This is a genomic window from Edwardsiella hoshinae NBRC 105699 = ATCC 33379, assembly GCF_000474215.1.
GTDB lineage: Bacteria > Pseudomonadota > Gammaproteobacteria > Enterobacterales > Enterobacteriaceae > Edwardsiella > Edwardsiella hoshinae.
Genome location: NZ_BAUC01000035.1, coordinates 1 through 57,413 on the forward strand (window position 1 = coordinate 1; position 57,413 = coordinate 57,413).

Sequence of the window (57,413 nt, forward strand, 5' to 3'; positions counted from 1 at the left end):
TACGGGAGCCCGTTTTTATGGCGCAATTATCACTCCAAATCTTGCAGGATCGCCAACGCGTCCGCCAGCTTCTTCACCCCGTACACGGTCATATTAGGAATGGCCTTTTTCGGCATATTGGCGTGGGGCACCATCGCCCGACGGAAACCATGTTTCGCCGCCTCAATGATGCGTTCCTGACCGCTCGCCACCGGGCGCACCTCACCGGCCAGCCCTACCTCGCCGAAGATCACCAGATCCTGTGGTAACGGCCGATCACGCAGGCTGGAAACCAGTGACATCAACAACGCCAAATCGGCACTGGTTTCCGCTACTTTCACCCCGCCGACCACATTGACGAACACATCTTGATCGGCCATCTGCAACCCACCGTGACGGTGCAGCACCGCCAACAGGATCGCCAGACGGTTCTGCTCCAACCCCACCGCCACCCGACGCGGGTTAGACATCATCGAGGTATCCACTAACGCCTGGATCTCCACCAGCAAGGGGCGAGTCCCCTCCCAAACCACCATCACCGAGCTACCGGCGGTGATCTCCTCGCCGCGGCTAAGGAAAATGGCCGAGGGGTTGCTGACTTCACGCAGCCCCTGCTCAGTCATGGCGAACACCCCCAACTCATTGACCGCACCGAAGCGGTTCTTATGGCTGCGTAGAGTACGAAAGCGCGAGTCGGCGTCACCATCGAGCAGCACCGAACAATCGATGCAATGCTCCAATACCTTGGGGCCTGCCAGCGAGCCATCCTTGGTCACATGGCCCACCATAATGATCGCCACCCCGCGAGTCTTAGCGAAACGCGTCAGATAAGCCGCCGTTTCACGCACTTGTGCCACGCTACCGGGAGACGACTGAATATCGGCCATATGCATCACCTGGATCGAATCGATCACCATCAGCTTCGGTTGCTCCTGTTCGGCAATCAGGCAGATCTGCTCGATACTGGTCTCCGACAGCATGTTCAACCCCTCGGTCGGTAAACCGAGGCGATGGGCACGCATCGCCACCTGTTGCAGCGACTCCTCACCGGTGACATACAAGGTCTTCATCTGCTGTGCTAGACGGCACAGGGTCTGCAACAGTAGAGTGCTCTTGCCGGCACCGGGGTTACCACCGATCAGAATGGCGCTGCCGGGTACGACCCCACCGCCCAAAACTCGGTCGAACTCGGCGAAGCCGGTGGAAAAACGCGGCAACGCCTCCAGACTGATCTCGGCGAGCTTTTGTACTTTGCTCAGGCCACCAGCATCACCGGCATAACCGGACAGGCGGGCGCCACGCGCCGCCGTCGGTGCCGCCGCTAGCCGTACCTCGCTGATACTGTTCCAGGCTTGACAGGCTGAGCACTGCCCCTGCCAACGCGGGTAGTCCGCCCCACATTCGTTACAAACAAACGCCCGTTTTACCGCCTTCGCCACCACCGTTCTCCTTCTTGATGTTCACACGGCCACGCCCAGTCCCCCTGCTCTCTTCCCGGACAAACTACGCCAACGCCGGCGCTCAGTATAACAGGAAACGAGCGATAACACTGTGAATGCGTACAGCGGTTAACGCTCTTCATGTTTCAGCGTGGCGCTCAACACGCACAACACCCCGATCAGATCGGCATGGCGAATGGCCATCGGTGCGCGCTCATACACACAGGGTTTGGCGTGATAGGCAATGCCCAATCCCGCACGTTGGATCATTTTCAGATCGTTAGCACCATCACCAATGGCGACCGTCTGCGCCAGCGGAATGCCGAGTTGTTGCGCCAGATCGCATAGAGTATCCTCCTTACATTGAGCATCCACGATGCGGCCCTCTAGCCGCCCCGTCAGGCGTCCATTCCGTACCTCTAACCCATTCGCCACCGCCGCATACAGATTCAACCGCTCGCGCAGGTGACTGGCGAAGTAGGTAAAACCACCGGAAGCGATCGCCACATGCCAGTCGAAAGCTTGCAGCTTACGCACTAAGCTGGTCAGCCCCGGCATCAGTGGCAGGCTCTCTCGCACCTGTTGCAGGAGTGTGGCATCCGCCCCCTCTAGCGCCGCGACGCGCTGTCGCAGACTGGCAGCAAAATCCAACTCGCCGCGCATCGCGCGTTCTGTCACCGCAGCGACCTCCCCCCCAACCCCAGCTAGACGCGCGATCTCATCGATACACTCGATGGTGATGGCGGTAGAGTCCATATCCATCACTAACAGTCCGGGGGAGCGCAGATGTGGCAGACGCCCCAGCACCGCCACATCGAAGCCTTGCTCATTGGCGATAAGCGCCGCACGCGGCGGCATATTGCCGGCCAGGCGTACCACTTGATAATCCTCGATGCACCATGCCGCCACCACCACCAACGGCGCGACCAGACGACGTTGAAAGGCATGCAGCGCCGCCTTATCTAAATGACGCCCGTACAACAACCAACCGGTATGCCCGGCACGATAGTCTAACGGCATCACTTCATCGCCACTCAGCGACAGCGGTAAGCCGGGCCAGCGGTAGATCTCCGCCGGTAGATCGCAAAAGGTAAGACAATTGGGCATAACCACTCCTCTCAAACACCATCCATGCGTCAAAACCGAGCCTCACGCTATCCTATCGTTAAGGCTTCTGGCAACATAAAGTCATTACCGCTGTATAGGATCTCTTCATGGTTAAGGCCACACTTCGCTTCCGCCTACACAGAACCGCTATCGTTCTGATATGCTTAGCTTTATTGGTTATTTTACTCCAGGGGGCGTCCTATTTCAGTCTGAGCCATCAACGGGCGAGGCTTGATCAGGTCGGCGAGTTGGCACAAACCCTGGCGCAACAGGTCGCCGCCCGCCTAACGCCGTTTATGAATGATGACTCACCAGACAGCAAGCGCATCGCTCCCATTCTTGAGGGGCTGACTCGTCATAGTCGAATTCTGGACGCCAGCGTCTATACCTTGAACGGCACATTGGTGGCGCAGGCTGGAGAACGCGTCAAGGTGCGTGATCGCTTGGCGCTGGATGGGCAACGAGCCGGTAGCTACTTCAACCATCAGATCGTCCAACCGATCGACGGCCACGATGGCCCGCTCGGTTTCTTACGCTTGACGCTGGATACGCACGTGCTGGCGACCGAATCACAGCAGGTCGATAACACCACTAACCTGCTACGTCTAATGATACTGCTGGCGCTGGCCATCGGCATCATCCTGGCACGTACCCTGCTACAGACTCAACGCAGCCGCTGGCAGCAGTCATCTTATCTGCTCACGGCTAACGCGCCGCTGGAAGAAGAGCACGCACCGACATCCCCGCCGAAGGAGGATGGGACGAGCACCTCGGTGCCGCCAGAGGGAGATAACCCCACCTCCTCTTCCTCCGCCCCGCATCCCTGATCCCATAAAAAGCAAAAACCCCGCCGAAGCGGGGTTTTTAGATGGAGGGAGTTGACCGGTAAGCCGGGTTCTGTCGTGGACAATCATTCGTCTAGGCCAGCAATCGCTCACTGGCTCAAGCAGCCTACCCGGGTTCAGTACGGGCCGTACCTTGTGAACCCCTATTTGGCCTTGCTCCGGGTGGAGTTTACCGTGCCACGGTCTGTTGCCAGCCGCGCGGTGCGCTCTTACCGCACCCTTTCACCCTTACCTGATCCCGCCTTACGGCGGGCCATCGGCGGTTTGCTCTCTGTTGCACTGGTCGTGGGCTCGCGCCCCCCAGGCGTTACCTGGCACCCTGCCCTATGGAGCCCGGACTTTCCTCCCCTGCGCCCGTCTCCTCGAAAGGACGACGACACAGCGGCGATTGTCTGGTCAACTCCGGCGCGGATGATAGGCTATTCAAGCGCCGTTGTCACCTGATTGCTGCGCGAGTGCATATTTATACAGCGCATTCTTCTTCACACCGTGGATCTCTGCCGCCAACGCCGCTGCCTTTTTCAGCGGTAGCTCCGCCTGGAGCAACGCCAATGTGCGCAGTGCCTCGGGCGATAGGGCCTCCTCATCGGCCTGATAACCTTCAACGATCAGCACCATCTCGCCCTTGCGCCGATTCTCATCTTCACGCACCCAGGCCAACAGCTGCGCCACTGGCGCACCGTAAATACTCTCCCAGGTCTTAGTCAGCTCGCGCGCCAGCACCACATACCGCTCACCGCCCAGTTCGCTCACCATATCTTCCAGACTCTCCAGTAGACGATGGGTCGACTCGTAGAAGATCAGCGTGCGCGCCTCCTGTTGCAGAGCTCGTAGACGATCGCGCCGCGCCTTGCTCTTAGCCGGCAAGAAGCCTTCGTAACAGAAACGGTCCGACGCCACCCCTGCCGCACACAACGCGGTGGTCGCGGCGCACGCTCCCGGCAAAGGAACCACACGGATCCCCGCCTCACGGCAACGACGCACCAAATGGTAGCCAGGATCGTTGATTAGCGGCGTACCGGCGTCTGAAACCAAGGCAATACTCTGGCCGGCGCGTAGCTTGTCGAGCAACAGTTCGGCCTTCTGTTGTTCGTTATGGTCATGTAATGCGAAGAAACGCGCATTAATGGCAAAATGTTGTAACAGCATTCCCGTATGACGGGTATCCTCAGCCGCTATCAAATCGACCGCTTTCAGCGTCGCCAACGCCCGCTGGGTAATGTCCCCAAGGTTACCGATCGGCGTCGGTACCACATACAGCGTCGCCGCAGAAATGGCAGCATGATCGTTTTGATTCATTGTTTCATCCGGTTTGTCGATTTAATATTGAGCATTCTGAAAAAAAATTCACTGGGTACAGTATGCTTTCCTCAATCACTGTCCGCACCAAGTCCGGACGCCTCATCCCGCTGGTTCTGGCCGCCATGTTATTGGCCGCCTGCGCCGGGCGCGAATCCACCACGCCGCCCGCCGCCATTCAGAGCGAAGCAACCGCATCCGCCGCCTATTATTTGCAGCAGATGAAGCAAAGTAGCGATGATAGCAAGGCTGATTGGCAATTACTTGCCATTCGTGCATTGCTGCGCGAAGGAAAGCTGCCCTTGGCGGCCAAACTGTACGGCCAACTGCCGCAACAGCTGAGTGCGGCGCAGCAACAGGAACACCTGTTGGTGGGCGCCGAGTTAGCGCTTGCCCGCCATGCACCACAGCAGGCCGCTGTACTGCTCGCCAAGTTGGATGCCACCCAGCTCGCCCCGGCGCAGCAACAGCGTTACTATCAAGCGCTGATCGCCACGCCAGCAGGTAAAAACACGCTGGCGCAGCTCCGCGCCTACATCGCGCTACAACCGCTACTGACGCAAGATGCGCAGCGTAAGGCCAACATCGACGCCACCTGGGCTGCGCTAAGCGGACTCAGCCAGGCCGATCTCAACGGTATGGTGATCAACGCCAATGAGGATGTACTCCGTGGCTGGCTAGATCTACTGCGTCTGTACCAGGATAACCGCCAGGATCCGGCCTTACTCAAAGCGGCAATCAAGGACTGGCAGACACGTTATCCCAACAATCCGGCGGCGACACTGCTGCCTTCTGCCCTGGATAATATCCTACACCTGCAAGCTGCCTCCACCGCTAACATCGCTTTGCTATTGCCGCTAAATGGCCAGGCGAAGGCCTTCTCCGACGCCATCGAAGCTGGCTTCAACGCGGCCAAGAATGGCGCCTTCAGCCAAGGTGCCACGGCAGACGCGACGGCTTCAGTAAACGCGGCAACGAACACGACGCCGACAGCACCAGCCGTAAGTACAGGCAACACGCCAGCGGAGACGGATGTTAACGCCGGCGGTGCCGTCAGCCCCAGCGCTCAGAACGGCGCAAGCGCCGCGGCAAGCACCGCAGCGGCACCGGGCGACGCCAGCGCATCGACGCCGCCGCAACTGGATGCGGCGGGCGATCCCATCGCCCCAAGCGTCAGCCCCGGCAACCCCGCAGCCCATATTCAGGTGTATGACACCAGCGCCACGCCCTTGTCGGCGCTATTGACCCAGGCGCAACAAGGTGGCGCGAGTTTGGTCGTCGGTCCGCTGCTAAAAAACAACGTCGAGCAACTCGCTAGTCTCGCTACGCCGCTGAATATTCTGGCGCTCAACCAGCCGGAAAAAGTACAAAACCAGCCCAATATTTGTTACTTCGCTCTATCTCCAGAGGATGAGGCGCGCGATGCCGCACACCACATCTGGGAACAGGGTAAACGCACGCCGCTACTGCTGATCCCACGCAGTCCGCTGGGTGATCGCGTCGCGAAAGCCTTCGCCAGCGAGTGGCAATCCCTGGGCGGCGGTACGGTATTGCAACAAACCTTCGGCTCCAGCGCTGAACTGCGCAGCACCATCAACGGAGGAACGGGCATCCGTCTGAGCGGACAACCAGTCATGGTCGCCCCCGCTCAGCCGGCATCAGTCACCATCGCCGGCCTGACTATCCCGGCGCCGGTGCAGCCTCCCGCCACGAGTGGCGGTAATGTGGATGCCGTTTACATCATCGCCACCCCGGCCGAGCTGACGCTGATCAAACCGATGATCGATCTGGCCAACGGGACCCATAACGGGGTCGGGTTGTATGCCAGCTCACGCAGCTATCAGGCGGGCGCCGGTCCGGACTTCCGCCTAGAGATGGAGGGCGTGCAGTTTAGCGACATCCCATTACTGGCTGGCAGCGCCCCCGCCATTCTGCAACAGGCTCCGGCTCAGTATCGTAACGACTATTCGTTGATGCGCCTGTATGCCATGGGAGCCGATGCTTGGACTTTGGCGAACCACTTTACCCAAATGCGCCAGATCCCCGGCTTCCAAGTCAAGGGCGCGACCGGGGTGCTCAGCGCCAACGCGGACTGCGTCATTCAGCGAAAACTGCCATGGCTACAGTACCAACAGGGCAGCATTGTCCCAGTACAGTAAGCTCGCAACAGATCGGCGCGCAGTATGAGCAACAGGCGCGCCGTTATCTGGAGCATGCCGGACTGCGTTTTCACGCCGCCAATGTGCGTTTACCCGGCGGCGAGATCGATCTGATCATGCGCGACGGCACTACCTGGGTGTTTGTCGAGGTGCGCTATCGCCGCTCCGAGCGCTATGGCGGCGCGGCGGCCAGCATCGATAGCGGTAAACGACGACGCTTGTTACGTACTGCCGCTCGCTGGCTGGCGGCACAAAATCAGAGCCTAGAAACGGCTGACTGCCGTTTTGACGTTTTGGCAATCACCGGCGGGCGGTTACAATGGCTGCCTAATGCATTTGTCTGAAGCGCGCTTGCTTTTCAGGCTTTTCTGAATCAATGGATACTTACCGTGCTGGAAAGAATCAAAGGCTGTTTTACTGAAAGCATTCAAACTCAAATTGCCGCCGCCGAGGCCCTGCCTGATGCCATCTCCCGCGCGGCAATGACCTTGGTACAGTCGCTACTCAACGGTAATAAAATTCTGTGCTGCGGTAATGGTGCTTCCGGCGCCAATGCCCAACATTTTGCCGCCACGCTGATCAATCGCTTTGAAACCGAGCGTCCTAGCCTACCCGCGATCGCACTTAATGCCGATAGCGTGGTCTTAACCGCGATAGGCAATGATCGTCTGCATGACGAAATCTACGCCAAACAGGTGCGAGCCCTCGGACACGCCGGTGACGTCCTGTTGGCTATCTCAACCCGCGGCAATAGCCGTGATATCGTGAAGGCGGTCGAAGCGGCGGTAACGCGCGATATGACCATTGTGGCACTGACTGGCTACGACGGCGGTGAGTTGGCCGGACTGCTAGGGCAGCAGGATGTAGAAATCCGCATCCCCTCCCATCGCAGTACCCGGATCCAAGAGATGCACATGCTGACCGTCAATTGCCTGTGTGATTTAATCGATAACACTCTGTTCCCTCATCAGGCTGACTGAAGGAGTCGTCATGACGATGCGTTTTCCCTTAACCCGATGTTTCCCCCTGCTGCTGGTGCTGAGCGCGCTGCTGTTGCAAGGCTGTGTTGCCGCCGTGATCGGTAGCGCCACCATGGCGACCCAAGCAGCCAGCGATCCGCGTAGTGTGGGCACTCAGGTCGACGATGGCACGCTCGAAGCGCGTATCTCCAATGCCTTGAGCAAAGATGCGCAACTGAAGAAAGAAGCGCGGGTAGTGGTCACGGCCTATCAAGGCCAGGTCTTACTGACCGGACAGGCCCCAAGCCAAGAACTGATCAACCGTGCTAAGCAGATCGCCATGGGCGTCGAAGGCACCAAGGCCGTCTACAACGAGATCCGGCGGGGGAATCCTGTTAGCCTAGGCACCGCCTCGGCTGATGCCTGGATCACCACCAAGGTGCGCTCTCAGTTACTCGCCAGCGATCAGGTAAAATCGACCAACGTGAAGGTGACCACCGAGAATGGTGAAGTCTTCCTGTTAGGGTTGGTCACACCGAAAGAGGGACAGGCGGCGGCGCAAATCGCCAGCCGCGTTAGCGGCGTGAAACACGTCACTACCGCCTTCACATTGTTGAAGTAACCCTCGCGTCACCTCCCCTTATTGGCGGGGAGGTGACGATATCTACAAATCATAGCGCCGCAAGAAGGCCTCTCCCCCCAATTGACGCATTTGACGCAAGATCCAGCGTTGACGCTGCCAGACATAACCTGAGGGTGCCTGGACGTGAAAACGATGCGGATTGGGCAGTACCGCCGCCAACAGCGCAGCCTCACTGGCCGTCAAGCGGCTAGCCGGTTTATGGAAGTAATGCTGGGCCGCCGCCTCCACCCCGAAGATACCCGGACCGAACTCGACAATATTCAGATAGACGGTCAGAATACGGCGCTTGCTCCACAGCAGCTCCTCACTTAACGTGAGCACGGCCTCCAATCCTTTGCGTAACCAGCTACGTCCATCCCACAGCAGCAGATTCTTCACCGTTTGTTGAGAAAGTGTCGAGGCACCACGCAATGGTCGATCGCCCTCAGTGGCACGATCCAGCACCTGTTCGATAGCGCTCAGATCGAATCCCCAGTGTTGTGGGAATTTCTGATCTTCAGCGGCAATCACCGCCAATGCCATTTCAGGTGAGATCGCCGAAAGTGGCCGCCAACGCTGATGGGCGACATAACTAAAATCGCCATCCAACCAGGCAGCAACCTGGCGTTGTATCATCACCGTCGAGTAGGGCACTGGCAGGATGGCAAACAACAACAAAGCCGCGAGCCACATCCCCAGCAGCGCAACGCACAGTCGTCCGCACCAATGTCGTACGCCTCGTCCGATGCGACGCAGCGCTGCTGTTTTTCTCATCGCATCATTTCCAACACCTGTGCGACCAGCTTGTCGATCCCTTGTGCCGCTTCGGCGATCGAGCCAGCCAACATATAGGCCGGGGTAGTAACTACGCGCTGCGCAGCATCCACGACAATCTCATCCACCGGACAGGCAACATGCTGGCCGCCCATTGCCTCGATGGCGGCGACGGTTCCCGCATCATTGCCGATGGTTACCCGCACCGGCTCGCCCAACAATTTGGGCAACAGCGCCGGCGCAATACAAATGAAACCCAACGGCTTACCGGCCTGGTGTAACTGCTTGACCAAGCGTTGCAGATCGCTATCAACCCAACATTCCGCCCCTTCGCTTGCCAAACTACTCAGGTTCTTCGCTGCACCAAATCCGCCTGGGACGATTAAGGCATCCAGTTGGCTGGCATCCGCTTGATCCAAGGGCTGTACCTCGCCTCTGGCGATACGTGCCGCTTCGACCAATATGTTACGTTGCTCGGCAACCGCCTCGCCGCGCCGGTGATCGATCACCTGCGCCTGTTCCCGATCCGGCGCCAAACATACCGCCTGAACGCCAGCGCGGGAGAGCGCCAACAGCGTCAACACCGCCTCATGAATCTCGCTGCCATCGAACACCCCGCAGCCACTGAGCACTACGCCAACTCGTTTCATTGCTTCTCCTCACTCATTGATTACCTACGTTAGCCGCGATACCGCCCCGCACGGGGTGTCGCATCATTAGCATTAACGCTGATTAACTATTCGATTTTCTTTACCTTTTTAGCACCACGTTACGCCATCAATCCCACTAGTAACGAATTCTAATTAAGTCAATATATTGGCGGTTTGTATTGGTAAAAAACAAAATGCATCACACATTTAAATGAATGAACTAACATTCATCATCTAGTTATTGGTATGTTGACAATGTTGTGCGTCGAACCGAATCGTTCTAGTTACGCAAACCTTTTCTTGATAATTTCTCTCATCAACTATGCGTAGCTAGCCAGTTTCCCTGGTGTTGGCGCAGTCGTTGCGCACCCCGACTCCGTCGGGGTCATTTTTTTACCGCTTGCTCGACCCACTCTCGTAACGCTTGCACATCGTGGCGCCACTCCTGCTTCAGCTCTTCGATCCACTCCTGCACGTTGTCCCACCAAGCAGGCAAAGTAGGCGTCTGGATCTGTTGCGCCAACTGTTGCAGATGGCGCAATCCCACCGAACCGGCGGCGCCTTTGATCTTATGCCCTTCCTCGGTGATCCCTTTCTGATCGCGGGCAGTCATATTGGACTCCAACACCGAAAGGTAACCCGGCATCATCTTCTCGAAGACCGCCAAGCTCTGCGTGATCAATTGCGGCCCGACCAGCTCGAGATACTGTTGCAGCATCTCGGTGTCTAACAACTCACGCGCGTCGTGTACGGCCACGCCCACAGCAGTGGATGGTGCCGCCGGCGCACCGTCCCAGAAACGGCGGATCACCGCCGTTAACGCCGGGACGGCCAGCGGCTTGCTCAGCACGTCATCCATGCCGGCATCCAGATACTCTTTTTTATCTTTCAATACATTCGCCGTCAGTGCCACCAGCGGAGGCAAAGCGGCCTTACCATAGCGTTGGCACAGGGTACGGGCGATATCCAGGCCAGTCATATCCGGCAATTGAATATCCAACAACACCAAGTCGTACTCCTGCGGATCAAACATGGAGAGCGCCTCGGCACCACTCATCGCCACCTCCACGCTATTCCCCATCTTCTCCAGTACCGAACGCGCTACGATGACGTTCAACTCGATGTCTTCGACCAGCAGGACGTGTAATGCTGGCAACGGCATCTCTTCGTCGGCATGCGGTTCACTCAGCGCCTCCTCGACCAACGGTGCCCGGATGCTGAGGGTAAAACAGGCGCCTTTGCCCGCCTCGCTGTGAACAACGATATCGCCCCCCATCGCTTGGGCCAGGCGTTTGGAGACGGCCAGACCGATACCGGTTCCCGTAGCGGGCTTACCGCCGTTCCTATCCTTCACCTGATAATACATGGCGAAGATCTTGTCCTGTTCATCGCGTGGAATGCCGATACCGGTATCGCGAACCTCGAAGAGCAGCTTATCCGATGGCTCACGCCAGACGCGTACACTGACCCCACCTTGTTGCGTGAACTTTACGGCGTTACCGATCAGATTCCACAGGATCTGACGCAAACGCGTCCCATCCGCCATAATTTTATGCGGCAAGCCAGCCTCGGGAGCCAGCGTAAAACTCAATCCCTTCGGTTGTACCAGCAAGCCGGAGAGATTCTCCAGATCCGTCAGAAAGCCGGTAAAGTCGATCTCCTGATTGTCCAACTGGACCTTACGGCGCTCAAGCTTATCCATCTCTATGATATCGTTAAATATATTACCAAGAGTGATGGCGCTGACGTGGATAGTTTTCAGGTACTTCAACTGTTCATCATTCAGCTCGGTATCCAAAAGGATACGGCTGAGGCCGACAATACCGTTGAGCGGAGTACGTAACTCATGACTAATGGTCGAGATGAAAGTGGTCTTATCGCGGCTCGCGTTCTCCAATGCATCCTGGTAGCGTTTACGCTCGGTGATGTCGCGCCCAAAGCCCATCAGGCCATGGCGTTTACCCACGCGATCGTAGAACGGCACCTTCCGCAACTCGAAGCAAGCCTTACGCCCATCGGGATAGACCAGCCACTGTTCATAGGTCAGCGAGACGTTGTGGCGGAATACCTTCTCATCCGTCTCGATCACTTTCTGGGCGATATCCGCATCGTAGACATCGCGCGGCGTCAGGCCGATAAGCTGTTTCTCGCTCTTGCCGGTTAATAATTCCATCGCACGGTTGCAGCCAGAAAATTCACCGTTCTCATTGCGGTAATACACCAGATCCGGGGAGGCGTCGAGGAAAGAGCGTAGCAGCGCAGATTGTTGCTCCAGCTCGACCTGAGCCAGCTCTCGCTGATCGATCTCGTGCTGGAGGGTATCCAGCACCTGCAAGCGTGCTTCCTCGGCCTTGACGCGGTCGGCGATCTCTTGATTGAGTTGGGTGATATTGTCTTTAAGTTGCTGGTTGAGCTGCAAGTCACGATGGCGCATCTCCTCGAGTTTATTGACCAGCTTACTCAGACGCTGGCGTGACTCTTCCAACTGTTCGACCACCACCGATAGAAAGTACACGGCCCAGGGCGTGATCAGCAGTCCAAAGAACACCGAGCGCACCACGTCGATGCTGTCCACCTGACCACGCAACAACATAGTCACGGCTAACTGCACCACCATCGCGAGCAAGACTAACGCCAACGCAAGTAGGATGGAGAAGCGCACCAGCCCAAGTTTTACCATTAAATCAACGTAATACTGGGCTAATACCCGAATTTGTTTCATCTTGCACTCCCCGGCCGTTTTCCCTGAACCATCATACCGTAAAATCGCCGCTAACCGCTTGGGCACGGCGCAGTTAGCATGCCGACGCCTGCCCGCCATGACGCAACAGATAGTCGTTGATCGCCACCATGCCAGTCCAACGATTCTCGCACCATTGTGGGGCCAGTAGCGTCGGACGGCGCGCGCTGGCGGAAATACGATGGTAGATCACCGCAGGAGGCGTGTGACGGATCATCTCGGCGGCCGTCTGTACATACTGCTCTAGGGTCAATGCCGGCAGACGCCCGGCCTGCCAAGCCTTGGCCATCACGCTACCGCTGACGATGTGCAACGGGTGCAACTTGATACCGTCGACGCCCGTCTCGACCACCCGTTGCAGCGTCTCTAGACAATCCGAGTGGCTCTCCCCGGGTAAACCGACGATCAGATGGCTACAGACTTTCAATCCACGCGCCCGGGCGGCGCGCGTGGTGCGCTGGTAACAAGCAAAATCATGCCCGCGGTTGATGCGGTGCAGGGTACGATCGTGGGCACTCTGTAGTCCCAGCTCCAACCAGACCTCATACCCCTGCTCACGGTATTCCGCCAGCAGATCGAGCACACTCTCCGGTACGCAATCAGGGCGCGTTCCCACGCACAACCCCACCATATCCGCCTGTCGGAGCGCCTCTTGGTACATTTCACGCAGCACGCAAACCTCAGCATAGGTACTGGTATAGGCTTGAAAATAGGCCAGATAACGCCGGGCACGGTTCACCTTACGCGCCTGCGCCGCCAGCTGTTCGGCAATGCTACGCTGTTGCATCTGCTCGTCGGCAAAGGAGGCGACATTGCAAAAGGTGCATCCCCCGCGACCGAGAGTTCCGTCACGGTTGGGACAACTAAAGCCGCCGTGCAAGGTCAGTTTATGGATTTTTTCACCATAACGGCGCTGCAAATCCGCGCCGAACATATTAACTAATTGCTGCAACTGCATAATCGACTACACGCCCCATCTAACCCGCCGGCAAAGTGCGCCATTATACGCCGAGCCGTCCTGTTACGCGCCCCTGGCGTGCCTCTGCGGCGCGCGTCCCCGGAGAACGGCGCAGAGATGCCATAAGAACATGACTACTTATGCAATGATAAAACCATCAATCCCTGACCACAAAATGACCGTGGCGGTGGAATATTTCAACAGACTAAAAACAAAATTAACCATCACCATTACATTAATTTTTGAAATTTTAATCCGATAAAAAAGAAGTTATTAGCATGAGACAGCATAATGAGAGGGGTTTTATAGTGACCAATGGTTAATCATTACGTCAGTGATCGTGTGGGCTCATCGTGCGCGCAGATCCTATTTTTATTTTAAAATCAATGCAATGACTCAAAAAACGCCACATGAAACTGTGATAGACCCCTCATTTGACCTGAGAAATCTTTCCCGATAAGTTGAAAAGCCGCCGGAAATAAAATCAATAACCATCCGTGCGGCACAACATCACATCACAGTCATCCAGTTATTTATGTCCCCCGCGTAACGAGTGACAGCTTGCTTGTGAATACCGATGCAAGCGGCTGCCCGGCGGGCGGATCTCCCGTGCCAGTTGACGGGGGCTCTGCCCGCCAGCGGTTGCCGCGCTCAGCGGCGGGGTACGCAGAGCTTGGGGAGGTTCACTGAATATGTTGTACGATGCATCCCACGAAAGGGACAACTGCGGCTTCGGCTTGATTGCCCATATCGAAGGCGAGCCGAGTCATAAGGTCGTGCGTACCGCCATCCACGCCCTGGCCCGCATGCAACACCGCGGCGCGATCCTGGCCGACGGCAAAACCGGCGATGGTTGCGGGCTGTTATTGCAGAAGCCTGACCGTTTCCTGCGCATGGTCGCAGAGGAGCGGGGCTGGCGCTTGGCGAAGAACTACGCCGTCGGCATGTTGTTCCTCAGTCGCGATAACGAACAGGCACGCGACGCGCAGCGCATCGTCGAAGAGGAGTTACAGAACGAAACCCTGTCCATCGTTGGTTGGCGTGAAGTGCCGGTTAACCAAGAGGTCCTCGGCGAGATCGCCCTCTCTTCGATGCCACGCATCGAACAAATCTTCATTAACGCGCCAGCCGGATGGCGTCCACGCGATCTGGAGCGACGTCTGTTTGTCGCCCGGCGGCGTATCGAAAAGCGTATCCATCATCCCGACTTCTACATCTGTAGCCTCTCTAACCTGGTGACCATCTACAAGGGTCTATGTATGCCGGCCGATCTGCCACGCTTCTACCCTGATCTGGCCGATCTGCGTATGGAGTCGGCTATTTGCCTGTTCCACCAACGCTTCTCGACCAATACCGTACCACGCTGGCCACTAGCACAGCCATTTCGCTACCTTGCTCACAACGGCGAGATCAACACCATCACCGGTAACCGACAATGGGCGCGAGCGCGCACCTATAAGTTCAAGACGCCGCTGATCCCCGATCTGCACGATGCCGCGCCTTTCGTCAACGAGAGTGGCTCCGATTCCAGCTCGCTGGACAACATGCTGGAGCTGCTGCTTAGTGGTGGGATGGACATCGTGCGCGCCATGCGTCTGCTGGTACCGCCTGCCTGGCAGAACAACCCCGACATGGATCCCGATCTACGCGCCTTCTTCGACTTCAACTCGATGCACATGGAGCCATGGGATGGGCCGGCGGGCATCGTAATGTCCGACGGGCGCTTCGCCGCCTGTAACCTGGATCGCAATGGCCTGCGCCCGGCGCGCTATGTGATCACCAAAGATAAGCTGATCACCTGCGCCTCGGAGGTCGGGATCTGGGAATACCAACCCGACGAGGTGGTCGAGAAGGGACGCGTCGGCCCCGGTGAATTAATGGTGATCGACACCCGCTCCGGCCACATTCTCCATTCGCAGGAGACCGATGACGATCTGAAGAGCCGCCACCCCTATCGCGAGTGGATGGAGAAGAACGTACGCCGCCTGATCCCCTTCGAGGATCTGCCTGACGATCAAGTCGGTAGTCGCACCCTGGATGACCGCACGCTGCTTAGCTACCAGAAACAGTTTGCCTACAGCCGCGAAGAGATCGAGCAGATCGTGCAGGTTCTGGGGGAGAATGGCCAAGAGGCCACTGGCTCGATGGGCGATGACACGCCGTTCGCCGTGCTCTCCAGCCGGCCACGCCTGATCTATGACTATTTCCGCCAACAGTTCGCCCAGGTAACCAACCCGCCTATCGATCCGCTGCGTGAGGCGCACGTCATGTCGCTCTCCACCAGCATCGGGCGCGAAATGAACGTCTTCTGCGAGGCGGAAGGCCAGGCGCACCGCTTAAACTTCAAGTCGCCGGTGCTGCTCTACTCCGACTTCGTGCAGTTGACCGGACAAGATGAGGAGTACTATCGCGCCGAAACACTCGACATCACCTTCGATCCGCAACAGCGCGATCTACGCCAAGCCATCGCTGAACTGTGCGACGAGGCCGAGCGCCGGGTACGCCAGGGCGCCGTCATGCTGGTGCTCTCCGATCGCGCCATCGGCATACAGCGCCTGCCGATCCCTGCCCCGATGGCCGTCGGTGCCGTGCAGCAGCGACTGGTGGAGCAGAACCTGCGTTGCGATGCCAACATCATCGTCGAAACGGCCAGCGCTCGCGACCCGCACCATTTCGCCGTGTTGCTCGGCTTCGGCGCCACCGCCATTTATCCCTATCTGGCCTATGAAACGCTGGCCAAACTGGTGGATAGCGGTGCCATCACCCGCAGCTACCGCCAGGTGATGCTCAATTACCGTAACGGGATCAACAAGGGGCTGTACAAGATCATGTCCAAGATGGGCATCTCGACGGTGGCCTCTTACCGCTGCTCCAAGCTGTTCGAAGCCGTCGGGCTGCACACCGAGATCTGCGCGCTCTGCTTCCCCGGTGTCGTCAGTCGCATCGGCGGTGCCAACTTCAGCGACTTCCAACAAGATCTACACAACCTGGCGCGCCGTGCCTGGCTCGCCCGCCAGCCTTTGGAACAGGGCGGCTTGTTGAAATATGTGCATGACGGTGAATATCACGCCTATAACCCAGATGTAGTACGCGCTCTACAACAGGCGGTCAACAGCGGCGAATACCATGACTATCAGCGTTATGCAGAGTTGGTCAACCACCGCCCGGTGACCACGCTACGCGATCTACTGGCACTGCGTCCCGCGTCGCAACCGCTCGATCTGGAGCAAGTCGAGCCAGAGAGAGAGCTATTCCAGCGTTTCGACACCGCAGCCATGTCCATCGGAGCCCTGAGTCCCGAGGCGCACGAGGCGCTAGCCCAGGCGATGAACGGCTTGGGGGGCTTCTCTAACTCTGGCGAAGGCGGCGAAGATCCGGCCCGTTATCGTACCGATAAAGTCTCGCGCATCAAGCAGGTTGCCTCTGGACGCTTCGGCGTTACCCCGGCCTACCTGGTCAATGCCGACGTGATCCAGATTAAGGTGGCGCAAGGGGCTAAGCCAGGTGAAGGTGGTCAGTTGCCGGGCGATAAGGTGACGCCCTACATCGCTAAGCTGCGCTACTCGGTGCCTGGCGTCACCCTGATCTCGCCCCCGCCACATCACGACATCTACTCCATCGAGGATCTGGCACAGTTGATCTTCGATCTTAAACAGGTTAACCCGCGCGCGCTAATCTCCGTCAAGCTGGTCTCCGAGCCGGGCGTCGGTACCATCGCGACCGGGGTTGCCAAGGCCTATGCCGACCTGATCACGATTGCCGGCTACGATGGAGGCACGGGGGCCAGCCCACTCTCCTCGGTGAAACATGCTGGTTGTCCCTGGGAACTGGGGCTGGTAGAAACGCAACAGGCGCTGGTCGCGAACGGGTTACGCCATAAGATCCGTCTCCAGGTGGACGGAGGACTGAAGAGCGGCGTCGACATCGTTAAAGCAGCGATCCTTGGGGCGGAGAGCTTCGGGTTCGGTACCGGACCGATGGTCGCCCTGGGCTGCAAGTACCTGCGTATCTGCCACCTTAATAACTGTGCGACCGGCGTCGCGACCCAAGATGAGAAGCTACGCCGCGACCACTTCCATGGCCTGCCGTTACGCGTCAGCCACTACTTCCACTTTATCGCCCGCGAAACCCGCGAGCTGATGGCGCAACTTGGGGTTCGTCGCCTCGTGGATCTGATCGGGCGTACCGATCTGCTGACCACACTGGACGGGATCACTGCCAAGCAGCAACGCCTGGATCTGGCACCGCTACTGGAAACCGCCACGCCCCATCCGGGCAAGGCGCTGTACTGCACCGAGGGAAACCCACCCTTCGACGCGGGAGTGCTCAACCAGAATCTGCTGGCCCAATTACACCAAAACATCGCCAACCGCCAAGGACGTACGCTGTTCTGCGACATTCATAATACCGACCGCTCGGTCGGTGCCTCGCTCTCCGGTACCATCGCCGAGCGTTACGGCGAGCAAGGGATGGCCAGCGCACCACTGAAGCTGCAATTTAACGGTACCGCCGGCCAGAGCTTTGGCGTGTGGAACGCCGCCGGTGTCGAACTGACGTTAACCGGTGACGCTAACGACTATGTCGGCAAGGGAATGGCCGGCGGGCGTATCGTCGTCCGGCCGCCCGTCGGCTCTGCTTTCCGCAGCCATGAAGCCAGTATCATCGGCAACACCTGTCTATATGGTGCCACCGGCGGGAAGCTGTTTGCCGCCGGGCGCGCCGGCGAGCGTTTTGCTGTGCGTAACTCCGGCGCGCTGACAGTGGTCGAAGGAATCGGGGATAACGGCTGCGAATATATGACCGGCGGCATCGTCTGCATCCTTGGACGCACAGGCATCAACTTCGGAGCCGGAATGACCGGAGGTTTCGCCTATGTCCTCGACGAGGACGGTGAGTTCCGTCAACGCGTCAACGCGGAACTGGTCGAGGTGTTGGATATGACAGATCTGGCGATCCACGAGGAGCACCTGCGCGGCATGATCACCGAACACGTCCGCCTGACCGGCTCTGGACGCGGCGAAACGATTCTGGCCGACTGGCCGCATTGGGCCACGCATTTCGTGCTGGTCAAACCCAAGTCTAGCGACGTGAAAGCGCTGCTAGGACACCGTAGCCGCTCCGCAGCCGAGCTGCGTGTACAGGCCCAATAAGGAGGCGGAGACACCATGAGTCAGAATGTTTATCAGTTTATTGACCTACAGCGCATCGATCCGCCAAAGAAGCCGCTGAAACAAAGGCAGGCCGAGTTTATCGAGATCTACGAACCATTCTCCGACAGCCAGGCACAGGCGCAGGCCGATCGCTGCCTCGCCTGTGGTAACCCCTATTGCGAGTGGCGTTGTCCGTTGCACAACTACATCCCCAACTGGCTGAAACTGGCCAACGAGGGACGTATCCACGAGGCGGCAACGCTAGCGCATCAAACCAATAGTCTGCCCGAGGTGTGTGGCCGAGTCTGCCCGCAGGACCGGTTGTGCGAAGGCGCCTGCACCCTGAACGGCGAGTTCGGTGCCGTCACCATCGGCAGCATCGAACGCTATCTGACCGATAGGGCGCTGGCCGAAGGCTGGCAGCCGGATCTCAGCGATGTTCAGCCAAGCGGTAAGCGCGTAGCGATCATCGGCGCGGGGCCTGCGGGGCTCGCCTGTGCCGACGTATTGGCCCGCTGCGGCGTCCAGGCCGAAGTCTTTGACCGCCATCCAGAGATCGGCGGTCTCCTGACTTTCGGTATCCCAGCCTTCAAGCTGGAGAAGCAGGTAATGGTACGCCGGCGCGAAATCTTCAGCGCCATGGGCATCCGGTTCCATCTGAATTGCGAAATAGGCCGTGATGTGGCGCTGGAACAACTCCTACAGGAATATGACGCCGTGTTTCTCGCGGTTGGCACCTACCGCGCCTTACCGGGCGGATTAGCCAATGAGGAGGCGCCGGGCGTACTCGCCGCCCTTCCCTATCTGATCGCCAACACACGCCACCTGATGGGCTATCCCGAAGAGGCACAAACGCCGTATGTCTCGATGCAAGCAAAACGCGTGGTGGTACTCGGTGGTGGCGATACCGCCATGGATTGCGTTCGTAGCGCCCTACGTCAAGGTGCGACCCAGGTGATCTGCGCCTACCGACGCGACGAGGCGAACATGCCCGGCTCACGCCGTGAGGTGAAGAATGCCCGCGAGGAAGGCGCCGAGTTCCGCTTCAACCTCCAGCCATTGGCTATCGAAACCAACACGGCCGGACGGGTATGTGGCGTACGCATGGCACAGACCGAACTGGGCGAAGCCGATGCGGCCGGACGACGCGCAGTGCGTATCATCCCTGGTTCAGAGGTGACGCTAGCGGCCGATGCGGTGCTCTTGGCATTCGGCTTCCGCCCACACGATCTCCCCTGGCTGGATGCGCATGATGTAGCGCGCGACGCGCAAGGACGCATCATCGCCGACACGCAGGGCGACTACCCCTACCAGACCAGTCACCCGCAGATCTTCGCTGGCGGTGATGCGGTACGCGGATCCGACCTGGTGGTGACAGCGATCGCCGAAGGGCGCCAGGCAGCCCAGGGTATTCTGGCCTACCTTGAGCAATAACACGTCGGTAAACGAGGCGGCCACACGCCGCCTCTCATCCTGGCGCGACGCACGCCGCGTCCGCCTCCCGCGTCATAGTCGAGCCTAACGCCTGCGCTTCGCCGGCGAAGCGTAGAAACAGATCGCGCAGCCACTGGATCGCCGGATCATGATGTACCCGATGATGCCAGATCAAACGGGTATAGAAACGGCCCGCGGCGACGGGATAGGGCAGGATCGTCAAGTTAGCCATCCCGGCGAAGTAACGGGCGGTTTGCAGCGGCAATGCCAAGACAAAGTCGGTCTGCGCCAGGATCATTGGTGCCGCTAGAAAGTAGGGCAGCGACATGGCGACGTCGTACTCCACCTGCGGGCCCGTCAACGGATGTCCTACCGCCGCTCCCGGCGTGCCGTCATGCAGGCTAATCTGTAGCCGGCGATAGGCATTGATCTGCGCCAAGTTCGGCGTCTCGCCGCGCCGCATCCGGTGCGCTAACGGGTGTTCCCGACGCACGAGGCAGACGATCTCCGTCTGGAAGAGGTTCGCCTCATGAAAATCCGCAGGTAGTTCGATCAAGGGGTAGATGGCCAGATCCATGCGACCGAACTTCAGGCTGGAGAACAGATCATCGCCAATCGGTAGGATCGCGATCCGCGCCTGAGGCGCTTGCTGAAACAATGCCTTCACCACGCGTGAGAAGATCATCCCGACACCGTTATCCACCGCCCCAAGCGTCAGCGTGCGTCGCAACGTCTGCGGATCGAACTGATAAGGTCTCGTCAGGTGATCCAAGGCTTGCAGCACACGCGTCACCTGCGGCATCAGTTCACGCGCTCGCGCGGTCGCCTGCATGCCATAGCCACCTTTGACAAACAGGGCATCCAGAAAGATGAGGCGTAACTTAGCCAATGCACGACTGGCCGCAGCCTGGCTCATTCCCATGCGCATCGCCGCTTGAGAAAGCGAGCCGGTTTCCGTCAACGCGCGAAATAACGCCAGCAGTTCACTATCCAGCGCTACATTATTCAGTTTACGCATGATCATTATCCGGAAATAAGTATTTATCTCCCTCTACAGATAACCTACTATCTTGACAAAAGAAATCCTTGCCGAATTAAATTACGTGATAACAGTCAAGTTATTATCATAACATGGTGCATCAACACGCTATTTTTATCAGTTATAAAAATATGCGTCAGCGTAATGCCCTTAATATTCATAAAATACATTCCCTGGCAAAACAATCATCGATGCAATGTAATAAATAGAATTCTTATATTATTTATTATCGCATGACTTATAACCTCGACACATGAAAGAAAGTAACGGGTTCCCTTTTTTAGGATACGACGGACGGCTGGCCCCCAACGCCTCACCGTCCTCTGATAATCAACATGGATTATTGCAACGTTAGGAGAACACTATGCTGCGTACCCCCCAAAGAGGCCTGATCGCTGCCGCCATCGCCTTAACCCTCGGCACCCTCTCCCTCAACCTGCACGCCGCAGGCATGCCGGCCGCCCCCGCCGTCGGTAACCTTGGCTCCGTCGTCGTCGATCCCTATGGTAACGCACCACTCACCGCCATCATCAACCTCAACGGACAGAGACTCTCCAATGTCAAAGTCACTGTACACGGTAAAGGGAAAAATGGCGTAGCGATCAGTTACCCGGTCGGCCAACAATCGCTCTTAACCTACGATGGCATTCCTATTTTCGGTCTGTATCAGAAACATGATAATAAAGTCAGTATCGAATATACCCAAGCAGGGAAAAATAATAAAGACGACTATATTATTCGAACATCCGCCATCGTAAATAAATATATGGATAACCGCTCATTCAGTGACTTACAATCCGTCAAGGCGGTGAAAGTCGCGACAGGATTTAAAGATCGTCTATACCTGGTTAATAGCCACACCTTTACACCACAAGGCTCAGATTTACACTGGAGTGGCGAGAAAGATAAAAACGCTGGCTTACTCGACGCCAATCCCGCCACGGGATCACTGCCTTTCGACATCGCGCCTTTTACTTTCATCGTCGATACTCAAGGTGAATACCGCTGGTGGCTCAGTCAAGATGCGCTGTATAACGGCCACGACGTGAACGTCAATAAACGCGGTTACTTGATGGGGATCCGCGCAACCCCACGCGGTACCTTCACCGCCGTGCAAGGACAACACTGGTACGAGTTCGATATGCTGGGACAGGTGCTAAATGACCACCGCCTGCCGCGCGGCTATCTGGATGCCACCCACGAGTCGCTAGAAACGCCGCAAGGCACCGTGTTGCTACGTGTCGGTAAGCGCAACTATCTGCGCGAAGACGGTCAGCGGGTACATACCATACGCGACCATATCTTAGAGGTCGATAAATCGGGGCGAGTCGTCGACGTCTGGGATCTCACCCGGATCCTCGATCCACTACGCGACAGTCTGCTCGGTGCCCTCGATGCCGGTGCGGTGTGTGTTAACGTCGATCTAAATCACGCCGGTCAGCAAGCGAAGTTAGAACCGGATACCCCATTCGGTGACGCGTTGGGCGTCGGCCCGGGTCGCAACTGGGCTCACGTCAACTCCATCGCCTACGACCCCAAAGACGACAGCATCATCCTCTCCTCCCGCCATCAAGGGGTCGTCAAGATCGGGCGAGACAAGCAAGTGAAGTGGATCCTGGCACCGTCCGAGGGCTGGAACGAAAAGTTGTCTACCAAGCTGCTTAAGCCAGTCGATGAGAAGAACAAACCGCTGAACTGTAATACCAAGGGCGTCTGTGAAAACAGCGACTTCGACTTCGTCTATACCCAGCACACCGCCTGGCTGTCGCCCAAGGGAACGCTGACGGTATTCGACAACGGCGACGGGCGTCATCTGGAGCAACCGGCACTGCCCACCATGAAATACTCACGCATCGTCGAATACAAGATCGATGAGAAAAACATGACGGTGCAGCAGGTCTGGGAATACGGCAAAGATCGTGGCTACGCGTGGTACAACCCGATCACCTCGATCGTTGAATATCAACCGGATCGCGACACCATGTTCAGCTTCGGCGGTTCCACCAATCTGTTCGAAGCGGGCCAACCGACTATCGGGCGCTTAAACGAGATCGATCACAAGACCAAAGAGGTCAAGGTCGAGTTGGATGTCCTGTCCGATAAACCCAACCAGACACATTATCGTGCGCTACCCATCCGTCCGCAGGAGCTGTTCCAGTAATACTGCTGCGTACGCTCGAGTGGGCGTACGCGTGTCATCTCTATCAGGAAAGGAGTATCCATCATGTGTTTCACTCTGGCTAACAAGTCATTCAACATGTTGCTCGCTTGCGCCCTACTAGCCAGTTCCTTCGCCGCCAGCGCCTTCAGTGAGGGAACCGATTATATGCTACTGGAAAAACCGATCCCCAATGCACAGGGCACCTTAATCAAGGTGTTTAGCTACGACTGCCCTTTCTGCTACAAGTACGACAAGGCAGTGACCGGGCCGGTGGCGGAGAAAGTGAAGGCAGTGGTACGCTTCGAACCCTATCACCTGGACACCAAAGGTGTCTATGGCCCACAGGCGAGCGACGTGTTCGCCGTCCTGATCAACAAGGATCGCGCCGCCGGTCTCTCTCTCTTTGACGATACCTCCCGGTTCAAGAAGGCCAAGTTTGCCTACTATGCCGCCTATCACGACAAGAAAGAGCGTTGGGGGGATGGCAAAGATCCCGCCGCCTTCATTCAGACCGGACTCCAGGCCGCAGGGCTGAGCCAAGCCGAACTGGAGCAGGGACGTCACGATCCGGCGGTACAGAAGACCCTCGCCGCCTGGAAAAACGCCGCCTATGACGTTGCCAAGATCCAAGGAGTCCCCGCCTACGTCGTCAACGGTAAATATCTGATCATGACCAAGAACATCAAGTCCATCGACTCAATGGCCGCGCTGGTCAACGAGTTAGCCGCCAAGTAGCCTAAGGAGGGACGCATGTTGGCAACACTCTGGCATGATCTACGCCGCAATCCAGTGGCGACCTTAGTTCGCTGGCAGGAGCAGCGTTTCCTGTGGCTACTGATGGCCTTGGCAATGGGTGGCCTGGTCGTCCTGGCACACGCCTTCTTTCAGATCTACCTCTACATGGCGCCCTGCGAGCAGTGTGTCTACATCCGCTTTGCTATGCTGGTGATGGTGCTGGGTGGCGTAGTCGCGGCCATCAATCCTCGTAACCTGTTACTGAAGCTGTTTGGCTGTCTCGCTGCTTTCTACGGTAGCTGGATCGGCATGGGATATTCCATCAAACTGAATGCGATCCACCACGCAGTACACAGTCCCGACGCCCTATTCGGCGTACAGGGCTGCTCGGCCGAGCCCAGCTTTCCCTTCGGGCTACCGTTGGCCAACTGGTCCCCCTCTTGGTTTAAGCCAACTGGAGACTGCGGCTACGATGCGCCGATGGTTCCCCAAGGCATCACCTTAGACAGCGTGCAACGCTGGTTTATCGATATGTATGTCCAGGCCGATGGCTGGTATCTGCTCCCTTCCATCAAGCTAATGAATATGGCCCAAGCCTGTTTCCTGGCTTTTGCACTCTGTTTCGTGCTGTTGACGATCATGGCCTTTGCCTGGGGGATCCATCTGTGGCGTACGCATAGTGCGACAGCCAGCCACACGCCCTTTCCCCCGCGCTAACCTAGCGGCGGAGTGTTACTCCGCCGTTTACCTCCCGACTGAATGAGGCTCACCGATGATAGTTTGATGCGACTCACGCTTCCCTGCATTTTATCTTGATGGAGTATTACTCCGTAACATAAATTGATATGGAGTAGAATTTACACATATCATTAAGGTGAGGGTCTATGTCCGTATTCGCCACACTACAGCAAAACATCCAGCGCAACGGCGCGTTAATTGTCTCCTGTCAGCCAGTTCCGAACAGCCCGATGGATCGCCCGGAAATCGTCGCTGCCATGGCTAGTGCCGCGGTGCAAGCCGGGGCCGCCGCCCTGCGTATCGAAGGGATCGCCAACCTGCAAGCCGTACGTGCCTGCGTCAACGTGCCGATCATCGGCATCCTCAAGCGTGATCTGGATGACTGCCCAGTGCGCATCACTCCGTTGTTGGCGGATGTTGATGCTTTGGCTCAGGCCGGTGCCGACATCATTGCCTTCGATGGTACGCTACGTACGCGTCCGGTTAGCCGCGAGGCATTGTTAGAACGGGTTCATGCGCACGGCTGTCTGGCGATGGCCGACTGTTCTAACCTGGAGGATGGCCTTGACTGCCAGCGACTCGGCTGCAATCTGATCGGCACCACGCTCTCCGGCTACACCGCCGCACCGACGCCTTGTGAGCCGGATCTGGCGCTGGTCGCCGCCCTGAGCGACGCGGGATGTCGGGTTATCGCCGAGGGGCGTTATAACACCCCGGCGCAAGCTGCCCAGGCACTCGCACAGGGCGCCTGGGCAGTCACCGTTGGTTCGGCCATCACCCGCATCGAACACATCTGTCAGTGGTACTGTCAGGCTCTATTAGCGGAGGCACAACATGACTATTCTGGCCATTGATCTGGGCGGAACCAAACTGGCCAGCGCCCTGGTTAACACTGCCGGGGAGCTCAGCGATCGCAGGGAGGTGGCGACACCAGGCAACGGCGATCCCCGCGCCCTGGAGCAGGTATTAAGCCAGGTACTGGCTCACTACCATGGGCGGGCGCAACAGGTGGCCGTCGCCTCCACCGGGATCATCCACCGCGGGGTGCTAACTGCCCTAAATCCCGCTAACCTCGGCGGCCTGAACCGCTTCCCGTTACAAGCCTGTATTGAGCGCCTCAGTGGTTTATCCTGCCAACTACTGAACGATGCGCAAGCCGCCGCCTGGGCGGAATATCTCGCGCTGACACCCGCTGGGCAAGACATGGCCTTCATCACCGTCTCGACAGGCGTCGGCGGCGGCCTCGTTCTCGATGGTCGGCTACAAGTTGGCCGTGGCGACTTCGCGGGTCATCTCGGCCATACCTTGGCCGATCCGGCTGGACCGCGTTGCGGTTGCGGTCGCATCGGCTGCGTTGAAGCCATCGCCTCTGGCCGTGCCATCGCCACGGCGGCGCAAGGGATGCTGGCCGGGTTGGATGCCCGGGCCATTTTCCAACACGCCGAGGCGGGCGACGCACAAGCACGGCGTCTGATCGATCACTCCGCCCAAGCCATCGCACAGTTGGTCGCTAACTTGCGTGCCAGTCTGGACATTCAGTGTGTAGTACTCGGCGGCAGCGTCGGGCTAGCGTCCGGTTATCTGGGGCAGGTTCAGCATCATCTGCGGCAAATGCCACGGGCTTACCACGCTCCGCTCTGCCTGGCGCGCCATCGGCGTGATGCCGGGTTGATCGGCGCAGCACTCTGGAGCAGGAGGGAAACAGCATGATATTCGGACATCTCGATGACTTACCCCAACGCGGCGATCTGCCCCACGCCATCCGCCAAGCCTTGCAATGGGCACTAGATGCCGGCGTCCAGCAGCTCGCGGACGGCCACTACCCGCTCGACGGCGAGCGAATATATATGAACGTCATGACGCTAACGCCGCAGGCAGCAGCCGACAAACAAGGTGAACTACACCGCGACTACCTGGATCTGCAATTACTCATGCAGGGGGAGGAGCGTATCGATTTCGCCTTAGCGGGGCAGGCGCGCGATTGCCAGCCCTACCAGACCGAGGGGGACTATCAACTCTGCGACACCCTGACACATCCCCAGAGTCTCTATCTAACACCAGGCATGTTTGCGATCTTTCTACCTGGCGAGCCCCATAAACCCGGCTGCCTTGGCCATGCCTCAGACCCGATTCGGAAAGTCGTGATTAAACTCCATCGCGACTGTCTCAAGGAAGAGAGTAGATAACGGTAGTACGGTGGCGGGTCCCCGAGATCGCCTCAGCCGGGAAATCCGGCCGCCATCCTCTTTGACGTGTGATCGCTCCGCGCCCCCCTTGCGGGGCATCACACTTTTTTATCTACTTACCGCTACGCATAAAAAAACCGGGAGCCGAGCCCCCGGTTTCTGCGCGATGACGCGCGAGCGTTACTTCACCACCCGCAACGCCGGACGACCTCGCGGTGGCGGTGGGGGCTCATCGCCGCCCTCATCGTCTTCACCCGACGGACGTTCCCCCTCGATCAGGGTCATCGCCGGCTCCTCGTCCTGCGCTGTCGTCTGCGACAACTCAGCATCACGATCATAGGCCACTTCCGGTTCGAACATGGTGCCCGCCCCATTTTCACGCGCATAGATCGCCATTACCGCAGCCATTGGCACATAGACCTGGCGCGGCACCCCGCCGAAGCGCGCATTAAAACGTACCGCATCATCGGCCAACTCTAACGCACCGACGGCACGAGGAGCGATATTCAGCACGATCTGGCCGTCACGGGCATACTCCATCGGTACCATCACGCCAGCACAGTTCACATCCACCACCAGATGCGGCGTCAATTGGTTATCAAGCAACCAATCGTAAAAGGCACGCAGCAGGAAGGGACGGCGCGGAGACATTTGCGACAGTTCCATCATCAGCCTCGGGTGTGCAGACGCATCTCACGCTCTGCCTCAGTCAGGGAAGCGAGGAAAGCATCGCGTTCAAAGACGCGCGTCATGTAGCCTTTCAGCTCCTTGGCACCGGCACCGCTCAGCTCAATACCCAACACCGGCAGGCGCCACAACAGCGGAGCCAAATAGCAATCGACCAAGCTGAATTCATCGCTCATGAAGAACGGCTTCTGGGCGAAGACCGGCGCAATGGCCAGCAACTCTTCGCGCAGCTGTTTACGTGCGGCCTCGGCCTCTTGCGCACTGCCTTGTTCGATCTTGTACAACAGCGAGTACCAATCACGCTCGATCTGATGCATGAACAGACGGCTCTCACCACGCGCCACCGGATAAACCGGCATCAACGGCGGATGCGGGAAACGCTCATCCAGGTACTCCATGATGATTCGGGATTCATACAGCGTCAGCTCGCGGTCAACCAACGTCGGGACCGTACGGTAAGGGTTGAGGTCAATCAGATCCTGCGGCAGATTATCCATCTCTACCTGCTCGATCTCGACGCTGACACCTTTCTCAGCCAGGACAATACGTACTTGATGGCTAAAAATGTCGGTCGGCCCAGAAAACAGCGTCATTACCGAACGTTTGTTGGCAGCGACAGCCATGAAAACCTCCAAGTTTATCTAGAAAACGGTATGAACAGATGCGCCTCAAGCTCCACACTGCGTGACGCGCAACACCCGTTGCACAATGACGCACACCAAAAGGTTGGGTAGTGAAAACATTAACTTACCCAGGCCTGCGGCGCTCAAAATTTATACGTTGCAACAGGATATAAATGTGTAGGCTAGTTTACCAGAAATTGGCGTACTTGTGGGGGGTTGATAGTGATTTCATGGATAAAATGCTTTACAGCAGCGAGAAATAGCGCTAGCTGCAATAAAAAAACCCGGCAAAGCCGGGTTTTTTAGCATTAAGGATCTGCCGAAGCAGAAAACCATTAACGCTTGGAGAACTGCGGACGACGACGTGCTTTACGCAGACCGACTTTCTTACGTTCAACCTGACGAGCGTCACGGGTGACGAAGCCAGCTTTACGCAGTTCAGCGCGCAGAGTTTCATCGTACTCCATCAGAGCGCGGGTGATACCATGACGGATCGCACCGGCCTGACCAGAGATACCACCACCTTTAACAGTGATGTACAGATCCAATTTCTCAACCATGTCGACCAGTTCCAGCGGCTGACGAACTACCATGCGGGCAGTTTCGCGACCGAAGTACTGTTCCAGAGAACGCTGGTTGATAACGATTTTACCGCTACCCGGTTTGATAAATACGCGAGCGGCGGAGCTTTTGCGGCGACCAGTGCCGTAGTATTGATTTTCAGCCATTGCCTATATCCCGATTAAATGTCCAGAACCTGCGGTTGCTGCGCCGCGTGATTGTGCTCGTTGCCCGCGTAAACTTTCAGTTTACGGAACATTGCACGACCCAGCGGGCCTTTCGGCAGCATGCCTTTAACCGCGATTTCAATTACACGCTCAGGATGGCGAGCAATCATCTCTTCAAAGGTCGCTTCTTTGATACCACCGATGTGGCCAGTGTGGTGGAAATACTTCTTGTCCAGACGCTTATTGCCGGTTACAGCAACTTTTTCTGCGTTCAGAACGATGATGTAATCACCAGTATCCACATGCGGGGTATACTCCGCCTTATGCTTGCCGCGCAGGCGACGAGCCAGTTCAGTTGCCAGACGGCCTAAAGTTTTGCCGGTAGCATCAACAACATACCAGTCGCGTTTTACGGTTTCTGGTTTAGCTGTAAAAGTTTTCATTAAAAGCTTACCCAATTTTTAGTTACACGTTGGTGAACACAACGCTTCGATTTTTAGTGTTGAGGTTCACACGACCATCGTCCAGCAAACCTACCCCTTCGAATAGCCATGCCGGCACATAAAGTTTTTGGGAAAAAAACTTTGTTGTAACGTGGGGTCGCGAGATTATAGAGAAGTCAGCTTGAAAGATCGATCGCTTTTTCGCGCTGCTGACGTAATTTCTTACCCGCGGCGGCGGGCACAACGCGTGTGCGGGTCTCTTTAGGCACGATGGGGCAGACGCAGATAGTCCTCACTCTGCATTTCCTGTAGGCGCGACAGGCAACGCTGATACTCAAACTTCAGACGCTCGCCGCGATACAGCGTAAACATGTCGCACTCCGCGCTGATGATCAGCTTGACGCGTCGCTCGTAAAACTCATCCACCAGCGCCAGAAAACGCCGCGCGCTCTCCTCATGCTCGCTATCCATCGCCTTAACCCGGTGCAGCAGCACAGTATGATACGTCTGTGCTAACAGCATGTAATCCAGCTGACTTCGCGCCGCCTCGCACAACGCCGAAAAATCCAAGGCGATCACCCCATCGGCTCGACACAGCACCGGTAAGGCGTGATGATTGATCTCCAATGAACCGCCCTTTTCCCCCTCTTGACCGGACAGGCGCAGAAACAATGCCGCCATCGCACGCTCACTCGCCGCCCCCAGCGGCGTCAGATAAAGATGGGCCTGGGTCAGGGTACGCAGGCGATAGTCGACCCCACCATCCACATTCAATACCCGACAATGGCGTTGGAGCAGAGTGATAGCCGGTAGGAAACGGCTACGCTGCAAACCGTTATGGTAGAGCTGATCCGGCATGACATTCGAGGTGGCGACCAACGTGATACCGCGGGCAAACAGTGCCTGGAGCAATGTACCAAGCAACATGGCATCACCAATATCGGAGACGAAAAACTCGTCAAAACATAAGACGTCGGCTTGGCGCTTAAACTCCTCCGCCACCAACAGTAACGGATTCTCTTGCCCTTGCTTAGTCGCCAGCGATGCCTGCACGCGTCGCATAAAGTGGTGGAAATGCAGCCGCAGCTTGCGCTCCCCGGGTAAGGCCGCGAAAAACAGATCCATCATCCACGTTTTCCCTCGCCCAACACCGCCCCACAGATACAATCCCGCGATCGGCGCACATGGCGGCACGCCACCTAAGCAACGCGGCAACCGCTGGCGCCAACCTGGCGCCGCGCTCTCCCGCCAACGTGACACCCATTGCTGATGGATCGCTTCCAACGCCTCCATGGCCTGACGCTGGGCGGCATCAGCCTGATAGTCGCCAGCAACCAGCGCCGCACGATAGCGTTGTAGAGGGGTAGCACACAGTAAAGAGGAGGCTGACATCGCGACACGATCCTTGAGCTGGGTGGCGAGGAGCTCGCCCGACTGTACGCAGACGTCGGCGTCCACGCTTCGGTTACGCATAACCATAGGCAAAATGGTTACGGGATTCCACTCCGATGAGGTTAGCGGTTATAGTGTGGGTATCGGTAAGATGTCACCCGGATTCTCTTCTCCGGTAATCTCGCCCTCAGGCGAGCAGGATCGTTTAGACAATAGGAGTCATTATGACTTGGGAGTATGCGCTTATTGGTTTAGTTGTCGGCCTCATCATTGGGGCGTTGGCAATGCGCTTCGGCAACCGCAAACTGCGTCAACAGCAGGCGCTGCAAGATGAGTTAGAAAAGAGTAAAACCGATCTTGATCAGTACCGCCAGGAGCTCGTCAACCACTTCGCCCGCAGCGCAGAGTTGCTCGACAATATGGCGAAAGACTATCGCCAGTTGTATCAACATATGGCCACCAGCTCGAACAACCTACTGCCGGACATGCCTGCGCACGATAATCCATTCCGTTATCGTCTGACCGAGGCAGATAACGATCAGGCACCGGTCGAGATCCCGCCGCGCGACTATTCTGAGGGAGCCTCCGGTCTACTGCGCGCCGATCGCCACGATTAAGCGCGTTACCGCGCCGTCACACGGCGCGGATCAGGCGGCGGCGGGTTCTTCCGCCACACCGCACGATGTCTCAGGCGGCGCGGCGCCGTTACGCGTCCGCTCGCCCTCCCGCTTCTTCCGTCGTTGATTGTAGGATGGTGCCATGACCCGCAGTTTCTCTCCACTTCTTCGCACGCTCGCCCTCAGTCTAGGGCTCTCGCTGGCTACCTCACCTCTTGCCCAAGCCTCGTTACCGAGCGCGGTGAACGGTCAGCCTCTCCCCAGCCTGGCGCCGATGTTGGCCCACGTCCTGCCGGCGGTCGTCAACATCTACGTCGGCAGCGATCAGCCTACAGGCCGCGGTCACACACGAGCCGTGGAAGCGATCGGCTCCGGGGTAATCATCAATGCGGCTAAAGGCTACGTCCTGACCAATAATCATGTCATCGATGCCGCTCGTCACATCCGAGTGCAATTGGAGGACGGACGCGAATATTCGGCACGCTTGGTCGGCCGTGACGCCGCCTCGGATATTGCCCTGTTGCAATTGCGCAACGCCCATAATCTGACAGAGATTAAGCTGGCCGACTCCGATCGACTGCGGGTCGGTGATTTTGCCGTCGCCGTCGGTAATCCTTTTGGTCTGGGGCAAACAGCGACCGCCGGTATCATCTCGGCGCTGGGGCGCAGCGGATTACAACGCGAGGGGTTGGAGAACTTCATTCAGACGGACGCCTCGATCAACAGCGGCAACTCTGGCGGCGCACTGCTCAACCTGAAAGGCGAATTAGTGGGGATTAACACCGCCATTCTGGCGCCCGCTGGGGGCAACATCGGCATCGGGTTCGCCATCCCCAGCAATATGGCGCGTAACCTGAGCGACCAGTTGATCAAATATGGAGAGGTAAGACGCGGAGTGCTAGGCATTCGCGGACGCGATATGACGGCAGATCTGGCCAAGGCCTTTAATCTGGCAACCCCGCGCGGCACCTTTGTCAACGAAGTGTTACCCAAGTCAGCCGCCGCCAAGGCCGGTATTCATGCTGGGGATATTCTGCTCTCACTCAATGGCACGCCGATCAGTAGTTTCGCCGAACTGCGTGCCAAGATTGGCTCCCTCGCCCCAGGCACTACGCTCCACATCGGACTATTGCGCAACGGTAAGCCATTGAATGTCAGCGTAACCCTAGACAACCGCCGTCAAGCCAGCGTCGCGGGGGAAAACCTCACGCCGGCACTCCAGGGAACAACCCTCAGTGCGGGGCATGTCGCCGGAACCGCAGGAGTCCTGATCGATACCCTAGAGAAAGGCTCGCCGGCAGCCCAGGTCGGGCTACACAAGACGGATCTGATCATCGGCGTTAACCGTATACGAACCCCGACGCTCCAGGCATTACGCAAGGCGCTAGCGGGCGATCCCCCAGTGATCGCTTTGCATGTCATACGCGATGGTCAGCTGATGTACCTCTTGGTGCGTTGATACGCTGATTCTTTGCACAAATTTGGCGGGGGAGCGCTGCCCCGCCCACCTTTCTCTGTTATTCTGACGCCATCCTTTCACGTTACGTCGATAATCATGTTGGTAAAACTGCTACGCTCCACCCTGCTTGGTCTGGCCGTGGCGATCGTGTTAATGATTGCCCTTCCTTCTCTACGCCCGCATGGGCTATTGGCCCTCTTCAGCGAGGCGACATTTGAGGAGCAGCCGATCAGCTACAACGCCGCGGTGAAACGCGCCGCGCCGGCGGTGGTCAATGTGTACAATGGCAGCATGAGCGGCAACAACAGTGGATTAGCGATCAAAACCCTGGGCTCGGGGGTGATCATGGATGCCAAGGGCTACATCCTGACCAATAAGCACGTGGTCAGCGGTGCCGATCAGATCGTGGTTGCTCTGCAAGACGGACGTTGGTTCGAGGCGATGCTGGTCGGCTCCGATACGCTAACAGATCTGGCGGTACTGAAGATCCAGGCCAACAATCTTCCGGTCATCACCATCAACCCGAAACGGGTTCCCCATATCGGCGATGTCGTATTGGCCATCGGCAACCCCTATAACATCGGCCAGACCACCACTCAGGGGATCATCAGCGCTACCGGGCGTGTCGGGCTAAGCACCTACGGCCACCAGAACTTCTTGCAAACGGACGCCTCCATCAACCACGGCAACTCGGGCGGAGCATTGGTCAACTCCCTCGGTGAACTGGTCGGCATCAACACCCTTTCGCTGGATAAAAGTAACGACGGCGAGACACCGGAGGGCATCGGCTTCGCGATTCCCACCGCCTTAGCGACCAAGATCATGAATAAACTGATCCGCGATGGCCGGGTGATCCGCGGATTCATCGGCATCAGCGGGCGAGAGATCGTACCGATACGTAGCCAGCCGGCGAGTTCAGAGCGCATCCAAGGGATCATCGTCAATAACGTAGCCAGTAATGGCCCGGCAGCGCTGGCTGGCATCCGTCCCGGCGACATCGTACTCAACGTCAATGGTAAACCGGCAATCAGCGCCACGGAGACCATGGATCAGGTAGCAGAAATTCGCCCAGGTAGCGTGGTGCCAGTGACCATCATGCGCAACGGCGAACGCCTGACGCTTAACGTCACCATCGCCGAGTTTCCCAGCGTCGACTAAATACACCAGGTTACGGTTTCCTCCTTATGCAACGCCCCCGCCGCCCGACAGGGACGGCGAGGGCGTGAGTAGCCAGGGCGACGCACCGAACGGGCGTTACTCGCCGACACGCTCGATCTGGGCGCCCATGGCGCTCAGCTTTTCTTCGATGCGCTCATAGCCACGATCGATATGGTAGATGCGATCGACCAGGGTGGTACCCTGCGCGATACAGCCCGCGATCACCAGGCTGGCAGAGGCTCGCAGATCCGTCGCCATCACCTGCGCGCCCGAGAGCGTCTCCACGCCGTGACAGATGGCGGTATTGCCTTCGATCTCGGCGTGCGCGCCCATACGGATCAACTCAGGAATATGCATAAAGCGGTTTTCAAAGATCGTCTCGGTGATCACGCCCGTCCCCTCGGCCACCAAGTTCAGCAAGCTGAACTGCGCCTGCATATCGGTCGGGAAACCCGGATGGGGGGCGGTACGGATAGTGACGGCCTTCGGACGTTGACCATGCATATCCAGCGAGATCCAATCATCGCCGACCTCAATATCGGCGCCAGCCTCACGCAGCTTCGCTAACACCGCGTCCAGGGTATCGGGACGAGTATGACGGCACACCACACGCCCACGAGAAACGGCGGCGGCTACCAGGAACGTACCAGTTTCGATACGATCCGGCAGGACACGATAGACTCCACCACCGAGACGCGCGACCCCTTCAATCGTAATACGATCAGTCCCGGCACCGCTGATCTTAGCGCCCAAGGTATTCAGGAAACAGGCCGTGTCGACGATCTCCGGCTCACGCGCGGCATTCTCGATCACCGTGGTTCCTTCGGCCAAGGTGGCTGCACTCATAATGGTCACGGTAGCACCGACGCTCACCTTATCCATCACGATATGGGCTCCACGTAGACGCCCTTGAACCGAGGCCTTCACATAGCCCTCTTCCAGGCGGATCTCCGCCCCTAACTGCTCCAATCCAGAGATATGCAGATCGACCGGACGAGCTCCGATGGCGCAGCCGCCCGGTAGGGAGACCTGTCCATAGCCGAAACGCGCCACCAGCGGCCCCAGCGCCCAGATAGAGGCACGCATGGTCTTCACCAATTCATAGGGGGCACACAACTCGTTGACGTTGCTGGCGTCGACATGTACCGAACCATTGCGCGCCACCTTCGCTCCCAGTTGACTGAGCAGCTTCATGGTGGTGTCGATATCACGCAGCTTCGGCACGTTCTGGATCTCAACCGGCTCCTCGGCCAGCAGAGCGGCAAACAGGATAGGTAGCGCGGCGTTCTTCGCACCGGAAATCGTCACCTCGCCGTCCAGACGGGTCGGCCCCTGCAAACGAAATTTATCCATTTAATCGCGTTCTCGCTTAATCAGTTATCGCTCGCCGCCCGCCCTTTAGCCGACGGCGCAAAATCATAGACCGCTCAATTTACGGTCGCGCTGCCACTGTTCCGGGGTATAGGCCTTGATGGTCAGCGCATGGATGCGGTTATCCGCGATGTACTCCATCAGCGGGGCATAGACCGCCTGTTGCTGCTTGACCCGGCTCATGCCGGCAAACAGTTCACCCACAACGATAACCTGAAAATGGCTACCGTCTCCAGTGACATGGGCTTCCTGCAAGGCCAATGCCTTCATCAGCACGTCTTTGATTTGATCATTGTCCATGGCGTTCGACTCTTTTCCGGTTATCCAGCCTATCGATAGGCAACATTAGGGGGTACATATTAGAGGAAACTCGGGCCGGCTGAAACAGTGAAAAGCCCCCATTCACGCCGGTGTCGGGGGCTTCATCACTATTGTCTGCGATTACCGAGAGTTAGCTGACATCGCGCTCACACAGCACGATCTCTCGCAGGTTGTACAAGGCGATCAGCGTATGCAGGCGCTCGCTCACGCCGCGCAAGGGGATCGGCGTCCCTGGGTAGAGATTCTGCGCGTGCAACAACAGCGCCAGCCCGGCCGAATCCACCCGTGTCACACCGCTGATGTCCAGGCAATCAACCCCCTGTAACAGCGTCTGGCGCTGGCGCCAAAACTCGCCTAATGCATCGCACACTAGCGCACCTTGCAAACGAAGGTGAGCGCCGTCACGCTGCCAACGCAGCTCCTCTTGCTGTATCACTGCTTATTGTCCAGGGTGATGGGTTGCTTGGCGGAGACGATCAGTTGCTGCGTCAGCCCTTCCACACCTTTTTCGCGCAGCAGCGCCGCCCACTCGTTCTGTTTGGTGGTAATCATGCTCACACCTTCCGCAATCATATCGAATGCCTGCCAATGGCCGGTCTGACTGTTCTTACGCCATTGGAAATCAAGACGCACCGGCGGACGCCCTTGGTTGTCTAGGATGGTCACACGGATGGTGACGATGGTAGCGTCCCCCAACGGACGCTCCGCGGCCACCTCATAATGTTGGCCATGATATAGCGCTAGAGCCTGACCATACACCTGCTCTAGGTAGCTCTGAAACGCCTTAAAATAGGCATCGCGCTGCGCCGGCGTGGCGCTACGATAATACGGCCCCAACACCAAGGCTCCGGCATATTTCACTTGGACATAGGGCATCAACTCTTCGCGTACGATAGTACGCAGGTAGTTGGGATCCTGTTGGATGCGCGGTTGCTCGTTCTTCAAACGATTAAAGGTCCGCGCCGCCGCCTGATTCATCAGGGTATAGGGATTACTTTGGTCCAACGTCGGCGTGCTCGCGGCCTGCACGGCGAACCAAGGCGACACGCACAACAACGCGGCCATCACAATACGTTTTAACATAATAGACTTCCTCGTCGTGATTAATGGGCGACAGCCGCCGGCGCGCTCGCCACAGGCTGTGAATGGTCGGCAGCATTCTTAGTCTCATCGCCAGCACTCTTATACAAGAACTGACCGATCAGATCTTCTAACACCATCGCTGATTTGGTGTCTTGGATGGTACCGCCGTCCTTCAGAATGGCTGTACCCATCTCCGGGTCCTCGAAGCCGACGTTAAGCGCTAAGAATTGCTCTCCCAGCAGCCCCGAAGTCCGGATCGCCAGTGAACTGGTGTCTGGAATATGGTTGTAACGCGTGTCGATATCCATGGCGACCTTGGGTAGATAGGTCTGCGGATCCAGGGTGATATTTGCGACGCGCCCGATCACCACCCCGCCGATCTTCACCGGCGAACGCGCCTTCAGGCCGCCGACATTATCGAAGGTCGCATACAGGCGATAGGTCGGCTCGCTGCCCAGCGACTTGACGTTGGCCACCTGTAGACAGAGAAATACGGCGGCACATAGGGCGATCAATATAAATAGGCCGACCCAGATTTCAGTTTTTTTCGTTTGCATCGTCTCAATTCCCAAACATCAGTGCCGTCAGCACAAAATCTAACCCCAGAACCGCCAGCGAAGCATGTACAACGGTGCGCGTGGTCGCGCGGCTAATCCCTGCGGAGGTGGGGATGGCATCATAGCCGTTAAACAAGGCGATCCACATCACCGTGATGGCGAATACCAGACTCTTGATCAGGCAGTTCAACAGGTCTGTACGGTAATCTACCGCGCCCTGCATCGCCGACCAGAAAAAGCCAGCATCGATGCCTTTCCAATCGACACCGACCACCGCACCTCCCCAGATGCCGACGGCGACGAAGATCACCGTCAGCAGGGGCATACTGATCACCCCAGCCCAAAAACGCGGCGCGACAACACGCCGCAGGGGATCAACGGCCATCATTTCTAAGCTGGAAAGCTGCTCCGTCGCCTTCATCAGACCAATCTCAGCGGTCAACGCCGAGCCGGCGCGCCCGGCGAATAACAGGGCGGTAACCACTGGCCCCAACTCGCGCAGTAATGACAGTGCGACCATCATTCCGAGACTGGCCTCGGCACTGTAAGTCGTCAGCACCAGGTAGCCCTGTAGCCCCAACACCATGCCGATAAACAACCCGGAAACCATGATGATCAGCAATGACTGTACCCCGACGCTATATAGCTGACGGCGTAGCAACGGCCACTGTTTACTCGGTTCAGGACGCCCGATCAACGCGCTGAAAAGCATCAGACCAGCACGGCCAAAGGCCGCACAGACATTGATTCCGCGACGTCCTAACGACGCCAACCCATTAAGCAACATGTGATGCGGCCTCTTCTGAAGACAACAAGGCCCGACGATAGTCGCCAGCCGGATAACGGAAAGGCACGGGCCCATCGGCGATACCGTCGAGGAATTGACGCACTCGCGGATCCCGATTATCACGCAACGCCTGGCGATCGCCATGAGCGATCACCCGTTGATCGGCCACGATATAGGCCTGATCCGCGATGCTCAACACCTCTGGCACATCGTGCGATACCACCACGCAGGTGATCCCCAGGGCATGGTTCAGTTCGTCGATCAGCTTGACCAACACCCCCATGGTGATCGGATCCTGGCCGACGAACGGTTCGTCGAACAGGATCATCTGCGGATCGAGTGCAATGGCCCGCGCCAAGGCGGCACGGCGCGCCATCCCGCCGGAGAGTTCAGATGGCATCAGCTCAGCGGCACCGCGCAACCCGACAGCCTCCAGCTTCATCAGCACGATGGTGCGTAACAGCGTCTCTGGCAGGCGTGTATGCTCCCGCAAGGGAAAGGCCACATTGTCGAAGACACTGAGATCGGTAAATAACGCGCCAGATTGGAACAACATGCTCATTTTCTTACGCGCTGCGAACAGTTGGCGACGGGATAGCGCCGGAATATTCTCCCCATCGAACCAGATCTCCCCACTGTCTGGGCGCAACTGGCCACCGATCAGGCGCAACAAGGTGGTCTTACCGATACCCGACGGCCCCATGATGGCCGTCACCTTGCCTCGCGGAACGGTGAGATTAATGTCGGTAAAAATCGGGCGATTTCCGCGGCTAAAACTCATACCGCGGATATCCACCAGATTATTTTCCTGATGATTCATCCACAATGATTCCTGGTTATAGGTTAGCTAACCCAAGCAAAACACAATCCAACGCTTTTTCTCGGCGATTAGTGCTATTTTTTCGTCACTTTGGCACGCATCGGGCCAAATTCCGGCCATAGGGCAGCATAAGTTTTACTTTTATCCCGCCTACCGTCAAAATTAAGCGTATAGCTTACTGTTAGCGGCATCGGCGGACTGCTAACAGCCTTTCGTCCGTTTCGTTTAGCCGGATACCGACATCCGGACTTACTCTACTCAAGGATTCAGCATGCTGCTCGCCACCCTGCTACTGCTCATCGGCTTACTACTCGTAGTGTATGGCGCAGACCGTGTGGTATACGGCGCGGCAGCCGTCGCGCATGCGTTAGGTGTAGCGCCGCTGGTCATCGGCATGACCATCGTCAGCATAGGAACATCCCTGCCCGAGTTGACCGTCTCGCTGAGTGCCGTGATACATAACCAGATCGATACGGCCGTCGGCAACGTTCTGGGGTCGAACATCGCTAATATCTTACTCATTCTTGGCTGTGCGGCACTCATCCGCCCGCTCTCCGTGCGCTCTACGCTCGTACGCCGTGAACTGCCCCTAACTCTGGGGGCCACTATATTGTGCGGTTTTTTGCTGCATGACAATCAGCTTAATCGCATTGATGGTGTTATTTTAGTGACCTTTTTCGCCGCATTCTTATGGATGATGCTTAAAATAGCCCATCAGACACAACCCGAGGGACTGGATAGCTACGCCCGTGAACAGATCGCCGAGTTGCCACGCGGTACTGGCTTACCGGTCGCCCTATTATGGATGGCGCTCGGGCTGATCATCCTACCGCTCGCCTCACGCATGGTTATCGATAACGCCACCGTACTGGCGCGCTATCTCGGCGTCAATGAGCTAACCATCGGCCTGACGGTGATTGCCATCGGTACCAGCCTGCCAGAACTGGCGACAGCCATAGCCGGTGCAATAAAAGGAGAGCATGACATTGTTTTGGGTAATATCATCGGTTCCAATACCTGTAATATTCTGATGGTATTAGGGGTGCCGGCGCTGATCGGGCCACGCGACACGCTGATCGACGCCGCTGCCTTCGGGCGCGATTACTGGGCCCTGTTAGCGGTCACCCTAGTGCTGACCCTACTGTGTCTACGTCGTCAGCAACGCATCGGTCGCCCGGCCGGCGCGCTGTTGCTGTGCGGCTTCGCCGCCTACATCGTGCTGCTATATACGCAGCCTGCATTGCTATTTTATTGGGATTGACTCCCCGGGCTGGGTCCGCCGAGTCAGTGGTTTTGCGAGACGTGAGAAAACAAAATGTCACATACGGAGTTTCAGCCGGGTTTTGATTTCCAGCAGGCGGGTAAAGAAGTCCTGCGTATCGAGCGTGAAGGATTAGCGCAACTGGATCACTTTATTAACCAAGACTTCGCCCGTGCCTGCGAAGCCATGCTCCATTGTCACGGCAAGGTGGTGGTAATGGGGATGGGTAAATCCGGCCATATTGGCCGCAAGATAGCGGCCACGCTGGCCAGTACCGGCACTTCGGCCTTTTTCGTTCACCCCGGTGAGGCTAGCCATGGCGATCTGGGCATGGTGGAGGCGCGTGATGTGGTGTTGGCCATCTCCAACTCGGGCGAGTCGCAGGAGATCCAAGCCCTAATCCCCGTGCTGAAACGACAGAATGTCACCCTGATCTGCATGACCAACAACCCCGAGAGTGCCATGGGGCGTGCGTCCGACATCCATCTATGCATCCGAGTCCCCCAAGAGGCCTGCCCGTTGGGGCTAGCGCCGACCACCAGCACCACCGCGACCCTGGTGATGGGGGATGCCTTAGCCGTCGCCTTGTTACAAGCGCGCGGCTTCACCGCGGAAGACTTTGCTATGTCGCATCCCGGCGGCGCACTGGGGCGCAAATTGCTGCTACGGGTCAGCGACATCATGCACAGCGGCGATGAAGTACCGACTGTTAATCCGGCGGCCTCCCTGCGCGATGCGCTGCTGGAAATTACCCGCAAGAATCTTGGTTTGACGGTTATCTGCGGCCCCGATGCCCATATCGAGGGGATCTTTACCGATGGTGACCTGCGCCGTATATTCGATATGGGAATCAATCTAAATGACGCCAAGATTGCCGATGTAATGACCCGCGGCGGGATCCGAATCCGGCCGACGGCGCTGGCGGTCGAAGCGCTCAATCTGATGCAGGATCGCCATATCACCTCGTTGCTGGTCGCGGAAAACGATCAACTGCTTGGCGTGGTGCATATGCATGATATGCTGCGCGCCGGCGTAGTCTGAACAAACGGAGCTTTCATGCCACACACTACCTCCCCGATCGCCACCTGCTATGGGCCAGTTTCCGCCGATGTCATGGCGCGCGCCGCGCAGGTCCGTCTACTGATCTGCGATGTGGACGGTGTCTTGTCCGACGGGCTGATCTATATGGGCAACCAGGGCGAAGAGCTTAAGGCGTTCAACGTGCGCGATGGTTATGGCATCCGCTGTCTGGTCACCCAGGGGATCGAGGTGGCCATCATCACCGGTCGCCGCTCCCAACTGGTCGCTGACCGTGCCGCGACGCTGGGTATTAACCACCTATATCAGGGGCAATCGAACAAGCTGATCGCCTTTGAGCGTATCCTCGCCGATCTCAAGCTCACCCCGGATCAGGCCGCCTATATTGGTGACGATCTGATCGATTGGCCGGTCATGGCGCGCGTCGGTCTCGCCGTTGCTGTCGCTGATGCGCATCCACTTCTGCCGCCGCGCGCGCACTATACGACCCGTATCGCCGGTGGACGCGGTGCTGTGCGCGAGCTGTGCGATCTGATCCTGCAAGCTCAGGGGATGCTGGGGCAGGCCCAGGGGCTGTCGATATGAGTATGCGTAAACGCTGGCTCATCGCCTTGTTGACCCTCATCGCGCTGGCGCTGATCGGCTGGAATCTGGCCGATAACTCGCCCAACAATGCACCCACGGTCAATGATCCCTCGCTACCGACCTACCAAAGCCAGCATACGCTGACGGTAGTCTATGACCCCAGTGGTAAGCTGAGCTATAAATTGGTTGCCCAGGACGTACAGCATTACAACGAGCAGGGGGTGACTTGGTTCACCCGGCCGGTATTGACGACCTTCGATCCGCAAGCGGCGGCCACCTGGTCGGTGCGCGCCGACCGGGCGAAACTGACTAAAGCGAATATGCTGTATCTCTACGGTAATGTAGAGGTCAATAGTTTGACCCCGACCTCGCAACTGGAGCGGATCACCACCGATAATGCGCAGGTTAACCTGGTAACTCAGGATATTAGTTCGGATGATGAGGTCACGCTGTTCGGCAGTAATTTCACCTCTCACGGGCTGAAGATGCGCGGCAACATGCGGGATAAAACGGCACGGTTGATTGACAAGGTAAACACCTATTATGAAATTCAAAGCAAACACCCTTAAACTGCGTGATCTGATCCTTGCCGCCTCACTGTTAACGGCCAGCGCTTCGGCATTGGCCGTCACCGGCGATACCGATCAGCCGATCCATATCAATTCCATGCAACAAGCATTAGATATGCAGGGGAATGTCGCCACCTTTACCGGCGATGTTATCGTCACTCAAGGCACCATCAAAATCACCGCGGACAAAGTAGTCGTCACCCGTCCTAACGGCGAGCAAGGTAAAGAGGTGGTCGAAGCTTATGGTAATCCGGTAACGTTCTACCAAATGCAGGATAACGGCAAGCCGGTCAAAGGCCACAGCCAGAAGCTGCGCTATGAACTGGCCAAAGACTATGTCATCCTGACTGGGAATGCCGTGCTGACACAGCTCGACAGTAATATCGAGGGTGATCGCATTACCTATCTGGTGAAACAGCAACAGATGGAAGCCTTCAGCGGCAAGGGCAAGCGTGTGACTACCGTCCTGTTGCCGTCGCAATTGCAGGATAAGGGCAACGCTAAACCGGCCCCTCAGAAAAAGAGTAACTGATTCGTTATGGCACGATTAATTGCGCAAAACCTGGCCAAATCCTATAAAGGGCGTCGGGTGGTAGAAAACGTCAGTCTGACGGTTAACTCCGGCGAGATCGTCGGTCTGCTCGGTCCGAACGGGGCGGGCAAAACCACCACGTTTTATATGGTGGTCGGGATCGTACCGCGCGATGCGGGAAACATCATCATCGACGACGACGATATCAGCCTGTTGCCGCTGCATGCCCGCGCCCGACGCGGCATCGGCTATCTGCCGCAGGAGGCCTCGATTTTTCGTCGCCTCAGCGTCTATGATAATCTGATGGCGGTATTAGAGATCCGCGACGATCTGGATGCCGAACAGCGCGCCGATCGCGCCGATGAGCTGTTGGAGGAGTTCCACATCGCCCATCTGCGTGAGAATCTGGGGCAATCGCTCTCCGGCGGTGAACGTCGTCGTGTGGAAATCGCGCGTGCGCTGGCCGCCAATCCCAAGTTTATCCTGTTGGACGAGCCCTTTGCTGGTGTCGACCCGATCTCTGTCATCGATATCAAGAAGATCATCGAGCACTTGCGCGATCGAGGGTTAGGCGTGCTGATCACTGACCACAACGTGCGCGAAACATTAGACGTATGCGAACGGGCCTATATCGTCAGCCAGGGGAATTTGATTGCCCATGGCTCTCCCAACGAAATTCTGGAGAACGAGCAGGTGAAACGCGTCTATCTGGGTGAAGAGTTCCGTTTGTAACGAACACGGTGCCGCGCGAATACGCGGGTATCGGGTGAGTGCGGCTCTTTACATTCTCGCTGCGGGAGAACCAGCGTCTCCCTGCGGCTATCACTGTCGGTCATCAAGGAACAGAACGCGCGATTATGAAGCAAGGCTTGCAACTCAGACTCAGCCAGCAGCTGGCCATGACGCCGCAACTGCAACAGGCTATTCGCCTGTTGCAGCTCTCAACGCTGGAATTACAGCAAGAGATCCAACAGGCGTTAGAAAGCAATCCGCTGCTGGAGCAACTGGAGCCCAATGAGGAAGCCGGAGACGACGGTGCCGTTCTCGAACAGCCGCAGGAGAGTGCCGTCACGCGCGATGACGCCGATCCACTGGATAGCCGCGAGGCATTGGAGCAACGGGAAATGCCGGACGAACTGCCACTCGATGCCAGCTGGGACGAGATCTATACCGCCGGCACACCCTCAGGTACGGGAACCGATTATCACGATGACGAGTTGCCGGTGTTCCAAGGCGAAACGACGCAAACACTGCAAGACTATCTGATGTGGCAGGTTGAACTGACCCCATTCAGCGATACCGATCGGGCGATCGCCACGGCCATCGTCGACGCGGTAGACGATACCGGCTATCTCACCGCCTCACTGGCAGAGATCTTGGAGAGTCTCGGAGACGAGCATCTCTTGCCGGAGGAAATCGAAGCCGTTCTCAAGCGGATTCAACGCTTCGATCCGGTGGGCGTCGCCGCGCGCGATCTGCGCGATTGCCTGTTGGTGCAGCTCTCCCAATTTTCCGACGACACGCCCTATCTCAACGAGGCGCGCAGCATCGTCGATCGCCATCTTGAACTCCTGGGAAATCACGATTTCCGAAATCTGATGCGTTCGACTAAGCTAAAAGAAGAAGTGCTCAAGGCGGCAATGCAACTGATTCAGAGCCTCGACCCACGGCCGGGACTCTCCATCAATACCAGCGAGTCTGACTATGTCATCCCCGATGTGTTGGTCCATAAACATCAGCAGCGCTGGGTAGTCGAGCTCAATCAGGATAGCGTACCGCGCCTGCGCATCAATCAGCATTACGCCGCGTTGGGTGCCCAAGCGCGTAACGATAACGACAGCCAGTTCATCCGCAGTAATCTGCAAGAGGCGAAGTGGCTGATCAAGAGTCTGGAGAGCCGTAACGATACCCTGCTGAAGGTATCGCGTTGTATCGTAGAGCAGCAGCAGGCATTTTTCGAACATGGACCGGAGGCGATGAAACCGATGGTGCTGGCCGATATTGCCCAGCAAGTCGAAATGCACGAATCAACGATCTCACGCGTGACCACTCAGAAGTTTCTGCACAGTCCGCGTGGGATCTTTGAACTGAAATATTTCTTCTCCAGCCACGTCAGCACTGATGACGGCGGTGAGGCCTCATCCACAGCGATCCGTGCGCTGGTGAAGAAACTGATCGCGGCGGAAAATCCGGCGAAACCACTGAGTGATAGCAAACTTACCACGCTATTAGCTGATCAGGGTATTATGGTCGCCCGGCGTACCGTCGCTAAATATCGAGAGTCTTTGTCCATTCCACCGTCCAATCAGCGCAAACAGCTGGTGTGACTAACCGAGAAGGAAGACATGATGCAGCTCAATATAACTGGACACCATCTTGAAATTACTGACGCCATTCGTCAGTTTGTCAGCGAGAAATTTGCCAAACTTGAGCAGTATTTTGACCGGATAAACCAGGTCAACGTCACCCTCAGTATTGAAAAGGTCGATCACATCGCCGAGGCAACGGTGTTTATCAATGGCGGCGAACTGCACGCCTCAGCCGAGCAGGAAGACATGTATGCCGCCATCGATGTACTGATAGATAAACTGGCGCGCCAGTTGAACAAACATAAAGATAAACTGAAACAACATTAACACAGCCTTCAGGCTGGTACGCCAGTCTGCCGACCGACGGCCTGCCCCTAAGGGCAGGCCGTTTAAGCCTTTAGCGGCACAGGTCGAAGGCACACAGCAGCTTTTTTTGAAAAAACACCATGAGTAATGACTTAACTATGCCTTTAAGCGTCGTGCTGACCCCAGAATGCACACGCAACGCCGTCCACTGTGCCAGCAAGAAACGCGTGCTGGAGATCATCAGCGAGCTGGCCGCCGCCCAACTCAATCTGCCCACGCAGGTGGTGTTCGACGCCATTTTAACGCGTGAGCGTATGGGGAGTACCGGAATCGGAAATGGAATCGCCATTCCCCATGGCAAGCTCGAGGAGGATACCCTGCGCGCTATCGCCGTCTTCATCCACCTCGATCAACCCATCAACTTTGACGCTATCGACAATCAACCCGTCGATCTCTTGTTTGCCTTATTAGTGCCCGCCGATCAGTGCAAAACGCATCTGCAAACACTGTCTCTGATGGCGCAGAAACTGGCGGATAAGAGCGTGTGTCGCCGTCTACGTGCGGCGCAAAGCGATGACGAGCTATACCAAATCATCACCGAGTGATCCGACCTGGCCGATGCCATACTATCTCTGATCATCTGAGCTTGATAGTATGAGTCACTGGCAGGTCATACCGAGCCACGTCATAACAACAACAGGGGAGTGGTAATATGGTGCTGATGATTGTCAGCGGCCGTTCCGGTTCAGGGAAATCCGTGGCCTTACGCGCTTTGGAAGATATGGGATTCTACTGCGTCGATAACCTCCCGGTCGAGCTACTGCCCGATCTGGCGCGTACGCTGGCCACCCGCGAAACCTCGGCGGCGGTCAGTATCGATGTGCGTAATATGCCTGAGTCACCAGAGGTGCTGGATAAGGCGATGAACAATCTGCCTGAGAGCTTCTCTCCCCAGTTACTGTTCCTCGATGCCGATCGCAATACGCTGATCCGACGCTACAGCGATACTCGGCGTCTGCACCCACTGTCGAGTAAAAACCTGTCTCTGGAGTACGCTATCGATCAGGAGAACGAGCTGTTGGAGCCCTTGCGCTCTCGCGCCGATCTGATCATCGATACCTCAGAAATGTCGGTACATGAGCTGGCGGAGATGCTGCGTGCTCGCCTGCTAGGCAAACGTGAGCGCGAGCTGACCATGGTGTTTGAATCTTTCGGCTTCAAGCATGGTATCCCTATCGATGCCGACTATGTCTTCGACGTGCGCTTTTTGCCGAACCCGCACTGGGATCCGAAGCTGCGTCCGATGACCGGCTTAGATAAGCCGGTGGCGGCCTTCCTCGATCGCCACACCGAAGTACATAACTTCATCTATCAGACCCGTAGCTATCTGGAGCAGTGGCTGCCAGCGCTAGAAAACAACAATCGTAGCTACCTGACCGTCGCCATCGGTTGCACCGGCGGCAAGCACCGCTCGGTCTATGTCGCCGAACAATTGGCTGACTATTTCCGCTCACGCGGCAAGAACGTGCAATCGCGCCATCGTACCCTAGAAAAACGCAAGTAGGCTGGCAATGAGCGTGAAACAAACCGTCGAAATCAAGAACCGTCTGGGGATGCATGCCCGTCCGGCGATGAAACTGTTCGAACTCGTGCAAGAATTCGATGCCACCGTCACTTTACGTAACGAAAACGGGGTCGAGGCGGAGGCTAATAGCGTCATCGCATTGCTGATGTTGGACTCGGCACAAGGCGGACAAATTGAAGTCCAAGCCTCCGGGCCGGATGAGCAACAAGCCCTGGCAGCGGTGGTCTCCCTCTTTAACGCCGGATTCGACGAGGAATAGCCCTCACTCGCCTCGTTGACGAGTGCTGGCCGATTTGTGAGCTTGCTCTCTTTTAAACCCCGTGCGAGCTTACTATGATCATCAGGGTGCGACCCTCACTGCCCATACTGGGATGGTGAGGGTTTTATTTTGTGACGAGACTGGACGCAACGCTGCGTCACATCATGGAGAGAATCATGTCCCGACCTGCGATTATCATTAATGAATTAGACGCGGAACGCCTCGATAGATTGTTAGAACGCCCAGAATTCGCTAACCAAGCCGTCGCCCAGGCATTAAATGAAGAGCTCGATCGCGCGCAACTGCTGACGCCGGAAACCATGCCCGCCGATGTGGTCACCATGAATAGTCGGGTACGCTTCCGCGATTTGACCAATAGCGAAGAGCATGTGCGAACCCTGATCTACCCCCACCTGCCGAACGACGCCGAGGATGGGCTATCGGTGATGGCACCGATCGGTGCTGCACTGCTTGGTCTACGCGTCGGCGATGTGATCCGTTGGGACTTACCCAACGGTGGCCAAACACATATCGAAGTGTTGGCGTTGCTGTACCAACCAGAAGCAGCGGGTAAGCTACGCCAGTAAAAGCGCAGCCAGGCAGCCAGCCGGAAACGGCTGGCTATTTCTTGGCTACTCGCGCTCGCCGCCAGTCCCCGGCAACATAGCATGGATCAAATTACGACGAAGCCAGAGTGACATGGCGATCACCGCCAATACATGCACACAGACCACCAGTGTCAACGCCTCGATCAACCAGAGATGCCAGAGATCCAACGGCCAGCGCAAAGCCAAAGCACTGTCTTGCCCCCAGCCCGTCCAGGCGATCAGCAACAACAGCAACCAGGTCAGCCAGATGCCAATGGCTCCCAATGGATTATGATGCAAAGTCTGCGGCACCGTCCGGCTACGCAACTCATGCAGATGCTGTATCAGGCTGTGCGGCGTCGGGATGAAGGCCGACAGACGTGCGGGGCCGCGTGCGAATGTCCCCCCCCACAACAGGCGCAAGATGACGAGCCCGGCCACCGTCAACCCGACGCTCCGATGCCAAAACCCGCCAGGCAGCGTGAGGTATAGGCGATTGAGCAAGAAGCCCAGCGCCACGCTCCAATGCGTCAGGCGGACGACCGCATCCCAGCGCATCGCGTTAACGATACTTCTTATGGTAGGTATTGCGCGTCTGCAACATCTGCTGCGCCTCGGCCTTAGCGTGATCCAGTTGGCCGGCATCAGCCAACTTCTCAACCTTATCAATCTGGCCGATCAGTATCTCTAGGCCATGACGATAATCTTTCATCTCCGCACTATCGCTCGCCTGCCCTTGCAGTTTACGCGGAGTCTCGGCCTTCGCCGCTTCGGCGGCGCTACGCATCGCCGTCAGCGCCTGTTTAAAATCCTGTACCGTCGTCGCCTGCTGGGCCTGACGGTAATTCTGGTTAATGATGTCCATATCTTCGCCCAAGCTGGCGGCTTGAACCAATGCGCTGCTCGCCATCATCGCCAAGCCCGCCAATGCCAACACTGTCTTTCGCATCTCTATTCCTCTACGTTTTATTAACATTTATCCACGCTATTAAACATAATAAGGATAGGGAAAAGAGGCAAGCACCAACACGAGATAATCTATGTGGTATAACCTATCAGTACGAGAGATATAAAAGAGCGCCTGTTGCGGTAATACTGTGAGATCTACCATAAATAAAAAGGGGACCATTCGGTCCCCTTACGCAGGATTCGCTAGCCGTCAGCGTGTTATGCCTGCTCTTTATCGCCCAACAGGACAGACTCCAACGCGATTTCGATCATGTCGTTGAACGTAGTCTGACGCTCGGCAGAGCTGGTTTGCTCGTGGGTCCGGATATGATCGGATACGGTGCAGATGGTCAACGCCTTGGCGCCAAACTCAGCGGCCACGCCGTAGATCCCGGCGGCCTCCATCTCTACGCCCAGGATGCCGTATTTCTCCATCACGTCAAACATGGTCGGATCCGGGGAGTAAAACAGATCAGCGGAGAACAGATTACCGACGCGTACATCGATGCCTTTCGCCTGGGCGGCATCAACAGCATTACGCACCATGTCGAAGTCGGCGATGGCGGCAAAGTCCTGATCTTTAAAGCGTAGACGGTTCACCTTAGAGTCTGTACAGGCGCCCATGCCGATCACCACGTCGCGCAGCTTAACGTCCATACGGACCGCGCCGCAGGAGCCAACACGGATGATTTTTTTCACCCCAAAATCGGTGATCAGCTCTTTGGCGTAAATGGAGCAGGAGGGGATCCCCATACCGTGCCCCATCACAGAGATCTTGCGGCCCTTATAGGTTCCGGTAAAACCCAGCATACCGCGGACGTTATTTACCTGACGAACATCCTGCAAAAAGGTTTCTGCGATATGTTGCGCCCGCAGCGGATCGCCCGGCATCAAAACGACGTCAGCGAAATCACCCATTTCAGCATTAATGTGCGGCGTAGCCATAAATTTAATCCTTCTCTTTAACGCAATAGACAGGAAACGCCACCCCACAGAGGTGGCGTTGATAATCAGAACATCGGCTTACCGTACGCCATCGGCGACAGCCCGAAATACTGAGCCACGGTCTGACCGATATCGGCGAAAGTATCGCGCTCACCGAGAGAGCCGGGTTTCACCTTCGGACCATAGACCAGTACCGGGATATGCTCACGGGTATGATCGCTGCCCGGCCAGGTCGGATCGCAACCATGATCGGCGGTCAGGATCAGAATGTCATCTGGCTGCACCAGCGCCAACATCTCCGGCAAGCGGCGGTCGAACAACTCCAGCGCCGCGGCATAACCGGCGACATCGCGACGGTGGCCATAGGAAGAGTCAAAGTCGACGAAGTTGGTGAAGACGATGGTATCGTCCCCTGCCTGGCGCATCTCCTGTAATGTGGCGTCAAACAACGCATTAATGCCGGTCGCTTTCACCTTCTTGGTGATACCCACGTTGGCATAGATATCGGCGATCTTACCGATGGAAACCACTTCGCCCTGCTTCTCATCCACCAGCTTCTTCAGCATGGTCGGTGCCGGCGGCTCTACCGCCAAATCGTGACGGTTGCCAGTGCGCTGGAACTGGCCAGGCTTATCACCGACAAATGGCCGGGCGATGACGCGCCCGATGTTATAGCCACCTTTGTTCAGTTCATCGCGCGCAATCTCGCACAGTTCATACAATCTTTCCAGTCCGAAAGTCTCTTCATGACAAGCGATCTGGAATACCGAGTCGGCAGAGGTATAGAAAATTGGCTTGCCGCTGCGCATGTGTTCCTCACCCAACTCATCGAGGATCACCGTGCCGGAGGCATGGCAATTGCCCAGATAGCCTGGCAAGTTAGCGCGCTCGACCAACGTGTCCAGCAGCGCCTGCGGGAAGCTGTTCTGATGCTCGTGGAAGTAACCCCAGTCGAACAACACTGGCACGCCAGCGATTTCCCAGTGACCTGACGGCGTATCTTTACCGGAGGAGAGCTCGTTGGCATAACCATAAGCGCCGATGATCTCGGCGTTAGCGTCCAATCCCTCGGGGAAGCGTCCGGTTGACTCCTGGGCGGCCTTGCCCAGACCCAGACGGCACAGGTTGGGCAGATGCAGCGGCCCTTTACGCCCGATGTCAGCCTCGCCGCGAGCACACGCACGGGCGATGTGTCCCAAGGTGTCAGCCCCTTCGTCGCCAAAGCGTTGCGCATCCTTGGCCGCACCGATGCCAAAGGAATCCAGAACCATGATAAATGCACGTTTCATCTTACTCTCCCGCGCTTACGCGCCAAGCGCCCGCCCGACGTCCCTGAGACATGCGAACGGGCCAAAATCATCAGACTCGGTTTACTCTTGGCTTACCGCTACTGGGTGATACGACGATACACCACCGGCGTCGCCTCAGGCGCCTTATCACCCAGTGTCACCGCCGCCCGCACCGCCTCGGCAGCCTGTTGCCAGCTCGCCTCATCGCGAGCATGCACCACGGCCAACGGACGCTGCGTGTCGACCTTATCGCCCAGACGAACCATCTCGGTCAGCCCCACGCTGTAATCAATGCTATCGCTGGCCTGGCGACGACCGCCACCCAGACCGACGACGGACATTCCCAGCGCCCGAGTATCCATCGCCGTGATAATACCAGTTTGTTCCGCAAATACCGGTTTACTCAATACGGCCTGCGGTAGATAGCGGTCATAATGCTCAACAAAGTCAAGCGGGCCACCCTGTGCCGCCACCATGCGGCCAAAGACCTCGGCAGCCTTGCCATTATCGAGCACCGCCTGCAGCTTGTGGCGTGCATCATTCTGATCGCTGGCCAATTTCCCGGAGATCAGCATCTCGACACACAGCGCCATGGTCACCTCAAACAGGCGCGGGTTACGGGCTTCCCCCGTCAGGAACTGCACGGCCTCACGCACTTCCAACGCATTACCTGCGCTGGAGGCCAGTACTTGATTCATGTCGGTTAGCAGCGCCGTAGTACGGCAACCGGCACCATTGGCTACCCCAACGATAGCTTCCGCCAACGCGGCGGACAGCTCGAAGGTTGGCATGAACGCGCCCGAGCCAACTTTCACATCCATCACCAAGGCATCCAAGCCTTCCGCCAGCTTCTTCGCCAGAATTGAGGCGGTGATCAGCGGAATGGAATCCACCGTCGCGGTGATATCTCGCGTCGCATAGAAACGCTTATCTGCCGGGGCCAATGAAGTAGTCTGCCCGATAATCGCGACGCCAACATCAGCAATAATGCTACGGAAGCGACTATCATCTGGGAAGATATCAAAGCCTGGTATAGATTCTAGCTTATCCAGCGTACCGCCAGTATGTCCCAAGCCACGTCCGGAGATCATCGGCACATAACCGCCACAGGCGGCGACCATCGGCCCCAGCATCAGCGAAGTGACGTCACCGACGCCCCCCGTCGAGTGTTTGTCGACGATCGGGCCGTTTAGGTGTAGCGCACGCCAATCCAACACGCTGCCAGAGTCGCGCATGGCCATGGTTAAGGCGACGCGCTCCGCCATTGTCATATCGTGAAAGAAGATGGTCATCGCCAGCGCGGCGATCTGCCCTTCCGAGACGGTGTTATCCCGGATACCATTGACGAAAAAGCGGATTTCGTCCTCGCTCAATGCGTGGCCATCGCGCTTCTTACGAATAATTTCTTGTGCTAGGAACAAGGTAACCCCCTGTTAAGCTGATTGTTTGGCGAGGATCGTCTGCGCGATCCCGCAGAGGTAAAGGCTGTTCATCTTTTTCAGGCCACCGTAGGCGGCCTGAGTGGGTATCAGTAGCTGCTACCGGTGCCCTTGGCGTCGTACCCTAAGGTCTGCAATAGGCTCGCCAACAGGCTAGAAGCCCCGAAGCGGAAATGACGACTATCGGCCCAGCCCTCACCCAGCAGACGATCGGCCAGCGCCAGGTATTGCGCGGCATCTTCCGCCGTACGTACGCCACCGGCGGGCTTGAAACCGACACTTTGCGCTACGCCCATGTCACGGATCACGCTCATCATGATCTCCGCACTCTCTAGGGTGGCGTTAACCGCTACCTTGCCCGTCGAAGTCTTAATAAAATCGGCACCGGCCTTGATAGCGATTTCAGAGGCCTTGCGGATCAACGCCGCCTCTTTCAATTCACCGGTTTCGATGATCACTTTCAGCAGCACGTTAGCGGCGGCGCAGGCGTCTTTACAGGCTTTCACCAGCTCGAAGCCCACCTGCTCATTACCGGCCATCAGTGCACGGTATGGAAAAACAACATCCACCTCGTCGGCACCATACGCGATAGCTGCACGGGTTTCCGCCAGAGCGATATCGATATCATCGTTGCCGTGCGGGAAGTTGGTCACTGTCGCGATGCGGACTTCCGGCGTTCCTTGTTCACGTAGGGTTTTACGCGCGATGGGAATGAAGCGGGGATAAATGCATACCGCGGCCGTGGTACCCACCGGGCTTTTCGCCTGATGACACAGAGCGATCACCTTCTCATCGGTATCATTGTCATTCAGGGTGGTCAGATCCATCAGGCGCAATGCGCGCTGAGCAGCAGTTTGTAACTCGGTCATAATACTCTCCAACTGGCTGAACGCGGCCCATGCCGGTTCAATCAAAAAAAACGGGACGGAGGTGCTAACGGCTTACGCCATCAAGTTATCCCACACGTTGGCGAGCGGACTTGGTTCCCTGAAGAGACACCCGGATACACCGCGATGTCACTGAGATCCTTCTCACCGCACAAAGCCCTTCTGGTGTGATGATTTGAACACAAAACCTCCGCCATATTTGTGTTCACTGTCACATTAGATGAAAATCACAATGCAACATTATCTATTTATATGTGACTTTAATCACAAATAAATCGCAATTATCGCCTACGCATCGATCAACGCAGTCAGCTGCGAGGCGGATCACCTCTCGCCACCTCGCTTATTCGTAATCTGATTGCCATCCTCATCATTAACGGTTGCGACTATGTCTGAGATCATCGATAGCGCATTACGCCAACACTGCATGGCCATCGCCTGCGATCCCCATCTCGCTCCCGAACAGAAACGCCATTTCTTGGCATTGGAAGCGGAAAACCAGCTACCCTATCCGCCGCTACCCGACGACGCTCGGCAAGCCTTGGACGAAGGGGTCATCTGTGACATGTTTGAAGGCCACGCACCCTACAAACCGCGCTACGTCTTACCGGACTATGCCCGATTCTTGGCTCAGGGATCGGCGTGGCTGGAGCTCGACGCGGCGCAAGACTTCGATGATGCCCTCGCGATGTTGACCATTCTGTATCACCATGTCCCATCCGTCACATCTATGCCGGTATTTTTGGGGCATTTAGATCAACTATTACTACCTTATGTTGGAATTCTAACAGATAAAGAATTATATATCCGTATAAAACGGTTTTGGCGTTACCTGGATCGCACTTTTCCCGATGCCTTCATGCATGCCAATCTGGGACCCGCCGATAATCGGCTAACACATCTCTTCCTGCGTGCCGATGCCGAGTTAGCGCAAGTCGTGCCCAATCTAACCCTCCTCTACCATCCCCAGCTCACCTCAAACGCCTGCCTGCAACAGGCGATCGAGAACATCTGCCACTGTGCCAAACCACACATCGCCAATGCCGCACTGCATGATAAAATTTTCACAGCGGGCGGCTATGGTATTGTCAGTTGCTATAACTCACTGCCGCTGGCAGGGGGTGGCAGCACCCTGGTACGTCTCAACCTTAAAGAAGTCGCGCTACGTAGCCAGGGAGAAGCGGACTTTTTTCAACGCACCCTGCCCGATTACTGCCAACGGCAAATCGCCATCCTCAACGCACGTGCTGACTTCCTGTTCGAACGCTCCCACTTTTTTAGCCAAAGTTTTCTGGTACGAGAGGGACTGATCGATCCTGCGCGTTTTGTTCCGATGTTCGGCATTTTCGCCCTCGCCGAGGCGGTTGAAATCCTCACTCAGCAAGCGGGAACCCTGCAACGCTACGGGCAGGATGAACAGGCCAATGCCCTGTCGTATCGCATCAGTGCCTGGTTAGCGGATTTTGTTGCGGCCACCCCGCTACGCCACGCCTGGCGGCAACATGCCCTGCTGCATGCCCAGTCGGGTATCAGCAGCGATCGCGGCACCACACCGGGAACCCGCCTGCCCTACGGCCAAGAGCCGGATCCCGTCAGCCATCTGTTGGCCGTGGCCCCGCATCATGCCTATTATCCCGCAGGGATCAGCGATATCTTGACGCTAGATCCCACCGTGCAGCGCAATCCCCAGGCGCTGATGCAACTCTGCTTAGGTGCCTTCTCCGTCGGGATGCGCGAATTCACCGCTAATGTCGCGGGGGCCGAGTTGGTACGCGTCACCGGTTATATGGTGCGGAAATCCGATCTGGAACGTTTTCAACACGAGGGCTCTCGCCTAAATACCACCTGGCTGGCTGAGGAGGCCGCACGGAATAGCGGCATGTTGCAACGACGTGTACGCGTGATCAGCCATGAGCAGCAAATGCGCTTTAGTTAATAAGCTGCTCCCCTTCTCCTGCGTCGATGGGCCGGGTAGTCGCTTGGTGCTGTTCCTACAAGGCTGCAACCTACGCTGTCGCAGTTGCCACAATCCCTACACTATTGGCCGTTGTGACCATTGCGGACGCTGTGTGGCAGATTGTCCGCATCAGGCGCTTAGCCTGTGCGACGGGCAAGTAGTCTGGGATGAGGCCCGCTGCCAGCAGTGCGACACCTGCTTGCAACACTGTCCGCGTCAAGCCAACCCGATGGCCTTCTCCCTGCGCGTTGAGGAGGTGTTAGTGCAGTTGCGTCGTCAAGCGCCATTCATCAACGGCCTCACCGTCAGCGGCGGCGAAGCCACCCTGCAACTGCCCTTTCTCCTGGCGTTGTTTCAGGCGATTCGGCGAGATCCACTACTGCATAGGCTCAACTGTCTGGTCGACAGCAATGGAGAATTGGCACTGGCTGGCTGGCGGCGGTTGCGCCCCTGGTGCGATGGCGTGATGGTCGATCTGAAGGCTTGGGACAGCGAGCACCACCGCTGGCTGACGGGACGCGACAATCGGCGCATCCTGCAAAGCATCCGTTGGCTGGCGCAACAGCACCAACTGGCCGAGCTACGCCTACTGGTGATCCCACAGCATAGCGACTACCTTGAACACTGCGACGCCTTGGCCGAGTTCATCCTAGCACTGGGCGAGGTTCCCGTACGACTGAATGCCTTTCACCACCACGGAGTCTATGGTTCGGCGGCGACGTGGCAGCATGCCGATCAGCAGACGATTGAACAGCTGGCCCAGGCATTGACGGTGCGCGGCGTGGCTCACGTGATCCGCCCGGCGCTATACCTATAAAAAAATACGCCCCACCGAAAGGCGGGGCGTGTCTTCATCAGCAAAGCCGCAACTTACAACGCCAGGAAAAAACCGGCGATGGTCGCGCTCATCAGGTTAGAAAGGGTGCCGGCCGCGACGGCGCGCAGGCCGAAACGAGCGATGTCATGACGACGCTTCGGCGCCATGCTGCCCAGTCCGCCTAACAGGATCGCCACCGAGGAGAGGTTGGCAAAACCACACAAGGCAAAAGAGATGATAGCCTTGGTATGGTTCGAGAGCACCTGGAGGCCTGCCGCGGCGACATCAGCATCCGACTTCAGATATTCGCCGAAGTTCATATAGGCGACGAACTCGTTGACGATCAATTTCTGGCCGATAAAAGAGCCGGCAACCTGCGCCTCGCTCCACGGGACGCCGATCAGGAAGGCGATCGGCGAGAAGACCCACCCCAGGATCAACTCCATGGAGAGCTGCGGGTAATCAAACCAGGCACCGATCCCACCCAGCATACCGTTCAACAAAGCAATCAGCGCGATGAAGGCTAACAACATCGCCCCCACGTTCAAGGCCAACTGCAAACCGGAGGCGGCGCCCGAGGCCGCAGCATCGATCACGTTAGCCGGGCGCTCCTCGGCGGCCACCAACTTGCTGGCATCTTCACGATCATGCGTCTGCTCGGTTTCCGGTACGATCAGCTTAGCAAACAACAGACCACCCGGTGCGGCCATGAAAGAAGCCGCGATCAGGTATTCCAGGGGGACGCCCATCTGGGCATAGCCAGCCAATACCGAACCGGCGACGGAGGCTAACCCCCCACACATCACCGCGAACAATTCGGATTGTGTCATGGTCGCAACGTAGGGGCGCACCACCAGCGGCGCCTCGGTCTGACCGACGAAGATATTAGCCGTCGCCGACAACGACTCGGTACGCGACGTTCCCAGCAGCTTATGCAACGCGCCGCCCAGAACTCGGATCACCAGTTGCATGATGCCCAGATAGTACAATACCGCGATCAGCGAGGAGAAAAAGACGATAACCGGCAAGACGCGCAGGGCGAAGACGAAGCCACCGCCACCGAACATCTCGAACATTTTA

At 57.2% G+C, this 57,413-nt stretch carries 56 protein-coding genes, 1 other RNA gene and 1 pseudogene (1 of these 58 running past the window's edge); 30 read left to right on the plus strand and 28 right to left on the minus strand.

Translation table 11 applies throughout. The annotated features are described in order from the left end of the window. Nucleotides 1–29 precede the first annotated feature (29 nt). Together radA and serB are read right to left on the minus strand one after the other, a co-directional pair. Nucleotides 30–1,418, minus strand: a complete 1,389-nt coding sequence (radA, locus tag EHO01S_RS13985) for a DNA repair protein RadA (RefSeq protein ID WP_024524543.1) — start codon at nt 1,416–1,418, stop codon at nt 30–32. Nucleotides 1,419–1,547: 129 nt separating this feature from the next. After that, complete coding sequence (serB, locus tag EHO01S_RS13990; protein ID WP_024524544.1) at nt 1,548–2,525, minus strand: phosphoserine phosphatase; 978 nt, start codon at nt 2,523–2,525, stop codon at nt 1,548–1,550. 107 nt (nt 2,526–2,632) lie between these two features. On the opposite strand from serB, the gene EHO01S_RS13995 reads away from it, so the two are divergent. Continuing rightward, on the plus strand, nt 2,633–3,352 hold the full coding sequence (locus tag EHO01S_RS13995; protein ID WP_024524545.1) for a YtjB family periplasmic protein: 720 nt from the start codon (nt 2,633–2,635) through the stop codon (nt 3,350–3,352). Between the two features lie 43 nt (nt 3,353–3,395). Here EHO01S_RS13995 and rnpB read toward each other — a convergent pair. Both rnpB and rsmI read right to left on the minus strand, forming a co-directional pair. Further along, nucleotides 3,396–3,774: RNase P RNA component class A (gene rnpB, locus EHO01S_RS17960), an RNA gene on the minus strand. Nucleotides 3,775–3,793: 19 nt separating this feature from the next. Beyond that, the gene (gene rsmI, locus EHO01S_RS14000; RefSeq protein WP_024524546.1) at nt 3,794–4,669 is read right to left on the minus strand and encodes a 16S rRNA (cytidine(1402)-2'-O)-methyltransferase; all 876 of its coding nucleotides are present in this window, start codon (nt 4,667–4,669) and stop codon (nt 3,794–3,796) included. 62 nt (nt 4,670–4,731) lie between these two features. Here rsmI and EHO01S_RS14005 point away from each other — a divergent pair, with 62 nt between their 5' ends. The 4 genes from EHO01S_RS14005 to dolP are packed head-to-tail and all read left to right on the plus strand — an operon-like array spanning nt 4,732 to nt 8,409. Further along, complete coding sequence (locus tag EHO01S_RS14005; RefSeq protein ID WP_024524547.1) at nt 4,732–6,828, plus strand: penicillin-binding protein activator; 2,097 nt, start codon at nt 4,732–4,734, stop codon at nt 6,826–6,828. Then, entirely contained in the window at nt 6,786–7,172 is a 387-nt protein-coding gene (locus tag EHO01S_RS14010) for a YraN family protein (RefSeq protein WP_024524548.1), read from the plus strand. Before EHO01S_RS14005 ends, EHO01S_RS14010 begins: the two co-directional genes overlap by 43 nt. A gap of 45 nt (nt 7,173–7,217) precedes the next feature. After that, a complete protein-coding gene (diaA, locus tag EHO01S_RS14015) occupies nt 7,218–7,808 on the plus strand; it encodes a DnaA initiator-associating protein DiaA (RefSeq protein ID WP_005297367.1) in 591 nt (196 codons plus the stop codon). Between the two features lie 10 nt (nt 7,809–7,818). Beyond that, nucleotides 7,819–8,409 carry a division/outer membrane stress-associated lipid-binding lipoprotein gene (dolP, locus tag EHO01S_RS14020; RefSeq protein ID WP_024524549.1) on the plus strand — a complete coding sequence of 197 codons (591 nt, stop codon included), beginning with the start codon at nt 7,819–7,821 and terminating at the stop codon, nt 8,407–8,409. A 42-nt stretch (nt 8,410–8,451) separates the two neighbouring features. Here dolP and mtgA read toward each other — a convergent pair whose 3' ends face one another. From mtgA to mnmL, 4 genes are all read right to left on the minus strand, one after another. Then, nucleotides 8,452–9,183, minus strand: a complete 732-nt coding sequence (gene mtgA / locus EHO01S_RS14025) for a monofunctional biosynthetic peptidoglycan transglycosylase (protein ID WP_024524550.1) — start codon at nt 9,181–9,183, stop codon at nt 8,452–8,454. Continuing rightward, entirely contained in the window at nt 9,180–9,833 is a 654-nt protein-coding gene (elbB, locus tag EHO01S_RS14030; RefSeq protein ID WP_024524551.1) for an isoprenoid biosynthesis glyoxalase ElbB, read from the minus strand. The genes mtgA and elbB overlap by 4 nt, the downstream gene beginning before the upstream one ends. Nucleotides 9,834–10,218: 385 nt before the next feature. After that, nucleotides 10,219–12,555, minus strand: coding sequence for an aerobic respiration two-component sensor histidine kinase ArcB (gene arcB / locus EHO01S_RS14035; protein ID WP_024524552.1), 2,337 nt, complete (start codon nt 12,553–12,555; stop codon nt 10,219–10,221). Between the two features lie 73 nt (nt 12,556–12,628). Further along, nucleotides 12,629–13,531, minus strand: coding sequence for a tRNA modification radical SAM protein MnmL/YtqA (gene mnmL, locus EHO01S_RS14040; RefSeq protein ID WP_024524553.1), 903 nt, complete (start codon nt 13,529–13,531; stop codon nt 12,629–12,631). A gap of 692 nt (nt 13,532–14,223) precedes the next feature. On the opposite strand from mnmL, the gene gltB reads away from it, so the two are divergent. Next, nucleotides 14,224–18,681, plus strand: coding sequence for a glutamate synthase large subunit (gene gltB / locus EHO01S_RS14045; protein WP_024524554.1), 4,458 nt, complete (start codon nt 14,224–14,226; stop codon nt 18,679–18,681). A 15-nt stretch (nt 18,682–18,696) separates the two neighbouring features. Then, on the plus strand, nt 18,697–20,115 hold the full coding sequence (locus EHO01S_RS14050) for an FAD-dependent oxidoreductase (protein WP_024524555.1): 1,419 nt from the start codon (nt 18,697–18,699) through the stop codon (nt 20,113–20,115). A 34-nt stretch (nt 20,116–20,149) separates the two neighbouring features. Here EHO01S_RS14050 and EHO01S_RS14055 read toward each other — a convergent pair whose 3' ends face one another. Continuing rightward, nucleotides 20,150–21,133 carry a LysR family transcriptional regulator gene (locus EHO01S_RS14055; protein ID WP_024524556.1) on the minus strand — a complete coding sequence of 328 codons (984 nt, stop codon included), beginning with the start codon at nt 21,131–21,133 and terminating at the stop codon, nt 20,150–20,152. A 385-nt stretch (nt 21,134–21,518) separates the two neighbouring features. Here EHO01S_RS14055 and assT point away from each other — a divergent pair, with 385 nt between their 5' ends. The 6 genes and pseudogenes from assT to nanQ all read left to right on the plus strand — a co-directional run bounded on the left by assT (nt 21,519) and on the right by nanQ (nt 26,974). After that, entirely contained in the window at nt 21,519–23,315 is a 1,797-nt protein-coding gene (gene assT, locus EHO01S_RS14060; protein ID WP_024524557.1) for an arylsulfate sulfotransferase AssT, read from the plus strand. A 31-nt stretch (nt 23,316–23,346) separates the two neighbouring features. Next, nucleotides 23,347–24,050, plus strand: a pseudogene (locus EHO01S_RS14065) (thiol:disulfide interchange protein DsbA/DsbL). A gap of 15 nt (nt 24,051–24,065) precedes the next feature. Then, complete coding sequence (gene dsbI, locus EHO01S_RS14070) at nt 24,066–24,767, plus strand: protein-disulfide oxidoreductase DsbI (protein ID WP_024524559.1); 702 nt, start codon at nt 24,066–24,068, stop codon at nt 24,765–24,767. 167 nt (nt 24,768–24,934) lie between these two features. Beyond that, nucleotides 24,935–25,642, plus strand: coding sequence for an N-acetylmannosamine-6-phosphate 2-epimerase (locus EHO01S_RS14075; protein WP_024524560.1), 708 nt, complete (start codon nt 24,935–24,937; stop codon nt 25,640–25,642). Beyond that, nucleotides 25,623–26,498: an N-acetylmannosamine kinase gene (gene nanK / locus EHO01S_RS14080; RefSeq protein WP_024524561.1), complete on the plus strand. Its 876-nt coding sequence runs from the start codon at nt 25,623–25,625 to the stop codon at nt 26,496–26,498. Before EHO01S_RS14075 ends, nanK begins: the two co-directional genes overlap by 20 nt. Further along, on the plus strand, nt 26,495–26,974 hold the full coding sequence (gene nanQ / locus EHO01S_RS14085; RefSeq protein ID WP_024524562.1) for an N-acetylneuraminate anomerase: 480 nt from the start codon (nt 26,495–26,497) through the stop codon (nt 26,972–26,974). The genes nanK and nanQ overlap by 4 nt, the downstream gene beginning before the upstream one ends. Nucleotides 26,975–27,154: 180 nt before the next feature. Here nanQ and sspB read toward each other — a convergent pair whose 3' ends face one another. From sspB to zapE, 5 genes are all read right to left on the minus strand, one after another. Continuing rightward, the gene (sspB, locus tag EHO01S_RS14090) at nt 27,155–27,640 is read right to left on the minus strand and encodes a ClpXP protease specificity-enhancing factor (RefSeq protein ID WP_024524563.1); all 486 of its coding nucleotides are present in this window, start codon (nt 27,638–27,640) and stop codon (nt 27,155–27,157) included. Between the two features lie 2 nt (nt 27,641–27,642). Beyond that, nucleotides 27,643–28,284: a stringent starvation protein SspA gene (sspA, locus tag EHO01S_RS14095; RefSeq protein WP_024524564.1), complete on the minus strand. Its 642-nt coding sequence runs from the start codon at nt 28,282–28,284 to the stop codon at nt 27,643–27,645. A 335-nt stretch (nt 28,285–28,619) separates the two neighbouring features. Next, nucleotides 28,620–29,012, minus strand: a complete 393-nt coding sequence (gene rpsI, locus EHO01S_RS14100; RefSeq protein ID WP_024524565.1) for a 30S ribosomal protein S9 — start codon at nt 29,010–29,012, stop codon at nt 28,620–28,622. A 14-nt stretch (nt 29,013–29,026) separates the two neighbouring features. Continuing rightward, entirely contained in the window at nt 29,027–29,455 is a 429-nt protein-coding gene (gene rplM / locus EHO01S_RS14105; protein ID WP_005281730.1) for a 50S ribosomal protein L13, read from the minus strand. 261 nt (nt 29,456–29,716) lie between these two features. Further along, nucleotides 29,717–30,847 (minus strand): cell division protein ZapE, encoded by a 1,131-nt coding sequence (zapE, locus tag EHO01S_RS14110; RefSeq protein ID WP_024524566.1) that lies wholly within the window; start codon nt 30,845–30,847, stop codon nt 29,717–29,719. A 224-nt stretch (nt 30,848–31,071) separates the two neighbouring features. On the opposite strand from zapE, the gene zapG reads away from it, so the two are divergent. The 3 genes from zapG (at nt 31,072) to degS (ending at nt 34,081) form a co-directional block, all read left to right on the plus strand. After that, entirely contained in the window at nt 31,072–31,464 is a 393-nt protein-coding gene (gene zapG / locus EHO01S_RS14115; RefSeq protein WP_005281726.1) for a Z-ring associated protein ZapG, read from the plus strand. A gap of 142 nt (nt 31,465–31,606) precedes the next feature. Continuing rightward, entirely contained in the window at nt 31,607–32,923 is a 1,317-nt protein-coding gene (locus EHO01S_RS14120; protein WP_024524567.1) for a Do family serine endopeptidase, read from the plus strand. Between the two features lie 96 nt (nt 32,924–33,019). After that, nucleotides 33,020–34,081 (plus strand): outer membrane-stress sensor serine endopeptidase DegS, encoded by a 1,062-nt coding sequence (gene degS / locus EHO01S_RS14125; RefSeq protein WP_024524568.1) that lies wholly within the window; start codon nt 33,020–33,022, stop codon nt 34,079–34,081. Between the two features lie 96 nt (nt 34,082–34,177). Here the strand turns inward: degS and murA are convergent, their stop codons facing one another. From murA to mlaF, 7 genes are all read right to left on the minus strand, one after another. Further along, nucleotides 34,178–35,434, minus strand: coding sequence for a UDP-N-acetylglucosamine 1-carboxyvinyltransferase (gene murA / locus EHO01S_RS14130; RefSeq protein WP_024524569.1), 1,257 nt, complete (start codon nt 35,432–35,434; stop codon nt 34,178–34,180). Nucleotides 35,435–35,497: 63 nt separating this feature from the next. Further along, nucleotides 35,498–35,752, minus strand: coding sequence for a BolA family iron metabolism protein IbaG (gene ibaG, locus EHO01S_RS14135; RefSeq protein WP_024524570.1), 255 nt, complete (start codon nt 35,750–35,752; stop codon nt 35,498–35,500). A 151-nt stretch (nt 35,753–35,903) separates the two neighbouring features. After that, nucleotides 35,904–36,206: a lipid asymmetry maintenance protein MlaB gene (gene mlaB, locus EHO01S_RS14140; protein WP_024524571.1), complete on the minus strand. Its 303-nt coding sequence runs from the start codon at nt 36,204–36,206 to the stop codon at nt 35,904–35,906. Beyond that, nucleotides 36,206–36,856 (minus strand): phospholipid-binding protein MlaC, encoded by a 651-nt coding sequence (gene mlaC / locus EHO01S_RS14145; protein ID WP_024524572.1) that lies wholly within the window; start codon nt 36,854–36,856, stop codon nt 36,206–36,208. Before mlaC ends, mlaB begins: the two co-directional genes overlap by 1 nt. A 20-nt stretch (nt 36,857–36,876) precedes the next feature. Further along, entirely contained in the window at nt 36,877–37,413 is a 537-nt protein-coding gene (gene mlaD / locus EHO01S_RS14150) for an outer membrane lipid asymmetry maintenance protein MlaD (protein WP_024524573.1), read from the minus strand. Between the two features lie 4 nt (nt 37,414–37,417). Next, entirely contained in the window at nt 37,418–38,200 is a 783-nt protein-coding gene (gene mlaE / locus EHO01S_RS14155; protein ID WP_024524574.1) for a lipid asymmetry maintenance ABC transporter permease subunit MlaE, read from the minus strand. Next, nucleotides 38,190–39,020 (minus strand): phospholipid ABC transporter ATP-binding protein MlaF, encoded by an 831-nt coding sequence (mlaF, locus tag EHO01S_RS14160; RefSeq protein ID WP_024524575.1) that lies wholly within the window; start codon nt 39,018–39,020, stop codon nt 38,190–38,192. The genes mlaE and mlaF overlap by 11 nt, the downstream gene beginning before the upstream one ends. Before the next feature lie 271 nt (nt 39,021–39,291). Here mlaF and EHO01S_RS14165 point away from each other — a divergent pair, with 271 nt between their 5' ends. From EHO01S_RS14165 to rnk, 12 genes are all read left to right on the plus strand, one after another. Continuing rightward, complete coding sequence (locus EHO01S_RS14165; RefSeq protein ID WP_024524576.1) at nt 39,292–40,281, plus strand: calcium/sodium antiporter; 990 nt, start codon at nt 39,292–39,294, stop codon at nt 40,279–40,281. Between the two features lie 54 nt (nt 40,282–40,335). After that, nucleotides 40,336–41,322: an arabinose-5-phosphate isomerase KdsD gene (gene kdsD, locus EHO01S_RS14170; protein WP_024524577.1), complete on the plus strand. Its 987-nt coding sequence runs from the start codon at nt 40,336–40,338 to the stop codon at nt 41,320–41,322. Between the two features lie 15 nt (nt 41,323–41,337). After that, the gene (gene kdsC / locus EHO01S_RS14175) at nt 41,338–41,904 is read left to right on the plus strand and encodes a 3-deoxy-manno-octulosonate-8-phosphatase KdsC (RefSeq protein WP_024524578.1); all 567 of its coding nucleotides are present in this window, start codon (nt 41,338–41,340) and stop codon (nt 41,902–41,904) included. Continuing rightward, nucleotides 41,901–42,473 carry an LPS export ABC transporter periplasmic protein LptC gene (gene lptC / locus EHO01S_RS14180; RefSeq protein WP_024524579.1) on the plus strand — a complete coding sequence of 191 codons (573 nt, stop codon included), beginning with the start codon at nt 41,901–41,903 and terminating at the stop codon, nt 42,471–42,473. The genes kdsC and lptC overlap by 4 nt, the downstream gene beginning before the upstream one ends. Next, nucleotides 42,448–43,005 carry a lipopolysaccharide ABC transporter substrate-binding protein LptA gene (gene lptA, locus EHO01S_RS14185; protein ID WP_024524580.1) on the plus strand — a complete coding sequence of 186 codons (558 nt, stop codon included), beginning with the start codon at nt 42,448–42,450 and terminating at the stop codon, nt 43,003–43,005. The genes lptC and lptA overlap by 26 nt, the downstream gene beginning before the upstream one ends. A 6-nt stretch (nt 43,006–43,011) precedes the next feature. Further along, complete coding sequence (gene lptB, locus EHO01S_RS14190) at nt 43,012–43,737, plus strand: LPS export ABC transporter ATP-binding protein (RefSeq protein WP_024524581.1); 726 nt, start codon at nt 43,012–43,014, stop codon at nt 43,735–43,737. Between the two features lie 125 nt (nt 43,738–43,862). Further along, entirely contained in the window at nt 43,863–45,332 is a 1,470-nt protein-coding gene (gene rpoN, locus EHO01S_RS14195; RefSeq protein ID WP_024524582.1) for an RNA polymerase factor sigma-54, read from the plus strand. Nucleotides 45,333–45,353: 21 nt separating this feature from the next. Further along, a complete protein-coding gene (gene hpf / locus EHO01S_RS14200) occupies nt 45,354–45,641 on the plus strand; it encodes a ribosome hibernation promoting factor (protein WP_024524583.1) in 288 nt (95 codons plus the stop codon). A gap of 119 nt (nt 45,642–45,760) precedes the next feature. Then, a complete protein-coding gene (ptsN, locus tag EHO01S_RS14205; RefSeq protein WP_005281697.1) occupies nt 45,761–46,225 on the plus strand; it encodes a PTS IIA-like nitrogen regulatory protein PtsN in 465 nt (154 codons plus the stop codon). A 107-nt stretch (nt 46,226–46,332) separates the two neighbouring features. Continuing rightward, complete coding sequence (rapZ, locus tag EHO01S_RS14210; protein ID WP_005281696.1) at nt 46,333–47,184, plus strand: RNase adapter RapZ; 852 nt, start codon at nt 46,333–46,335, stop codon at nt 47,182–47,184. 7 nt (nt 47,185–47,191) lie between these two features. Continuing rightward, on the plus strand, nt 47,192–47,464 hold the full coding sequence (npr, locus tag EHO01S_RS14215; RefSeq protein ID WP_024524584.1) for a PTS phosphocarrier protein NPr: 273 nt from the start codon (nt 47,192–47,194) through the stop codon (nt 47,462–47,464). Nucleotides 47,465–47,640: 176 nt separating this feature from the next. Continuing rightward, nucleotides 47,641–48,051, plus strand: coding sequence for a nucleoside diphosphate kinase regulator (gene rnk / locus EHO01S_RS14220; protein ID WP_024524585.1), 411 nt, complete (start codon nt 47,641–47,643; stop codon nt 48,049–48,051). A 45-nt stretch (nt 48,052–48,096) separates the two neighbouring features. On the opposite strand, the gene EHO01S_RS14225 is transcribed toward rnk, so the two are convergent. The 6 genes from EHO01S_RS14225 to deoC form a co-directional block, all read right to left on the minus strand. Next, nucleotides 48,097–48,609, minus strand: a complete 513-nt coding sequence (locus tag EHO01S_RS14225) for a cytochrome b/b6 domain-containing protein (protein ID WP_035370669.1) — start codon at nt 48,607–48,609, stop codon at nt 48,097–48,099. Nucleotides 48,610–48,613: 4 nt separating this feature from the next. Next, on the minus strand, nt 48,614–49,000 hold the full coding sequence (gene cybC, locus EHO01S_RS14230) for a cytochrome b562 (RefSeq protein WP_024524587.1): 387 nt from the start codon (nt 48,998–49,000) through the stop codon (nt 48,614–48,616). Between the two features lie 218 nt (nt 49,001–49,218). Continuing rightward, entirely contained in the window at nt 49,219–49,944 is a 726-nt protein-coding gene (gene deoD, locus EHO01S_RS14235) for a purine-nucleoside phosphorylase (RefSeq protein ID WP_024524588.1), read from the minus strand. Between the two features lie 65 nt (nt 49,945–50,009). Next, a complete protein-coding gene (deoB, locus tag EHO01S_RS14240; RefSeq protein WP_024524589.1) occupies nt 50,010–51,233 on the minus strand; it encodes a phosphopentomutase in 1,224 nt (407 codons plus the stop codon). A 98-nt stretch (nt 51,234–51,331) separates the two neighbouring features. After that, nucleotides 51,332–52,654, minus strand: coding sequence for a thymidine phosphorylase (deoA, locus tag EHO01S_RS14245; RefSeq protein ID WP_024524590.1), 1,323 nt, complete (start codon nt 52,652–52,654; stop codon nt 51,332–51,334). A 107-nt stretch (nt 52,655–52,761) separates the two neighbouring features. Then, nucleotides 52,762–53,541 (minus strand): deoxyribose-phosphate aldolase, encoded by a 780-nt coding sequence (deoC, locus tag EHO01S_RS14250; RefSeq protein ID WP_024524591.1) that lies wholly within the window; start codon nt 53,539–53,541, stop codon nt 52,762–52,764. Between the two features lie 406 nt (nt 53,542–53,947). Between deoC and EHO01S_RS14255 the strand changes: the two genes are divergently transcribed. Further along, a complete protein-coding gene (locus EHO01S_RS14255) occupies nt 53,948–55,495 on the plus strand; it encodes a YjjI family glycine radical enzyme (protein WP_024524592.1) in 1,548 nt (515 codons plus the stop codon). Beyond that, nucleotides 55,470–56,333, plus strand: a complete 864-nt coding sequence (locus tag EHO01S_RS14260; RefSeq protein ID WP_024524593.1) for a YjjW family glycine radical enzyme activase — start codon at nt 55,470–55,472, stop codon at nt 56,331–56,333. The genes EHO01S_RS14255 and EHO01S_RS14260 overlap by 26 nt, the downstream gene beginning before the upstream one ends. 53 nt (nt 56,334–56,386) lie before the next feature. Here the strand turns inward: EHO01S_RS14260 and EHO01S_RS14265 are convergent, their stop codons facing one another. Continuing rightward, nucleotides 56,387–57,413 carry the 3' portion of a NupC/NupG family nucleoside CNT transporter gene (locus tag EHO01S_RS14265; protein WP_024524594.1) on the minus strand. It continues 239 nt past the right edge of the window, so the window shows 1,027 of its 1,266 coding nt (coding positions 240–1,266); the start codon falls outside the window, past its right edge; the stop codon is at nt 56,387–56,389.

Bases quoted from the DNA above. Each gene is read 5' to 3' on its own strand.
- serB (WP_024524544.1), bottom strand. From the start codon at position 2,525: ATGCCCAATTGTCTTACCTTTTGCGATCTACCGGCGGAGATCTACCGC.
- EHO01S_RS13995 (WP_024524545.1), top strand. From the start codon at position 2,633: ATGGTTAAGGCCACACTTCGCTTCCGCCTACACAGAACCGCTATCGTT.
- rsmI (WP_024524546.1), bottom strand. From the start codon at position 4,669: ATGAATCAAAACGATCATGCTGCCATTTCTGCGGCGACGCTGTATGTG.
- EHO01S_RS14005 (WP_024524547.1), top strand. From the start codon at position 4,732: ATGCTTTCCTCAATCACTGTCCGCACCAAGTCCGGACGCCTCATCCCG.
- EHO01S_RS14010 (WP_024524548.1), top strand. From the start codon at position 6,786: ATGGCTACAGTACCAACAGGGCAGCATTGTCCCAGTACAGTAAGCTCG.
- dolP (WP_024524549.1), top strand. From the start codon at position 7,819: ATGACGATGCGTTTTCCCTTAACCCGATGTTTCCCCCTGCTGCTGGTG.
- mtgA (WP_024524550.1), bottom strand. From the start codon at position 9,183: ATGAGAAAAACAGCAGCGCTGCGTCGCATCGGACGAGGCGTACGACAT.
- elbB (WP_024524551.1), bottom strand. From the start codon at position 9,833: ATGAAACGAGTTGGCGTAGTGCTCAGTGGCTGCGGGGTGTTCGATGGC.
- arcB (WP_024524552.1), bottom strand. From the start codon at position 12,555: ATGAAACAAATTCGGGTATTAGCCCAGTATTACGTTGATTTAATGGTA.
- mnmL (WP_024524553.1), bottom strand. From the start codon at position 13,531: ATGCAGTTGCAGCAATTAGTTAATATGTTCGGCGCGGATTTGCAGCGC.
- gltB (WP_024524554.1), top strand. From the start codon at position 14,224: ATGTTGTACGATGCATCCCACGAAAGGGACAACTGCGGCTTCGGCTTG.
- EHO01S_RS14050 (WP_024524555.1), top strand. From the start codon at position 18,697: ATGAGTCAGAATGTTTATCAGTTTATTGACCTACAGCGCATCGATCCG.
- EHO01S_RS14055 (WP_024524556.1), bottom strand. From the start codon at position 21,133: ATGCGTAAACTGAATAATGTAGCGCTGGATAGTGAACTGCTGGCGTTA.
- assT (WP_024524557.1), top strand. From the start codon at position 21,519: ATGCTGCGTACCCCCCAAAGAGGCCTGATCGCTGCCGCCATCGCCTTA.
- dsbI (WP_024524559.1), top strand. From the start codon at position 24,066: ATGTTGGCAACACTCTGGCATGATCTACGCCGCAATCCAGTGGCGACC.
- EHO01S_RS14075 (WP_024524560.1), top strand. From the start codon at position 24,935: ATGTCCGTATTCGCCACACTACAGCAAAACATCCAGCGCAACGGCGCG.
- nanK (WP_024524561.1), top strand. From the start codon at position 25,623: ATGACTATTCTGGCCATTGATCTGGGCGGAACCAAACTGGCCAGCGCC.
- nanQ (WP_024524562.1), top strand. From the start codon at position 26,495: ATGATATTCGGACATCTCGATGACTTACCCCAACGCGGCGATCTGCCC.
- sspB (WP_024524563.1), bottom strand. From the start codon at position 27,640: ATGGAACTGTCGCAAATGTCTCCGCGCCGTCCCTTCCTGCTGCGTGCC.
- sspA (WP_024524564.1), bottom strand. From the start codon at position 28,284: ATGGCTGTCGCTGCCAACAAACGTTCGGTAATGACGCTGTTTTCTGGG.
- rpsI (WP_024524565.1), bottom strand. From the start codon at position 29,012: ATGGCTGAAAATCAATACTACGGCACTGGTCGCCGCAAAAGCTCCGCC.
- rplM (WP_005281730.1), bottom strand. From the start codon at position 29,455: ATGAAAACTTTTACAGCTAAACCAGAAACCGTAAAACGCGACTGGTAT.
- zapE (WP_024524566.1), bottom strand. From the start codon at position 30,847: ATGTCAGCCTCCTCTTTACTGTGTGCTACCCCTCTACAACGCTATCGT.
- zapG (WP_005281726.1), top strand. From the start codon at position 31,072: ATGACTTGGGAGTATGCGCTTATTGGTTTAGTTGTCGGCCTCATCATT.
- EHO01S_RS14120 (WP_024524567.1), top strand. From the start codon at position 31,607: ATGACCCGCAGTTTCTCTCCACTTCTTCGCACGCTCGCCCTCAGTCTA.
- degS (WP_024524568.1), top strand. From the start codon at position 33,020: ATGTTGGTAAAACTGCTACGCTCCACCCTGCTTGGTCTGGCCGTGGCG.
- murA (WP_024524569.1), bottom strand. From the start codon at position 35,434: ATGGATAAATTTCGTTTGCAGGGGCCGACCCGTCTGGACGGCGAGGTG.
- ibaG (WP_024524570.1), bottom strand. From the start codon at position 35,752: ATGGACAATGATCAAATCAAAGACGTGCTGATGAAGGCATTGGCCTTG.
- mlaC (WP_024524572.1), bottom strand. From the start codon at position 36,856: ATGTTAAAACGTATTGTGATGGCCGCGTTGTTGTGCGTGTCGCCTTGG.
- mlaD (WP_024524573.1), bottom strand. From the start codon at position 37,413: ATGCAAACGAAAAAAACTGAAATCTGGGTCGGCCTATTTATATTGATC.
- mlaE (WP_024524574.1), bottom strand. From the start codon at position 38,200: ATGTTGCTTAATGGGTTGGCGTCGTTAGGACGTCGCGGAATCAATGTC.
- mlaF (WP_024524575.1), bottom strand. From the start codon at position 39,020: ATGAATCATCAGGAAAATAATCTGGTGGATATCCGCGGTATGAGTTTT.
- EHO01S_RS14165 (WP_024524576.1), top strand. From the start codon at position 39,292: ATGCTGCTCGCCACCCTGCTACTGCTCATCGGCTTACTACTCGTAGTG.
- kdsD (WP_024524577.1), top strand. From the start codon at position 40,336: ATGTCACATACGGAGTTTCAGCCGGGTTTTGATTTCCAGCAGGCGGGT.
- kdsC (WP_024524578.1), top strand. From the start codon at position 41,338: ATGCCACACACTACCTCCCCGATCGCCACCTGCTATGGGCCAGTTTCC.
- lptC (WP_024524579.1), top strand. From the start codon at position 41,901: ATGAGTATGCGTAAACGCTGGCTCATCGCCTTGTTGACCCTCATCGCG.
- lptA (WP_024524580.1), top strand. From the start codon at position 42,448: ATGAAATTCAAAGCAAACACCCTTAAACTGCGTGATCTGATCCTTGCC.
- lptB (WP_024524581.1), top strand. From the start codon at position 43,012: ATGGCACGATTAATTGCGCAAAACCTGGCCAAATCCTATAAAGGGCGT.
- rpoN (WP_024524582.1), top strand. From the start codon at position 43,863: ATGAAGCAAGGCTTGCAACTCAGACTCAGCCAGCAGCTGGCCATGACG.
- hpf (WP_024524583.1), top strand. From the start codon at position 45,354: ATGCAGCTCAATATAACTGGACACCATCTTGAAATTACTGACGCCATT.
- ptsN (WP_005281697.1), top strand. From the start codon at position 45,761: ATGAGTAATGACTTAACTATGCCTTTAAGCGTCGTGCTGACCCCAGAA.
- rapZ (WP_005281696.1), top strand. From the start codon at position 46,333: ATGGTGCTGATGATTGTCAGCGGCCGTTCCGGTTCAGGGAAATCCGTG.
- npr (WP_024524584.1), top strand. From the start codon at position 47,192: ATGAGCGTGAAACAAACCGTCGAAATCAAGAACCGTCTGGGGATGCAT.
- rnk (WP_024524585.1), top strand. From the start codon at position 47,641: ATGTCCCGACCTGCGATTATCATTAATGAATTAGACGCGGAACGCCTC.
- EHO01S_RS14225 (WP_035370669.1), bottom strand. From the start codon at position 48,609: ATGCGCTGGGATGCGGTCGTCCGCCTGACGCATTGGAGCGTGGCGCTG.
- cybC (WP_024524587.1), bottom strand. From the start codon at position 49,000: ATGCGAAAGACAGTGTTGGCATTGGCGGGCTTGGCGATGATGGCGAGC.
- deoD (WP_024524588.1), bottom strand. From the start codon at position 49,944: ATGGCTACGCCGCACATTAATGCTGAAATGGGTGATTTCGCTGACGTC.
- deoB (WP_024524589.1), bottom strand. From the start codon at position 51,233: ATGAAACGTGCATTTATCATGGTTCTGGATTCCTTTGGCATCGGTGCG.
- deoC (WP_024524591.1), bottom strand. From the start codon at position 53,541: ATGACCGAGTTACAAACTGCTGCTCAGCGCGCATTGCGCCTGATGGAT.
- EHO01S_RS14255 (WP_024524592.1), top strand. From the start codon at position 53,948: ATGTCTGAGATCATCGATAGCGCATTACGCCAACACTGCATGGCCATC.
- EHO01S_RS14260 (WP_024524593.1), top strand. From the start codon at position 55,470: ATGAGCAGCAAATGCGCTTTAGTTAATAAGCTGCTCCCCTTCTCCTGC.